The sequence below is a fragment of the Dietzia sp. PP-33 genome (assembly GCF_033790845.1).
In the GTDB taxonomy this organism is placed as follows: Bacteria; Actinomycetota; Actinomycetes; order Mycobacteriales; family Mycobacteriaceae; genus Dietzia.
Genome location: NZ_JAMYEI010000010.1, coordinates 1 through 56,447, shown reverse-complemented (window position 1 = coordinate 56,447; position 56,447 = coordinate 1). Strand labels below are relative to the sequence as shown.

The 56,447-nt window shown below is 70.6% G+C and carries 56 protein-coding genes and 1 riboswitch (1 of these 57 running past the window's edge); of the genes, 38 read left to right on the top strand and 18 right to left on the bottom strand.

Translation table 11 applies throughout. The features are described 5' to 3' along the window. The 9 genes from ureC to urtE all read left to right on the top strand — a co-directional run. Positions 1-769, top strand: partial view of an urease subunit alpha gene (ureC, locus tag NJE57_RS16505; protein WP_319029615.1) — the end only. Its footprint begins 1,448 nt before the window's first position; the window shows 769 of its 2,217 coding nt (coding positions 1,449-2,217); its start codon lies beyond the left edge, outside the window; it ends in the stop codon at positions 767-769. Further along, complete coding sequence (locus tag NJE57_RS16500; protein WP_319029614.1) at positions 766-1,488, top strand: urease accessory protein UreF; 723 nt, start codon at positions 766-768, stop codon at positions 1,486-1,488. The genes ureC and NJE57_RS16500 overlap by 4 nt, the downstream gene beginning before the upstream one ends. Before the next feature lie 38 nt (positions 1,489-1,526). After that, on the top strand, positions 1,527-2,162 hold the full coding sequence (ureG, locus tag NJE57_RS16495; protein WP_319029613.1) for an urease accessory protein UreG: 636 nt from the start codon (positions 1,527-1,529) through the stop codon (positions 2,160-2,162). Further along, the gene (locus tag NJE57_RS16490) at positions 2,159-3,121 is read left to right on the top strand and encodes an urease accessory protein UreD (RefSeq protein ID WP_319029612.1); all 963 of its coding nucleotides are present in this window, start codon (positions 2,159-2,161) and stop codon (positions 3,119-3,121) included. Before ureG ends, NJE57_RS16490 begins: the two co-directional genes overlap by 4 nt. Before the next feature lie 187 nt (positions 3,122-3,308). After that, the gene (urtA, locus tag NJE57_RS16485; RefSeq protein ID WP_319029611.1) at positions 3,309-4,562 is read left to right on the top strand and encodes an urea ABC transporter substrate-binding protein; all 1,254 of its coding nucleotides are present in this window, start codon (positions 3,309-3,311) and stop codon (positions 4,560-4,562) included. An 89-nt stretch (positions 4,563-4,651) separates the two neighbouring features. After that, the gene (gene urtB / locus NJE57_RS16480) at positions 4,652-5,536 is read left to right on the top strand and encodes an urea ABC transporter permease subunit UrtB (protein ID WP_319029610.1); all 885 of its coding nucleotides are present in this window, start codon (positions 4,652-4,654) and stop codon (positions 5,534-5,536) included. Continuing rightward, entirely contained in the window at positions 5,533-6,762 is a 1,230-nt protein-coding gene (gene urtC, locus NJE57_RS16475; protein ID WP_319029609.1) for an urea ABC transporter permease subunit UrtC, read from the top strand. The genes urtB and urtC overlap by 4 nt, the downstream gene beginning before the upstream one ends. Continuing rightward, positions 6,759-7,559, top strand: coding sequence for an urea ABC transporter ATP-binding protein UrtD (gene urtD, locus NJE57_RS16470; protein ID WP_319029608.1), 801 nt, complete (start codon positions 6,759-6,761; stop codon positions 7,557-7,559). Before urtC ends, urtD begins: the two co-directional genes overlap by 4 nt. After that, positions 7,556-8,257 carry an urea ABC transporter ATP-binding subunit UrtE gene (gene urtE / locus NJE57_RS16465; RefSeq protein ID WP_319029607.1) on the top strand — a complete coding sequence of 234 codons (702 nt, stop codon included), beginning with the start codon at positions 7,556-7,558 and terminating at the stop codon, positions 8,255-8,257. Before urtD ends, urtE begins: the two co-directional genes overlap by 4 nt. A 39-nt stretch (positions 8,258-8,296) precedes the next feature. Here urtE and NJE57_RS16460 read toward each other — a convergent pair whose 3' ends face one another. Then, on the bottom strand, positions 8,297-8,947 hold the full coding sequence (locus NJE57_RS16460) for a hypothetical protein (RefSeq protein WP_319029606.1): 651 nt from the start codon (positions 8,945-8,947) through the stop codon (positions 8,297-8,299). Positions 8,948-9,004: 57 nt separating this feature from the next. On the opposite strand from NJE57_RS16460, the gene NJE57_RS16455 reads away from it, so the two are divergent. The 3 genes from NJE57_RS16455 to NJE57_RS16445 all read left to right on the top strand — a co-directional run bounded on the left by NJE57_RS16455 (position 9,005) and on the right by NJE57_RS16445 (position 13,318). Beyond that, positions 9,005-10,312: a cytochrome P450 gene (locus NJE57_RS16455; protein WP_319029605.1), complete on the top strand. Its 1,308-nt coding sequence runs from the start codon at positions 9,005-9,007 to the stop codon at positions 10,310-10,312. 238 nt (positions 10,313-10,550) lie between these two features. Next, a complete protein-coding gene (locus NJE57_RS16450) occupies positions 10,551-12,161 on the top strand; it encodes a DUF4389 domain-containing protein (protein WP_319029604.1) in 1,611 nt (536 codons plus the stop codon). Between the two features lie 14 nt (positions 12,162-12,175). Then, complete coding sequence (locus NJE57_RS16445; RefSeq protein WP_319029603.1) at positions 12,176-13,318, top strand: DUF6544 family protein; 1,143 nt, start codon at positions 12,176-12,178, stop codon at positions 13,316-13,318. A gap of 13 nt (positions 13,319-13,331) precedes the next feature. Here NJE57_RS16445 and NJE57_RS16440 read toward each other — a convergent pair whose 3' ends face one another. Then, positions 13,332-13,982 carry a helix-turn-helix domain-containing protein gene (locus tag NJE57_RS16440; protein ID WP_319029602.1) on the bottom strand — a complete coding sequence of 217 codons (651 nt, stop codon included), beginning with the start codon at positions 13,980-13,982 and terminating at the stop codon, positions 13,332-13,334. 80 nt (positions 13,983-14,062) lie between these two features. On the opposite strand from NJE57_RS16440, the gene NJE57_RS16435 reads away from it, so the two are divergent. The 4 genes from NJE57_RS16435 to NJE57_RS16420 all read left to right on the top strand — a co-directional run bounded on the left by NJE57_RS16435 (position 14,063) and on the right by NJE57_RS16420 (position 17,805). Next, a complete protein-coding gene (locus NJE57_RS16435; protein WP_319029601.1) occupies positions 14,063-14,539 on the top strand; it encodes a nuclear transport factor 2 family protein in 477 nt (158 codons plus the stop codon). Positions 14,540-14,657: 118 nt separating this feature from the next. After that, positions 14,658-15,386, top strand: coding sequence for a sulfite exporter TauE/SafE family protein (locus NJE57_RS16430; protein ID WP_319029600.1), 729 nt, complete (start codon positions 14,658-14,660; stop codon positions 15,384-15,386). Between the two features lie 58 nt (positions 15,387-15,444). Further along, complete coding sequence (locus NJE57_RS16425) at positions 15,445-16,308, top strand: SDR family oxidoreductase (RefSeq protein WP_319029599.1); 864 nt, start codon at positions 15,445-15,447, stop codon at positions 16,306-16,308. A gap of 60 nt (positions 16,309-16,368) precedes the next feature. Further along, a complete protein-coding gene (locus NJE57_RS16420; protein ID WP_319029598.1) occupies positions 16,369-17,805 on the top strand; it encodes an amidase in 1,437 nt (478 codons plus the stop codon). 124 nt (positions 17,806-17,929) lie between these two features. Here the strand turns inward: NJE57_RS16420 and NJE57_RS16415 are convergent, their stop codons facing one another. The 3 genes from NJE57_RS16415 to NJE57_RS16405 are packed head-to-tail and all read right to left on the bottom strand — an operon-like array spanning position 17,930 to position 21,578. After that, positions 17,930-19,534: an ABC transporter substrate-binding protein gene (locus tag NJE57_RS16415; protein ID WP_319029597.1), complete on the bottom strand. Its 1,605-nt coding sequence runs from the start codon at positions 19,532-19,534 to the stop codon at positions 17,930-17,932. Continuing rightward, positions 19,531-20,529, bottom strand: coding sequence for an oligopeptide/dipeptide ABC transporter ATP-binding protein (locus NJE57_RS16410; RefSeq protein ID WP_319029596.1), 999 nt, complete (start codon positions 20,527-20,529; stop codon positions 19,531-19,533). The genes NJE57_RS16415 and NJE57_RS16410 overlap by 4 nt, the downstream gene beginning before the upstream one ends. Next, positions 20,526-21,578, bottom strand: coding sequence for an ABC transporter ATP-binding protein (locus NJE57_RS16405; RefSeq protein WP_319029595.1), 1,053 nt, complete (start codon positions 21,576-21,578; stop codon positions 20,526-20,528). Before NJE57_RS16405 ends, NJE57_RS16410 begins: the two co-directional genes overlap by 4 nt. Positions 21,579-21,745: 167 nt before the next feature. Between NJE57_RS16405 and NJE57_RS16400 the strand changes: the two genes are divergently transcribed. From NJE57_RS16400 to NJE57_RS16390, 3 genes are read left to right on the top strand one after another with little or no spacing between them, the layout of a single operon-like run. Then, on the top strand, positions 21,746-22,864 hold the full coding sequence (locus NJE57_RS16400; RefSeq protein WP_319029594.1) for an ABC transporter permease: 1,119 nt from the start codon (positions 21,746-21,748) through the stop codon (positions 22,862-22,864). Beyond that, positions 22,857-23,798, top strand: a complete 942-nt coding sequence (locus NJE57_RS16395) for an ABC transporter permease (protein ID WP_319029593.1) — start codon at positions 22,857-22,859, stop codon at positions 23,796-23,798. Before NJE57_RS16400 ends, NJE57_RS16395 begins: the two co-directional genes overlap by 8 nt. Beyond that, positions 23,782-24,561 carry a TetR family transcriptional regulator gene (locus NJE57_RS16390; RefSeq protein ID WP_319029592.1) on the top strand — a complete coding sequence of 260 codons (780 nt, stop codon included), beginning with the start codon at positions 23,782-23,784 and terminating at the stop codon, positions 24,559-24,561. The genes NJE57_RS16395 and NJE57_RS16390 overlap by 17 nt, the downstream gene beginning before the upstream one ends. A 39-nt stretch (positions 24,562-24,600) precedes the next feature. On the opposite strand, the gene NJE57_RS16385 is transcribed toward NJE57_RS16390, so the two are convergent. From NJE57_RS16385 to NJE57_RS16375, 3 genes are read right to left on the bottom strand one after another with little or no spacing between them, the layout of a single operon-like run. Beyond that, the gene (locus NJE57_RS16385) at positions 24,601-25,794 is read right to left on the bottom strand and encodes an FAD/NAD(P)-binding oxidoreductase (protein WP_319029591.1); all 1,194 of its coding nucleotides are present in this window, start codon (positions 25,792-25,794) and stop codon (positions 24,601-24,603) included. Between the two features lie 3 nt (positions 25,795-25,797). After that, positions 25,798-26,064 (bottom strand): hypothetical protein, encoded by a 267-nt coding sequence (locus NJE57_RS16380; protein WP_319029590.1) that lies wholly within the window; start codon positions 26,062-26,064, stop codon positions 25,798-25,800. Positions 26,065-26,098: 34 nt separating this feature from the next. Continuing rightward, positions 26,099-26,944, bottom strand: a complete 846-nt coding sequence (locus NJE57_RS16375) for an aspartate dehydrogenase domain-containing protein (protein WP_319029589.1) — start codon at positions 26,942-26,944, stop codon at positions 26,099-26,101. Between the two features lie 249 nt (positions 26,945-27,193). On the opposite strand from NJE57_RS16375, the gene NJE57_RS16370 reads away from it, so the two are divergent. Then, a complete protein-coding gene (locus NJE57_RS16370; protein WP_319029588.1) occupies positions 27,194-29,032 on the top strand; it encodes an NAD(P)/FAD-dependent oxidoreductase in 1,839 nt (612 codons plus the stop codon). Positions 29,033-29,073: 41 nt separating this feature from the next. Next, positions 29,074-29,733, top strand: coding sequence for a TetR/AcrR family transcriptional regulator (locus tag NJE57_RS16365; protein WP_319029587.1), 660 nt, complete (start codon positions 29,074-29,076; stop codon positions 29,731-29,733). 17 nt (positions 29,734-29,750) lie between these two features. Here NJE57_RS16365 and NJE57_RS16360 read toward each other — a convergent pair whose 3' ends face one another. Next, positions 29,751-30,050 carry an EthD family reductase gene (locus NJE57_RS16360; RefSeq protein ID WP_319029586.1) on the bottom strand — a complete coding sequence of 100 codons (300 nt, stop codon included), beginning with the start codon at positions 30,048-30,050 and terminating at the stop codon, positions 29,751-29,753. A 149-nt stretch (positions 30,051-30,199) separates the two neighbouring features. Next, positions 30,200-30,267: riboswitch (guanidine-III (ykkC-III) riboswitch) on the top strand. 11 nt (positions 30,268-30,278) lie between these two features. On the opposite strand from NJE57_RS16360, the gene NJE57_RS16355 reads away from it, so the two are divergent. Next, on the top strand, positions 30,279-30,590 hold the full coding sequence (locus tag NJE57_RS16355; RefSeq protein ID WP_319029585.1) for a DMT family transporter: 312 nt from the start codon (positions 30,279-30,281) through the stop codon (positions 30,588-30,590). Positions 30,591-30,663: 73 nt separating this feature from the next. Beyond that, positions 30,664-31,140: an SRPBCC family protein gene (locus tag NJE57_RS16350; protein ID WP_319029584.1), complete on the top strand. Its 477-nt coding sequence runs from the start codon at positions 30,664-30,666 to the stop codon at positions 31,138-31,140. 22 nt (positions 31,141-31,162) lie between these two features. On the opposite strand, the gene NJE57_RS16345 is transcribed toward NJE57_RS16350, so the two are convergent. Continuing rightward, positions 31,163-31,630, bottom strand: coding sequence for a hypothetical protein (locus NJE57_RS16345; RefSeq protein WP_319029583.1), 468 nt, complete (start codon positions 31,628-31,630; stop codon positions 31,163-31,165). After that, the gene (locus tag NJE57_RS16340; protein WP_319029582.1) at positions 31,627-33,234 is read right to left on the bottom strand and encodes a GMC family oxidoreductase; all 1,608 of its coding nucleotides are present in this window, start codon (positions 33,232-33,234) and stop codon (positions 31,627-31,629) included. Before NJE57_RS16340 ends, NJE57_RS16345 begins: the two co-directional genes overlap by 4 nt. A 104-nt stretch (positions 33,235-33,338) precedes the next feature. Here NJE57_RS16340 and NJE57_RS16335 point away from each other — a divergent pair, with 104 nt between their 5' ends. The 10 genes from NJE57_RS16335 to NJE57_RS16290 all read left to right on the top strand — a co-directional run bounded on the left by NJE57_RS16335 (position 33,339) and on the right by NJE57_RS16290 (position 42,147). Next, positions 33,339-33,524, top strand: coding sequence for a hypothetical protein (locus NJE57_RS16335; protein ID WP_319029581.1), 186 nt, complete (start codon positions 33,339-33,341; stop codon positions 33,522-33,524). A gap of 70 nt (positions 33,525-33,594) precedes the next feature. Then, on the top strand, positions 33,595-34,689 hold the full coding sequence (locus tag NJE57_RS16330; RefSeq protein WP_319029580.1) for an alpha/beta hydrolase: 1,095 nt from the start codon (positions 33,595-33,597) through the stop codon (positions 34,687-34,689). Then, the gene (locus NJE57_RS16325) at positions 34,686-36,068 is read left to right on the top strand and encodes a flavin monoamine oxidase family protein (protein ID WP_319029579.1); all 1,383 of its coding nucleotides are present in this window, start codon (positions 34,686-34,688) and stop codon (positions 36,066-36,068) included. Before NJE57_RS16330 ends, NJE57_RS16325 begins: the two co-directional genes overlap by 4 nt. A 5-nt stretch (positions 36,069-36,073) precedes the next feature. Next, positions 36,074-36,547, top strand: coding sequence for an SRPBCC family protein (locus tag NJE57_RS16320; RefSeq protein WP_319029578.1), 474 nt, complete (start codon positions 36,074-36,076; stop codon positions 36,545-36,547). Continuing rightward, complete coding sequence (locus NJE57_RS16315; protein ID WP_413464428.1) at positions 36,544-37,215, top strand: class II aldolase/adducin family protein; 672 nt, start codon at positions 36,544-36,546, stop codon at positions 37,213-37,215. The genes NJE57_RS16320 and NJE57_RS16315 overlap by 4 nt, the downstream gene beginning before the upstream one ends. Next, complete coding sequence (locus NJE57_RS16310; protein ID WP_319029576.1) at positions 37,212-38,156, top strand: carbohydrate kinase family protein; 945 nt, start codon at positions 37,212-37,214, stop codon at positions 38,154-38,156. Before NJE57_RS16315 ends, NJE57_RS16310 begins: the two co-directional genes overlap by 4 nt. A gap of 116 nt (positions 38,157-38,272) precedes the next feature. Next, positions 38,273-39,298, top strand: a complete 1,026-nt coding sequence (locus tag NJE57_RS16305) for an ABC transporter ATP-binding protein (RefSeq protein WP_319029575.1) — start codon at positions 38,273-38,275, stop codon at positions 39,296-39,298. Next, complete coding sequence (locus NJE57_RS16300) at positions 39,295-40,041, top strand: ABC transporter permease (protein ID WP_319029574.1); 747 nt, start codon at positions 39,295-39,297, stop codon at positions 40,039-40,041. The genes NJE57_RS16305 and NJE57_RS16300 overlap by 4 nt, the downstream gene beginning before the upstream one ends. Position 40,042: 1 nt before the next feature. Next, the gene (locus NJE57_RS16295) at positions 40,043-41,494 is read left to right on the top strand and encodes a histidine kinase (protein ID WP_319029573.1); all 1,452 of its coding nucleotides are present in this window, start codon (positions 40,043-40,045) and stop codon (positions 41,492-41,494) included. Then, on the top strand, positions 41,491-42,147 hold the full coding sequence (locus NJE57_RS16290) for a response regulator transcription factor (protein WP_319029572.1): 657 nt from the start codon (positions 41,491-41,493) through the stop codon (positions 42,145-42,147). The genes NJE57_RS16295 and NJE57_RS16290 overlap by 4 nt, the downstream gene beginning before the upstream one ends. Positions 42,148-42,165: 18 nt before the next feature. Here the strand turns inward: NJE57_RS16290 and NJE57_RS16285 are convergent, their stop codons facing one another. Then, a complete protein-coding gene (locus NJE57_RS16285; protein ID WP_319029571.1) occupies positions 42,166-42,390 on the bottom strand; it encodes a hypothetical protein in 225 nt (74 codons plus the stop codon). A 119-nt stretch (positions 42,391-42,509) separates the two neighbouring features. On the opposite strand from NJE57_RS16285, the gene NJE57_RS16280 reads away from it, so the two are divergent. Continuing rightward, positions 42,510-43,433 (top strand): SDR family oxidoreductase, encoded by a 924-nt coding sequence (locus tag NJE57_RS16280; RefSeq protein WP_319029570.1) that lies wholly within the window; start codon positions 42,510-42,512, stop codon positions 43,431-43,433. 144 nt (positions 43,434-43,577) lie between these two features. Here NJE57_RS16280 and NJE57_RS16275 read toward each other — a convergent pair whose 3' ends face one another. The 5 genes from NJE57_RS16275 to NJE57_RS16255 all read right to left on the bottom strand — a co-directional run bounded on the left by NJE57_RS16275 (position 43,578) and on the right by NJE57_RS16255 (position 50,467). Beyond that, positions 43,578-44,516 (bottom strand): type IV toxin-antitoxin system AbiEi family antitoxin domain-containing protein, encoded by a 939-nt coding sequence (locus NJE57_RS16275; protein ID WP_319029569.1) that lies wholly within the window; start codon positions 44,514-44,516, stop codon positions 43,578-43,580. Positions 44,517-44,790: 274 nt separating this feature from the next. Continuing rightward, complete coding sequence (locus NJE57_RS16270) at positions 44,791-45,903, bottom strand: NDMA-dependent alcohol dehydrogenase (protein WP_319029568.1); 1,113 nt, start codon at positions 45,901-45,903, stop codon at positions 44,791-44,793. A 144-nt stretch (positions 45,904-46,047) separates the two neighbouring features. After that, complete coding sequence (locus tag NJE57_RS16265) at positions 46,048-47,577, bottom strand: aldehyde dehydrogenase family protein (protein WP_319029567.1); 1,530 nt, start codon at positions 47,575-47,577, stop codon at positions 46,048-46,050. Positions 47,578-47,703: 126 nt separating this feature from the next. Continuing rightward, a complete protein-coding gene (locus NJE57_RS16260; protein ID WP_319029566.1) occupies positions 47,704-49,431 on the bottom strand; it encodes a helix-turn-helix domain-containing protein in 1,728 nt (575 codons plus the stop codon). 97 nt (positions 49,432-49,528) lie between these two features. Further along, a complete protein-coding gene (locus NJE57_RS16255) occupies positions 49,529-50,467 on the bottom strand; it encodes a helix-turn-helix domain-containing protein (protein WP_319029565.1) in 939 nt (312 codons plus the stop codon). Between the two features lie 168 nt (positions 50,468-50,635). On the opposite strand from NJE57_RS16255, the gene cysD reads away from it, so the two are divergent. From cysD to NJE57_RS16235, 4 genes are all read left to right on the top strand, one after another. Continuing rightward, on the top strand, positions 50,636-51,553 hold the full coding sequence (gene cysD / locus NJE57_RS16250) for a sulfate adenylyltransferase subunit CysD (RefSeq protein WP_319029564.1): 918 nt from the start codon (positions 50,636-50,638) through the stop codon (positions 51,551-51,553). Then, positions 51,553-53,466 (top strand): sulfate adenylyltransferase subunit CysN, encoded by a 1,914-nt coding sequence (cysN, locus tag NJE57_RS16245; protein WP_319029563.1) that lies wholly within the window; start codon positions 51,553-51,555, stop codon positions 53,464-53,466. Before cysD ends, cysN begins: the two co-directional genes overlap by 1 nt. 4 nt (positions 53,467-53,470) lie before the next feature. Continuing rightward, entirely contained in the window at positions 53,471-54,379 is a 909-nt protein-coding gene (locus tag NJE57_RS16240; RefSeq protein WP_319029562.1) for a sulfite exporter TauE/SafE family protein, read from the top strand. 79 nt (positions 54,380-54,458) lie between these two features. Then, positions 54,459-55,766, top strand: coding sequence for a cation:proton antiporter (locus NJE57_RS16235; RefSeq protein WP_319029561.1), 1,308 nt, complete (start codon positions 54,459-54,461; stop codon positions 55,764-55,766). Here NJE57_RS16235 and NJE57_RS16230 read toward each other — a convergent pair. After that, entirely contained in the window at positions 55,763-56,245 is a 483-nt protein-coding gene (locus NJE57_RS16230) for an Rrf2 family transcriptional regulator (protein ID WP_319029560.1), read from the bottom strand. The genes NJE57_RS16235 and NJE57_RS16230 overlap by 4 nt on opposite strands. Positions 56,246-56,447: the final 202 nt, after the last annotated feature.

The following is a 56,447-nucleotide window of genomic DNA, read 5'->3' as shown; positions in this document are numbered from 1 at the left end:
CCCCGAGGACGTGAGCTTCGCCGACTCCCGGGTGCGGGCGGAGACCATCGCCGCGGAGACGGTGCTGCACGACGAGGGGATCATCTCCATCTTCTCCTCGGACTCCCAGGCGATGGGACGGGTCGGGGAGTCGTGGCAGCGGGCGTTCCAGACCGCGCACCACTGCCGCGTCGAGCGCGGGCCGCTGCCCGAGGACGTGGCCGCCTCGCCCGACGGCAGTTCACCGGATGGGGACGGCGGGGCGCGCAACGACAACGAGCGGGTCCTGCGCTACGTGGCCAAGATGACCATCAACCCGGCCATCGCCGCGGGGATCGCCGACCACCTGGGCTCGATCGAGCCCGGCAAGCTGGCCGACCTGGTGGTGTGGCCGGTGGACTCGTTCGCCGCCAAGCCGTCGCTGGTGATCAAGGGCGGGATGATCGTGTGGGCACCGATGGGTGACCCCAACGCCTCCCTGCCCACCCCGCAGCCGGTGATCTACCGACCGATGTTCGGCGCCTACGGCGGGGCGATGCAGTCCACCCGGGTGACGTTCCTGTCCGCCGCCGCGATCGAGGCCGGGGTGCCCGAGCAACTCGGACTGACGTCGCCGTGCCTGCCCGTGCGCGGATGCCGCGGGATCGGAAAGAAGGACATGGTCCGCAACGACCGCTGCCCGACCATCGAGGTGGATCCCGAGACGTACGTGGTGACCGTCGACGGTGAGCCCGCCACCATCGCGCCGGCCACGACGCTGCCGCTGGCCCAGCTGCACTACCTGGCATGAGCGGCTCCGACCTGTCCCGACTGCTGCTGGCGCTGCAGTTCACCGACTCGTCCTTCCCCTCCGGGATGTACACGCTCTCGCACGGGCTGGAGGGGCTCGCCCAACGCGGGGAGGTCGACGCCCGTCGACTGCCGGAGGTGCTGCACGGCATGCTGCGCCACGCCATCGGCCCGGCGGACTCGGTGGCGTTGGCCCTGGCCTGGGCGGCGACCCGGGACCACCATGGTGACGACGACGAGCAGGCGCGACTGCTGGCCGCATTGACCCGCATCGACCGGCGCCTGCACGCCACCCGGCTCACCCGCGAACTGCGCGACGGCGCCACCCGCACGGGCAAGCAGGTGCTGGACCTGGCGGCCGAGCTGCTGGAGGACCCGGTGGTCAGCGCGTGGAACACCCACGTGCGGTCCCGCCGGTCGCCCGGGTCCCAGTCGGTGGTCATGGGCGTGGTCTACGCCCGCGGCGGGCTGGACCAGCGGGAGGCCGTGGCCGCCGACCTCACCGCGATCGTGATCAGCCTGGCCGGCGCCGCCCTGCGCCTGCGGTTGGCCGACCACCGCAGCGCCCAGGTGCTGGTCCGGGGTGCCGCGCCGGTGATCGACGAGGTCGCGGGCACCGCCGTCGGCACCGCCCTGGAGGACCTGGGCGGCTTCGCCCCGGTGCTGGACCTCGCCTCCTGCCACCACGAGAGCTCCGACGCCCGGCTCTTCGCCAGCTAGCGGCCCCACACACCGACTCCACCACGGAAGGCATTCACATGACCGAGGGACAGAACGTACTGCGCATCGGGATCGGCGGGCCCGTGGGCTCGGGCAAGACCGCGCTGATCGAGGCGCTGGTGCCCCTGCTCATCGAGCGCGGCCGGGCCCCCGCGGTGATCACCAACGACATCTACACCCAGGAGGACGCCGAACACGTCCGCCGCACCCTGGCGGGGGTCCTGGACCCGCGGAAGGTGGTGGGCGTGGAGACCGGGTCGTGCCCCCACACCGCCGTCCGCGACGATCCCACCATGAACCTCGCGGTGGGTGCCGAGATGCTCGAGGACCACCCGGACGTCGACACGCTGATCTTCGAGTCCGGCGGGGACAATCTCACCCTGACGTTCTCGCCCGCGCTGGTGGACCTGTTCCTGTTCGTCCTGGACACCGCCGAGGGCGAGAAGATGCCGCGCAAGCGGGGCCCCGGCATCACCGAGTGCGACCTGCTGGTGATCAACAAGATCGACATCGCCAAGTACGTCCGCTGCGACCTGGGGGTGATGAGCTCCGACGCTGACCGCGTGCGCTCCGGTAAGCCGGTCGTGCTGACCGACTGCCTCAGCGGCACGGGGGTCGACGAGGTGCTGGACTACTTCGAGTCGCGGCGCGCGGACCTGCTGCCGAGCGCGTGACCGCAACCGTGTCCCGGGCCGATCGGCTGGCGCGCGCGGCCGAACCCGGTCACGTCTCGCCGGCGGTGGCGTCCGGCCCGGCACACGCCGCGGGGTCGCTGCCCGTGGGTTCCCCGGGCAAGGTCGGCGTCCTGGACCTGGACTACCGGGCCATCGGGGGCGGCCGCACCGTCCTGGCCGACCGCTACCAGAAGTCGCCTCTACAGGTGATGCGTCCGCTCTACATCGACCCGGTGCTGCCCGGGGTCCCGGTCACCTATCTCATGTCGACCGGCGGGGGCGTGGTGGGCGGCGACCGGTTGGACATCGACGTGCGGCTCTCGGACCGGGCCCACGCGCTGATCACCACACAGGCCGCCACGCGCGTGCACCGCATGGACGCCGGGTATGCCACCCAGAACGTGACCCTGACGCTGGGCGCCGGCGCGGTGTGCGAGTGGGTGCCCGACCCCCTCATCCCGTTCGCCGGGAGCCGGTTCCAGCAGCGCCTCGGCGCCACGGTCCCCGAGGACGCCGTGCTGGTGGTCTCCGACGTCCTCACCGCAGGGCGGGTGGCGCACGGGGAGCGCTGGGCGGTGGACGCGCTGGTCTCGGCCGTCGAGGTGACCCGTCCCGACGGCGTGCCGCTGGTGGTGGACACCACGCGGATCGTCGGGGGCGGGGGGTCCGACGACGAGATGGTCACGGGCGGGGCCGACGCCATCGGCACCCTGTTCGTCCTGGCGCCGGGGCCGGCGACGGACCTGGCGGCCGTGATGAGGGCGGCCGGCGACGGGTGCGGGGCCGTGCGCTCCGGGGGTGTGCGCTGCGGTGTGAGCACTCTGCCCGAGGGGTCCGGGGCGTGGGCGCGGGTGCTGGGGGAGAGCCCGGAGGCGGTGGAGGCCGCCGTGCGCGCGGTGTGGTCGGCAGCGCGCGAGCACGTCCTGGGAGCCCCGGCTCCGGACCTGCGCAAGAGCTGAGCCTGTACTGAACACTTCCTGAGCAGGGGCGAAACACAGGGTTCACTGCAGGTGGATTCAGGCAACACAGACGAAACACCGGTGAACCGTGCGGCTCACATCGGACTCATAGCTTGAGGGGCATCGAGCGTCGATCCCCGACAAGCGGGGGCCACCGACAGCCCGCCCACGGCAAGGATGAACCCGCGTGAATTCCATCTCCAGACGCACCGCCGCCGCCGCCGCACTGGTGGTCCTCGGGGCCGGTGCACTCACCGCCTGTGGTAGCCGCACCTCGGACGAGTCCGCGGCCGCCGCGGAGTCGTGTGTGGATACCTCCGGCGACACCATCAAGATCGGGTCGCTGCACTCCCTGTCCGGCACGATGGCCATCTCGGAGAAGACCGTGCGCGACTCCGTGGCGCTGGCCGTGGAGCAGATCAACGCCGACGGCGGCGTGATGGGCAAGCAGATCGAGCCGGTCGTCGAGGACGGTGCCTCCGACCCGGCCGTCTTCGCGGAGAAGGCGCAGAAGCTCATCACCAGCGACTGCGTGGCCGCGATCTTCGGCGGCTGGACCTCGTCCTCACGCAAGGCCATGCTGCCGGTGGTCGAGGACAACAACGCCCTGCTGTACTACCCGGTGCAGTACGAGGGCCTGGAGTCCTCCGAGAACATCTTCTACACCGGCGCCACCACCAACCAGCAGATCGTGCCGGGTCTGGAGTACCTCAAGGAGCAGGGCGCCGAGTCCATGTACCTCGTCGGCTCGGACTACGTCTTCCCGCAGACCGCCAACCGGGTCATCAAGGCGTGGGCCGAGGCCAACGACGTCGAGATCCTCGGCGAGGACTACACCCCGCTCGGGTCCACCGACTTCTCCACCATCGTCAACAAGGTGCGAACGGCCAACCCGGACGCGGTGTTCAACACCCTCAACGGCGACTCCAACGTCGCGTTCTTCCGCGAGTACGCCAACGCCGGCCTCACCGCCGAGGAGACCCCGGTGGTGAGCGTGTCGATCGCCGAGGAGGAGGTCCAGGGTATCGGCGCGAACAACATCGCCGGCCAGCTCACGTCGTGGAACTACTACCAGACCATCGACAATCCCGAGAACACGTCGTTCGTCGAGGCGTTCAAGGCCAAGTACGGCGACAACCGGGTCACCTCCGACCCGATGGAGGCCGCGTACACCTCGCTGTACCTGTGGAAGAACACCGTCGAGAAGGCGGGCAGCTTCGACGTCGCCGAGATCCAGGACAACGCCGGCGGGGTCAGCTTCGACGCCCCCGAGGGCACCGTGACGATCAACGGGGAGAACAACCACATCTCCAAGACCGCGCTCGTCGGTGAGATCCGCCCCGACGGCCTGATCTACGAGGTGTGGAGCTCCGGCGAGCCCATCGAGCCGGACCCGTTCCTGGAGGGCTACGACTGGGCCGGGGACCTGTCCGGCAACTGACCACCAGTCCGTGTCCACCGCCCCCACCCGCGGCGGTCCCGGTCACCGGGGCCGCCGCGGGCGGGCGTAAGTAGGAGAAAGGAGCCGGTGTGGACATTCTCATCGGTCAACTCGCGACAGGTTTGAGCATCGGCTCGATCCTGCTACTCGCAGCCCTCGGACTGTCCCTGACCTTCGGGCAGATGGGCGTCATCAACATGGCGCACGGCGAGTTCATCATGGCCGGCTGCTACACGGCCTACGTCATCCAACAGTTCGTCGCGGCCTCCGGTGCGGGGCTCGCGATCTCACTCGTGGCCGGATTCGTGGTGGGCGGGCTGCTCGGGGTGCTCCTCGAGGTGCTGCTCATCAGACGGCTGTACGCCAGGCCGCTCGACACCCTGCTCGTGACGTTCGGCGTCGGCCTGGTGCTGCAGCAGATCGCGCGGGACATCTGGGGAGCGCCCGCCGTCAACGTCGAGGTGCCGGCCTTCCTCCGCGACAACGTCGTACTGCTGGGGGCGTCCGTCCCCAACACCCGCATCTTCATCTTCGTCCTGGCCGTGGCCTGTGTCGCCGCACTGATGGCGGCCATGCGGTTCACGCCGATGGGCCGGCGGATCCGCGCCGTCACCCTCAACCGCGACCTGGCGGAGAGCTCGGGCATCAACTCGCGTCGCAGCGACCTGACCACCTTCTTCATCGGTTCCGGCCTCGCCGGCGTGGCGGGCGTGGCGCTGACCCTGATCGGCTCGACGAGCCCCACCATCGGTCAGTCGTACCTCATCGACGCGTTCCTCGTGGTGGTGGTCGGTGGTCTCGGGCAGCTGCGCGGTGCCGTGATCGCCGCCTTCGCGCTGGGGATCCTGCAGTCGTTCTTCGAGTACTCCACGACCGCGTCCGTGGCGAAGGTGCTCGTCTTCGTCGCGATCATCGTGTTCCTCCAGGTCCGCCCCCAGGGACTGTTCGCCGTCAAGACCAGGAGCCTGGCATGACACACACCGATACCACCGCTTCGTCCTCCACGGAGTCGGCCGGTCCGGACACCGGTCGCCGGGGCAGGCCACCACTCCTGCCGCGTTCCGGCGCCCCGGCCGCCGACGGCCAGCGACCCCGCTGGGTGTTCTGGGTCGCGCTCGCCGTCGCCGCCGTCCTCATCTTCGGCGTCGCGCCCCTCCTGCTCAGCGAGTTCCGCCTGAACCTGTTGGCCAAGTTCTTCTGCTACGGCATCGTCGCCACCGGCATCGGCCTGGCCTGGGGCCGGGGCGGAATGCTCACCCTGGGCCAGGGCGTCTACTTCGGCGTCGGCGCGTACGCGATGGCGATGTACCTCAAGCTCGCCGACGCCCGCGAGCGCGGCGGGCCCGACGCCCTGCCGGACTTCATGCAGATCGCGGGCATGCGCTCGCTGCCCGGGTACTGGGAGCCGTTCGCCTCACCGGTGTTCGCCCTCGCGGTGATCCTGTTGCTGCCGCCCCTGCTCGCGTTCGGGTTCGGGTACCTGGTGTTCAACCGCAAGGTCAAGGGGGCGTACTTCGCCATCCTGTCCCAGGCCCTCGCGGCGGCCGCGGCGATCTTCCTGGTCAGCCGTTCCGAGCTCGGCGGATCGAACGGGCTCAACCGGTTCACCGGGTTCTTCGGCTTCGCCCTCTCGGATCCCGCCAACCGGCAGATGCTGTACTTCATCACCGGTGGCGTCCTCATCGGCATGGTGTTGCTGGTGCGCCAGTTCATGCACTCCCGATTCGGGGAGCTGCTCGTGGCCGTCCGCGACCAGGAGGAGCGGGTCCGCTTCCTGGGTTACGACCCGGCGCTGGTCAAGTCGTTGGCGTACTCGGTCGCCGCCTTCGCGGCCGGGATCGCCGGCGCGCTGTTCGTCCCGATCGTGGGGATCATCTCCCCGTCGGCCATCGGCATCGCCCCGTCGATCGCGTTCCTCATCGGCGTAGCGATCGGCGGCCGGGCCACCCTGCTCGGTCCGGTCCTGGGCGCGATCGGCGTCGCCTGGGCGCAGACGACCTTCTCCGAGGCCTACCCGTCGCAGTGGACCTATCTGCAGGGCGTGCTGTTCATCGTGGTCGTCGGCTTCCTCCCCGGCGGCCTGGCGAGCCTGTTCGTCATCCGCAGGCGCCGCAGGTCGGCCGAACCGGACCGCGCGACCTCCGCCACCACCGGATCCGCCCCCACCGGATCCGCCAACACCTCACAGGAGACGTCATGACCCCCACCGCCGTGGCCACCGGGAAGACCGGCAGGGCCTACCTCGAGGTGCGCGGGCTGACCGTGTCCTTCGACGGCTTCCGGGCCGTGGACGGCGTGGACCTCACGCTGATCCAGGGAGATCTCAAGTTCCTCATCGGCCCCAACGGCGCGGGCAAGACCACCGTCGTCGACGCCATCACGGGACTGGTCCCCGCGACCGGGTCCGTCGACAAGACCGGGCAACCGGTGCTGGGGATGAAGACGCACAAGATCGCCCGCATGGGGATCGGCCGCACCTTCCAGACGGCCAGCATCTTCGAGGACCTGACCGTGGAGCAGAACCTCGACATCGCGGCCGGCTCCGGCCGCGGATGGCTGACCCTGCTCCGGCGGCGCCGCGGTCGCGCGACCGTGGTGTCCGAGACCCTGGACACCATCGGGCTCGAGCACCTGGCCGGGACCAAGGCCGGCGTCCTGGCGCACGGGCAGAAGCAGTGGCTGGAGATCGGCATGCTGCTGGTCCAGAACTCCGACGTGATGCTCCTCGACGAGCCCGTCGCCGGCATGGGCGCCGACGAGAGGAAGGCCACCGGCGAACTGCTCCGGCGCATCGCCGCCGACCGCACCGTGGTCGTGGTGGAACACGACATGGACTTCATGCGGGACTTCGCCACCTCGGTGACGGTCCTCGCGGCCGGCAAGGTCCTGGCCGAGGGCACAGTCGCCCAGATCCAGGCCGACCCCAAGGTCCAGCAGGTGTACCTGGGCACCGCCGCCGCCACCGGAACCGAACTCGAGGAAGAGACAGCCACATGAGTGCACTACTGCAGATGTCAGGCGTCCGTGCCGGGTACGGCGGCTCCGAGGTGCTCCACGGCGTGGACCTGGAGGTCCCCGCCGGCGGTGTCTCCGCGGTGCTCGGACACAACGGCGCGGGCAAGACGACCCTGCTGCGCGCGGCCGTCGGGCTGCTGCCGTGCAAGGCCGGCACGATCACCTTCGACGGCCAGGACATCACAGGCCTGAAACCGCACGGCCGCGTGGCGCTGGGCATCGGCTACGTGCCCCAGGGTCAGCAGTCGTTCACCCAGCTCACCACCGCCGAGAACCTGCGGGTCGTGGCCGACGGCCGCAAGCGGGGCAAGGCGCTGATCGACGAGTCGCTGGACCTGTTCCCGGCGCTGAGGGAACTGCTCGACCGCAAGGCGGGGCTGCTCTCCGGTGGTCAGCGTCAGCAGCTGGCCATCGCCCGGGCGCTCATCACCGAGCCGCGGCTGTTGGTGCTGGACGAACCGACAGAGGGCATCCAGCCCAACGTGGTGGCGGAGATCGAGCGGATCATCGTCGACCTGGCCTCGCGTGGCGACCTGTCCGTCCTGCTGGTCGAGCAGCACGTGGGCTTCTCCCTCCGCGCCTCGGACGTCTACTACGTGGTGGAGTCGGGCCGGGTCACGCACTCGGGCGCCTCCGACGACACCGCCGCGCACGACGTGGCCTCCGCGCTCTCGATCTGAGCGCTCCGCACCCCACCGCGACCTCACCCCGCCGCGATCTCACCCCGCCGGAGCGGGCCGCGCCAGCCCCACCGCCAACCAGTCGACGAGGTCGGTCACGTATTCGCGGTGGGGCGGCCCGCTCTCCGGGGGATCGCAGGCCCGCGCCGCGAGCTCGGCGGTGAGCATCACGATGAGCTGCCGCACCCGGTGGCCGGCGAGTTCCCGGCCACAGCGGTCGGTCACGGCCGTCACCAGCATCTCGAGCTGATCCTGCAGCGCGGTGTCGGCGACCGGACCGGTGCTGACCGTCCGGCCGACCTCGGCCAACGCCCCGACCTGCGCGATCACCCGGAGAGTGCAGCGGCCCTCGTCGTCGGCCAACAGATCCGCCACCGGAGACACCACCGCCCGCACGATCTCCGCGAGGTCGGGGGTCGACGACGCCCACCGCCGTAGATCGGCGCGCCGCTCGTCCTCCATGCGCAGGACCCCGCGGCGCAGCACCTCCTCGAGCAGCCCCACGCGGCCGCCGAAGTGGTAGTTGATCGCCGAGTCGTTGCCCTGGCCGGCGTCGGAGACGATGTCGCGGACGCGTGCCGTCCGCCAGCCGTCGGAGGCGAAACGGCGCAGGCCGGCCAGGTACAGGGCGGCCCGGGTGGCGGCCGAGCGCGATGTGGCGGGTCGGGTGGTGGCGGTGGGTCGGGGCACGGGCCCGAGTCTAGATCGCCCCTTCCCATTATTTAACAGCACGTGTTAACTATGGCCATGACCCACCCTGTGCAGCCCACCCGCGTGCCGACCGCGCCCTCCACCGCCACCGCCACCGGTCCCGCCACCGCCACCGGCCCCGCCTTCGACCCGTTCGACCCGGCGCACCTCGCGGACCCGTACCACGGTTACCGGGTGCTGCGTGAGACCGACCCCGTCCACTTCCACCGCGGCGACGGCACGGCTGCTCACCCCGATTTCTGGGCGCTGTCCCGCTACGCCGACGTCGACGTCGCCGTGTGCGACCCCGAGACGTTCTCCTCCGCCAGTGGTCTGACCTTCTACCGCGACGAGATCGCCAGGCTCGGGCTGGCACCGACCATCGTGATGATGGACCCGCCCGAACACTCCGGGAAGCGCCGGTTGTTGGCTAAGGCGTTCTCGCCCAAGCGTGTCGCGGAGACCGAGCCGCAGATCCGCGACTTCGTCCGTGGGCGGCTTGCGGAGATGGCCGAGAGGTTCGACGACGACGAGGTGGTCGATCTGCACGCCGACTTCAGCTCGCAGATCCCTACGTTCGTGCTGGCCCGGCTGTTCGACCTGCCCGCCGCGGACCGGCCACTGTTCGACCCGTGGGTCAGCGCGCTGACGACCCTGCAGGAGGAGGGGTTCCGCCCGGCCGGTCTGGAAAGTGGGGCGGTCGCGGCGGTGGCGGAGATGTTCGCCTACTTCGGCGAGCTCATCACCGAGCGGCGGGCGAACCCGGGCCAGGACCTCATCTCGGCCCTGGCCGAGGCGGAGATCGAGGGGGAGCGCCTGGACGACTGGGACATCCTCGGCTTCTGCTTTGTCATCGTCGCCGGCGGCAACGACACCACCGGCAACCTCATCTCGCACACCGTCGCGCTGCTCGACGCGCACCCGCGGCAACGGGAGATGCTGGTGGCCGACCCCGGGTTGATCCCCGGCGCGCTCTCGGAGTGCCTGCGGTACGAGTCCAGCGTGCAGGCGCTGGCCCGCACCACCACCCGTGAGGCGACGGTCGACGGAGTGACGATACCGGCAGGGGAGAAGGTGATGATGCTCTACGCGTCGGCCAACCGCGACGAGCGCGAGTTCGGGCCCACCGCCGAGGAGCTCGACATCACCCGCGAGAACACCGGACACCTGAGCTTCTCCCGCGGTCCGCACTTCTGCATCGGGTCGCATTTCGCGCGGCTGCAGGCCCGGGTCGCCGTGGAGGAGCTGTACGCGGCGCACCCCGCTGTGGGAGTGGATGTGGGCGCCGCCGTGCGAGCGCTCTCCCCGTTCACCCGTGGATTCGTCTCACTGCCCGCGACGGGGTTCGACGCGCCGCGGCCCTGACCCGCGTCCGACCGCGCTCCTCCATCCGTGCGGTGCAGGGTTCCACCGGATCTGGTTCGCGGAGCGTCATCTGGGCCGGTCGGGGGTGATGTCGATGAACGAGGAGGGGGCTGGAGGGGCCTCGGATACCCCCTCCGGCACATGGTCACCATACTGTTCACATAAGAGTAGGGTTACTTCGCGAAGGCGGATTCGCTGATCCCGGTGGGTCCGCGACCCTTCTCGTGAAGGATTCATCATGGGCTCTCCGCAGGCCACCCCATCCGACCATTCCTCCTTTACATCCGTCGAGTCTCCACCCCGCACGCGACCGTTGAACTGGGTCGTGCTGATCGCAGGTGTCCTGCTCGCCGCGTTCGGTCTTGGTCTCACCGCGGCAGGTGGAGTGCTCCTCGCGGCCGAGGCCTCCCAGCGTGACGGTCGGTACGCGTACACCGACACCGATGAGGTCCGGACGGTCGGCAACGCGATCACCACCGCGCCCATCACGCTCGACCTGGGCGATACGGCCTCGGACGGCATGTTCGACCTCGATGACCTGATCAGCATCCGGCTGCGCGCCACCCCGACGGTGCCCGGGCAGGAGGTGTTCATCGGGATTGCCGACGCCTCGGACGTCTCCGCGTATCTGCAGGATGTCCCGCACGCGGTGTTCAGTCAGGACCCGTGGGAGGACGACTACACCGTCGACGGCCCGGAAATCTGGGACGGGCCGATGCAGTGGAACAACCGCTACGACCCCAACGACGCGTTGGACGAGGTTGCCGGCACCCGCACGCCCGAGCCACCGACCGAGCAGGACTTCTGGGCGCAGTCGGCGACCGGCGCAGACCAGCAGACGTTGACCGTGGAGCTGCAGACCGGTGACTGGGTGGTCGTGGTGATGAACGCCGACGGCACCCGCCCGGTGTGGGTGGACATGCAGGCGGGCGCACACACCGAACTCTTCGGGTTCGCTAACCCCGGCGTCCTGGTCGCCGGGATCGTGGCCCTGTTGCTGGGCCTGCCACTGATCCTGCTCGGGGCCGCCGGGCTGGGCCGCGACATCGACCGCGGGGCCGGAGCGGCGACGGCCGGGGCTGCGGCGACCGGGGCGGGGGTCCTCGGCGCCGGAGCAGGTCCCGACCCGCTGCGACTGACCGGGCGCCTGGACCCTCAGGTATCGCGGGCGATGTGGTTGATCAAGTGGGCGCTGGCGATCCCGCACTACATCGTGATCGCACTGCTGTGGTTCGCCCTGGTGGTCACCACCATCGCCGCGGGACTGACCGTGCTGGTCACCGGTCGCTATCCCCGGGCCTGGTTCATGTTCAGCGTCGGGGTGCTGCGGTGGAACTGGCGCGTCGGGTTCTACGCCTACTCCGCGCTCGGCACGGACCGGTACCCGCCGTTCTCGCTGGCACCGGCCGACTATCCGGCCGAGCTCGACGTGGTCTATCCCGAGCGCCTCTCGCGAGGCCTGGTGTTGGTCAAGTGGTGGCTGTTGGTGATCCCGCACCTGTTCATCGTGGGGATCCTCACCGGCGGCGGGGCGGCCCTGAACAGCGCGTCGGAGAACGGCGGCGCCGGGTGGAGCATCTCGCTGGTGGGCCTGCTCGTACTGATCGCCGCGATCGGGTTGCTGTTCACCGGTCGATACCTGCCCGGGCTGTTCGACCTGATCGTGGGCCTGAACCGCTGGGTCTACCGGGTCGGCTCGTACGTGCTGCTCCTGCGCGACGAGTATCCGCCGTTCCGCCTGGATCAGGGGTCGGAGGAGCCGGTCAGCCCGGGAACGGGCGGGCCGGGTGACGCCGGGTCGGCAATGGGACCGGACCGGCGGCCGGGGAGCACCCCCGTAGCTGAGTAGGGAAAGTGAACGGAATGCTCGCCACACTCCGATGGATGGTCGTGGTGGTGTTGGTCGTGCACGGCCTGCTCCACCTGCCGGGGGTCGCCGCGGGGTTCGGCTGGGCCGAGATCGAGCAGCTGGGGCAGCCGATCGGCCCCGCCGGCGCCGTGCTCTGGCTCCTGGCCGCACTGCTGGTGCTCGCCACCGCGGCGACGCTGGCCGTCGGTGCGCCGACCTGGTGGTGGGTGCTCGCCGCGGTCGCGGCTGTCGTCTCGCAGACTGCGATCCTCACGTCGTGGAGTGATGCCGGGGCCGGCACTGCGGTGACGGTGCTGCTGGTGCTGATGGCCGGTTACGGTTTCCTCGCGGAGGGGCCGACCAGCTTCCACGCGCGATGGCGCGAGCACGCCACGAGCGCGGTGCGGGTGCAGCGGACGGACCCTCCGGTGCTCACGGAGGCCGATCTCGACGTACTGCCAGGCCCGCTGGCCACCTACGTCCGACGCACCGGAGCCGTCGGCAGGCCCCGGGTCGTCAGCGTCCACGCCGAGCTCCGCGGCCGCATCCGTAGCGGCCCCGATTCCGGGTGGATGTCCTTCACGGGTGAGCAGCTCAACACCTACGGTCCCCGGCCGCAGCGGGCGTTCCTCATCGACGCGATCCGGGGCGGACTGCCCGTCACCGTCCTGCACTCCTACGCCGACACCACCGCCACGATGCGCGGCAGGCTGCTGTCCCTCGTGACGGTCCTCGACTCCGCCGGCCCCGAGATGAACCGGGGGGAGACGGTCACCGTGTTCAACGACCTCGTCCTGCTGGCGCCCGGAGCCCTGGTCGACGCGCCGGTCGAGTGGACCGAGGTCGACGGCGACCGGGTGCGCGGGGTCTTCACCACCGGCGACCAGAGGGTGTCAGCGGACCTTCTCTTCGACGACTCCGGAGACCTCGTCGACTTCCACTCCCCGGACCGCCTGCGGGCCTCCGAGGACGGCTCGTCGTTCACCCGCCAGCCCTGGTCGACCCCCATCACCGAGCGCCGCGACTTCCACGGCGTCCGACTGCCCGCGGTCGGCCGAGCCCGCTGGCTCGACCCGGAGACGGGGGACTGGTTCACCTACATCGAGCTCGAGTTCACCGATGTCGCGCACAACGTCCGGGCGGAGGACATCGGGTGACGGCCCCGGCCGCTCACCCCCGACCCGTCACCACGCGGGCGAGGAGATCGGCGAGACGCTCATCGATGTCCTCCCGCTGGTCTCCGGGGATGTCGAGGGCGTCGAGCAGCGCGCCGCGCAGCACCGGCCACGCGTAGACGGCGGTGAACACGAGGAGGAGTTCGACGTCCCCGGCCGGCGGGGGAGAAGTCATCCGCCGCAGGGCGGCCGCCGGGCGCTCGGCGGGGTCGATCATCGGCGGGAACGCCGCCTCGCGGTCCAGCGCCAACCACGCGAGCAACCGGCTGATCTCCGGGCGGACGGTGGCGCCGAGGAGCATCCCGCGGACCGCCTCGCCCGCGTCGTCCTGATCCTCCAGCCGCGCGGCGCCGTAGCGCACCGCCTCCTGCATCACGGCGGTGAGCAGCGCCTCCTTGCGCCCGACATGACGGTGGATCAGACCGAGGTTCACCTCGGCGGCGTCGGCGATGTCGCGCAGGGGCACGTGGGGTCCGCGCTCGGACAGCAACCTCCGGGCCTCGCGCAGGACCGCGGATCGCACCTCGTCGCGACCGGTCGGGCGGGGTCGCGTCGGGGCATCCGATGATGCGCACCCGGGGTCGGTGCGGGACTCGGCGCGGGGGCCCGCCTCGTCGTCGTCATCGGTCGGTTTCCGTGCGTGCATTCCCAAACTGTACACAATTGACTACAGTCGACTTGACGGGTGTGGATCACGCGCCCGACCACGTCCCGAAAGGCCCGACGATGACCCCCACAGACCGCCGCGACGACATCGACGCGATCAAGTCCCTGAAGTACCGCTACCTGCGCTGCGTGGACCTGCGCCTGTGGGAGGAGCTGGCCGACACGCTCGCGCCGGAGGTCTCCGCCTCCTACGGCAGGCGGCTGTCGTACACCGGCCGGGACGAGGTGGTGGCGGGCCTCAAGGGGCAGATGACCGACGACGTGATCACCGAGCACCAGGCCCACCACCCGGAGATCGAGGTGGACGGAGACACCGCCACCGGCCGCTGGTACCTGCAGGACCGGGTGATCGTCCCCGCCTTCGACACGATGATCTTCGGCAGCGCCTTCTACGAGGACACCTACGCACGCCACGACGGGCGCTGGGTCATCACCAGCACCGGGTACAAGCGCACCTACGAGGCCATGATCAACCTCAAGGACGTGCCCAGTTTCCAGCTGACCGACAACCACCTCGCGGCCGCCGACGGGCAGTGACGGCGAGGGCAGGGTCGACGAGGACGGTGTCAACGAGAGCAGTGTCGACGAGAGCGGTGTCGGCGAGAGCGGTGTCGGCGAGAGCGGTGTCGACGAGGACGGTGCGTGACGGTGACACGTGGAGCTGATCGCCATCGCGGTCCTGTGCGTGGCGGTGGCGTCGGTGATCGGCGGGGCCACCGGCTTCGGCACCTCGCTCATCGCGACCCCGTTGATGCTGATGGCGGGGATCGGACTGGCCGAGACCGTGGTGGTGAACCTGGTGGTCGCACTGGTCACCCGGGTGGGCGTCACCGTGCAGTTGCGCGACCACATCGACTGGCGACGGGTCTCGATCCTGGGCCTGGCGAGCGCGCCGGGGGCGTGGATGGGAGTGCAGACGGTGAACCTCCTGCCCGAGGAGCACCTCAAGCCGGCGGCCGGGGTGATCACCGTGCTGTGCGGGCTCGCGATGGCGCTGCCCGCGACGCGGACCGCCCGGCCACCCTCGGCCGTCGCGACCGCCCTGACCGGTGCGATCAGCGGCTACTTCTCCACCACCACCTCGCTCAACGGGCCGCCGGTCGTCCTGCTGCTCGGGCGGGCCAGACTGCCACCGCTGAGCTTCATCGCCGACCTGGCCGGGTACTTCGTCATCACCAGCATCGTGTCCCTGGCGCTGCTGTGGTCGGGCACGGAGATCGACCTCCCGGCCCTGGTGCCCATGATCGCCGCCTGCACCGTCGCCGGAGTGGTGGCCAACCAGATCGGCATCGGCATCGCCCGGCGCCTGCCCACACACGTGTTCCGCTCCGGCGTGATCGCCCTCGTGGTGCTCGCCGGCCTGCTCGCCATCGTCACGGCGTGACCGTCGCGGCACCCCGAACCCACCACCGCAGATTCCCGAACCGACACCGGAGGACCCCATGACCGACACCACCGCACAGAACGCCCGGACCGAGAGCTCCGACGCACGGAGTTCCGAGACCCGGGGCCCCTCGGCCGCCGCCGAACCGGGCACCGCGCGCGAGAACCGACTGGCCGGGAAGGTCGCCATCGTCACCGGCGGCGGCCAGGGCGTCGGCCGCGGCATCGCCCTCGGCCTGGCCGAGTCCGGCGCCTCCGTCCTGCTGGTTGGACGCAAGCTGCGCAAGCTCGAGAGGGTCGCCGAGGAGATCCACGCCGCCGGCGGCAGCGCCGACACACTCTCGGCGGACATCATCGCCGACGGCGCCCCGGAGACGATCATCGCCACGGCCGTCGAACGGTTCGGTGGGGTGGACATCCTCGTCAATAACGCGAACATGGCCATGCCGCTGCCCCTGTCCGATTACCCGGACGACGACTTCCGCACGGCCTTCGAGGGCGGACCCCGGGTGTCGCTGACCCTGATGAAGCTGGCCCGGCCCGAAATGGCCAAGCGTGGCGGCGGCACCATCATCAACCTCGTGACCGCTGCCGCAGTCCGGTGGGACGCCGCCAACTACGGCGTCTACTCCGCGGTCAAGGAGGCCGTGCGCGCACTGACCCGTGCCGCCGCCTACGAGTGGGCGGCCGAGGGCATCCGCGCCCTCAACGTGGCGCCCCACGCCCACAGCCCCGGGCTGGACTGGTGGATGGAGAACAACCCCGAGGAGGCCGAGGAGTTCGTGTCGAGCATCCCCGCCGGCCGTGTGGGAGACCCCCTGGAGGACATCGGCCGCCCCGTGGCCTGGCTGTGCTCGGGCGAGGCCTCCTACCTCTCCGGCGCGACCGTCCCCCTCGACGGTGGCCAGTCCCGCTGGGGCTGACCCCGGCCCCCGATCACCAGACCCCGCCCGCTCCCGGCACCCCGTCCCGAAAGGCCTCTCGTGACCGACACCCCCACCCCGTCCCGGCGCGACGCGCTCGCCCTGGCAGCCGATATCCGGTCCGGCAACACCGATCCCGCCGAGGTGCTGGAGCAGGCGGTCAGCCGCATCGAGTCGCTGGATCCGGAGCTGGGCGCCGTCGTCTCCACCCGGTTCGACGAGGCCCGGGCCGAGGTCGCGGCCGGGTTGCCGGACGGCCCGCTCCGGGGGGTGCCGATCGTCATCAAGAACCTGGGGACCGACGTGGCCGGGCAACCCGCCACCGACGGCTCCCGGTTGTTCGCGGACGTCGTCGCGACCGTCGACAGCACGGTGGTCCAGCGGTACAAGGCCGCGGGCATGATCGTGCTGGGCACCACCAACGTGCCCGAGCTCGGCAAGACCACCACCACCGAATCGCTCCTGTACGGGCCCTGCCGCAACCCGTGGGACACCGCGTACTCCACCGGGGGCTCCAGTGGCGGGTCGGCGGCGGCGGTCGCCTCCGGGATGGTGCCGGTCGCCCACGCGACCGACGGCGGGGGATCGATCCGGATCCCGGCGGCGATGTGCGGGTTGGTCGGCCTTAAGCCCAGCCGGGGCCGGGTGCCGACGTGGCCGCACCCCGCCGCGCTGGCCGCGCCGATCTCGTACCACCACGCCGTCACCACCAGCGTGCGCGACAGTGCGGCGCTGCTGGACGCGGTGGCCGGGCATGTGCCGGGCGACGCCTACGGGGCCCCGACCCCGCGGCGGCCGTTCGTCGAGGAGGTCGGGATGGACCCCGGGGTCCTGCGGATCGGGGTGATGCGCACGGCCCCCGGCCCGTTCCCGACCGACCCCGAGTGCTCGGCGGCCGTGGACCGGACCGCCGCCCACCTGACCGGCCTCGGGCACGAGCTGGTCGAGGTGGAGCTGGGCATCGACGTGATCGAGGCGATGACGGCCCTCGGCGACATCATGGGTGCGAGCCTGCGTGCGAGCATCGAGGACAGGCTCGCCGCGCTGGGCCGGGAACTCGGCGACGAGGACCTGGAGCCGTGGACCATGGCGATCCTCGATAACGCCCGCTCACTGACCGCACCGCGCGTGGCCCGCGCCCTGCAGACCGCCCAGCGCACCGGGTGGCGGGTGGCCGAGCTGTTCCGGGATGCCGGATTCGATGCGCTCCTGCTGCCCACGATGCCGGCCACCACGCCCGAGCTCGGCTTCCTCGACGTGACCGATCCGGGCTCCATGTGGACCCGGTCGTCGACGTTCTCGGCCGCCACCAGCATGTTCAACCTCTCGGGCCAACCCGCCGTCTCCCTGCCGGCGGGCACCGACGCGCGAGGCCTGCCGGTGGGGGTGCAGCTCGTGGCGGACTACGCCCGCGAGGACACTTTGCTGCGCCTGTCCGGCCAACTCGAGGCCGCGGCGCCGTGGCCGGCGGTCGCCCCGGGGTTCACCGGGTGGTGAACAGCGGGGTGCGGTGAGCCGCGCCTGCGTAGGCCAGCGCCATAGCCATAGCCAGAGCCCCGGGTCCCCGCTGTGTGCGGGGGCCCGGGGCTCAGTGCGTGGGGGGGCTCAGTGCGTGAGGGGTTTACTCCTGGACGTAGGCGCCGTCGTAGAGGACCGTCGAGGACAGGGTCGGGGTGAGCCCTCCGACGGTGTCGGAGACCGTCACGTACTGCTCGGCGTTGGCCATCACGGTGAACGGCTGTACCTCGTTGAAGACCTCCTGCAGGCGGGTGAGCGCCTCCTTCTGGGCGTCCACACCGTCGGCGGCCTTGAGCTCGTTCACCGCGGCGGTGAGCTCCGGGTCGTCGATGCCGGTGAGGTTGGTCGCGCCGTTCGGGAGCATCCCGCTGGCGAAGGCGGCCGCCGGATCGGCGTCCGTGGTGGCCAGGCCGCCGATCACGATCTCGTAGTCACCGGTGAACTGGCGTGCGGTGACCTGGGAGACCGGGGCGTTCTCGATCACGACGTCGAACCCGGCGGCGTCGAGGAGCGCCTTGGCGACCACCCCGGCCTCGATGTTCTCGGGACCGTCGGAGATGAGCATGCGCAGCGTCCCGTCCCAGTCCGGGCGGTCGGCCCGCAGCTCCTCGACGAGCGTCCTGGCCCTCTCGATGTCGTAGGCCGGTCCTTCCTGGCCGTCGTACAGACGGGAGGACTCGGCCACCAGAGCCGAGGTCGGCTGACCCTCGCCGTCGTACAGGCGCTGGTTCCACAGGTCGCGGTCCATCGCGGCGGCGACGGCCTGGCGGGCGCGGACATCGGTCAGGATGCCGTCGTACCCGGCCTTTCCGGAGTTCATGTTGAGCACGGAGCCGGAGCTGATGATCTCCTCGAAGCCGGGGACCTCGTCCTGCTGCGCCGTGGTGACGAACTGGGCACCGCGCAGGAAGCCGACCTGGACCTCGCCGGTCTGGAACGCGTCGTAGGTGCCCTGGGAGCCGGGGATGCGGATGAACTTCAGGGTCGGACAGACGGGGCCGCCGTAGTACTCCGGGTTGGGCTCGAGCACGGTCTCCTGGTCGGGGATGAAGTCGGAGACGGTGAACGCGCCGGCGCCGATCGGGTTGCTGACCCACTCCTGTGGGTCGGCGGCCTCGTAGGCGTCCCGGGGGATGACCTCGCCGATGGTTCCGGCGAGCGCGACGGGGAACCCGGACCACGGGTTGGCGAGCGTGAACTCGACGGTGAGCGGGTCCACCACGCGCGCGTCGGAGATCTGCATGGCCTCGGTCATGGCGACCGACCGGGTGGCGGGGTCCTTGTGCAGGCCCACCGTGAACGCGACGTCCTCCGCGGTGAGCGGGTCACCGTTGGAGAAGGTCACGCCGTCGCGCAGCGTCAGGGTCCACACGGTGTTGTCCTCGTTGGACTCCAGCGACTCGGCGAGCTTGGGTTCGAACTCCTCGGCCTCCGGGTTCCACACCATCAGTCGGTCGTACACGGCCGCCGACTGGGCGCCACCGCGGACGCCGTACTGACCCTGGCCGGGCGCGAAGCTGGGAAGCATGGAGAACTCGCCCACGGTGATCGTCCCGCCGGCGCGGTCCTCGGTGCAGCGCTCGGACTGGTCCGGCGCCAGGCCCTCCCCGCCGGCGGCGGCGGACGAGTCGTCCCCGCCTCCGCCACATGCGGTCAGGGTCAGGGTGGCCGCCGCTAGCACGGCCAGTGCGCTGGTGGTGCGCTTCATCGGTTCTCCTCGAGAGGGTGGTGGCACGCGACCTGGTGGCCGGGTGCGATGACGGTCAGCTGGGGGCGTTCGGCGGCGCAGATCTCGGTGGCCCGGGGGCACCGGGTTCGGAAGCGACAACCGGACGGGGGGTCGAGCGGGGAGGGCAGCTCCGAACTCGTGGCGGTGATCGGCGACTCGCCGAGCGTGTCCGCGAGGGTGCCGCCGAGTGTGGGGGCAGACGAGATGAGCAGCATCGTGTACGGGTGGGCGGGCGCCCGGTAGAGGGCGGAGGTGTCCGCGACCTCGCACACCACGCCCAGGTACATCACCGCCACCTGGTCGGCGATGTTGTGCACCACCGACAGGTCGTGGGAGATGAAGACCATCGTCAGCCGGTAGCGCTCCTTCATCTCCTCGAGCAGGTTGAGGATCTGCGCCTGGACGGAGACGTCGAGGGCGGACACCGGCTCGTCGCACACCAGCACCTCGGGTTCGAGCACCAGCGCCCGGGCCAGGGCGATGCGCTGACACTGGCCTCCCGAGAACTCCGACGGTCGCCGGTCGCCGGCGTGCTCGGGATCCAGGCCCACCGCCTCCAGCGCCGCGTCGACCCGGCGCCGGATCTCCTGGCGGCCGCCCTCGGTGCCCTGGATCTCCAGCCCCTCCGCCACGATGTCCCTGACCTTCCGGCGCGGGTTGAGTGAGGAGACGGGGTCCTGGAAGACCATCTGGATCATCTTGCGGGCCTTCTTGAGGGCGCCGCCGGACAGCGAGCTCAGATCGGTCTCGTCCACCACCACGCGGCCGGAGGTGGGCCGTGGCAGTTGCAGCAGGGCCCGGCCGAGGCTGGACTTGCCGCAGCCGGATTCGCCGACCAGCGCCAGTGTCTTTCCGCGGGGGACGTCGAGGGAGACGTCCGTGACGGCGTGGACCGTCCCCTTGCGGGTGTGATACTCGACGGTCACCCTGTCCACGACGAGCTTGCCGACGACGTTCGGACTGGTGCCGGTCATGAGGCCTCACTACTGCTGCGGTGGTGGGCGGGAACGGTCGGGTGGAGGCAGCCGACGCGGTGGACGGTGGTCTCCGTCGGGTGGGCGGTGGAGCCGGTGGCCAGGTCCTCGAGAGGGGGGTCGACGACGAGGCAGTCGTCCGCCACCCGGGGGCATCTCGGGGCGAACCGGCACCCCGGCGGCATCTCGCGCAGGTTCGGCGGGCGGCCCTCGATCACGGTGAGCAGGGTGTGCGGCGGCAGGTCCGGCCGCGGGATCGAGTCCAGCAGCGCCCCGGTGTACGGATGGGCGGGCTCGTCGAGCAGGGCGCGGGTGTCGCCCACCTCGAGGAACCGCCCGGCGTACATCACGCCGATCCGGTCGGTGTGCTGGGAGACCACGGCGAGGTCGTGGCTGACCAGGATCATCGCCATGTCGCCGTCGGCCTGCAGCGCGTGGAGGAGGTCCAGGATCTCGTGCTGCACCGTCACGTCGAGTGCGGTGGTGGGCTCGTCGGCGATGAGCAGCTTGGGTGAGCAGGACAGGGCGATCGCGATGCCGACGCGCTGGCGCATGCCGCCGGAGAGCTGGTGGGGGTACTCGGTGAGGCGTGCGCGGGGCGAGGGGATGCGGACCCGTTCGAGCAATTCGACCGCGCGGTCGGCGGCCTCCCGGCGGCTGAGCCCCAGGTGGTGTCGCAGCGGGTCGATGATCTGTCGGCCGATGGTCCGGATGGGGTTGAGCGAGGTGAGCGGGTCCTGGAAGACCATCGCGATCTCGCGCCCCCAGAACTTCTGGGCCTCACGCTGGCCCAGGGACAGCACGTCACGGCCGTCGAAACGGACCGTCGAGGCGGCGTCCACCCGGGCGGTGGTGGGGGCGATGCCCATGATCGAGCGCACGAGCATCGACTTGCCGGAGCCCGACTCGCCGACGATCCCGATGGTCTCTCCGCGGCGCAGGGAGATGTCGACCCCGTCGACCGGGGTGATCCGTCCTCCCGGGGTGTCGATGTGGGTGCGGAGGTCCCGGACCTCGAGCAGCAGATCGTCCCGGTCGTTCGACGACACGGGTCTGCGGGGTGGTGCGGCGGCGATGACGGCCTCCTCGTGATGATGATCCGGTCTAAGTCATCTACTTAATCCGTCTTGCTGTGACGAGTATCACGACATATGGTGGCTACGTCAAGACGACTAAGCAACCGCCTCAGGCGGTGTCTCAATCGAAGGGTCACTACGTGCTCAGGTTCATTGGCGAACGCGCTCTGCACGCGGTCGTCGTCGTCGTACTCGCCGCGACCGGCGCGTTCTTCCTCATGGAGGCGGTCCCGGGCGACTCCGCGGCCTCGGCCGTCGGCCCGGGTGCCACCGCGGAGCAATACCAGCTGGCCAGGGAGGAGCTGGGTCTGGACAAGCCCGTGACCAGCCGGTTCGCCGACTGGGCCGGGGGGCTGGCCTCCGGCGACCTCGGCGAGTCGCTGATCCCGCCCAACCAGCCGGTGGCGGAGATGATCGGGAACGCGCTGCCGGTCACCATGCAGCTGGCATTCCTGTCGATCATCCTGTCCCTGGCGATCGCGGTGCCGGTCGCTGTGTGGTCGGCGTACCGCCGCGGCGGGGTCTTCGACAAGGTGGCCTCGATCGTCGCGTTCGCGTTCATCTCGGTGCCCAGCTTCGTGGCGGGGCTGCTGCTGATCTACCTGGTGGTCTTCAACCACTCGCTGGCACAGCAGCTGATCCTCGGCGCGGCCGTGGTGATCGGGTTGGCGGTGGCGTTGTCACCGCTCGGTCGCCGGGGCGGGCGAGGAGCGCCCGGGGTCATGTGGGGTCGGGCCCTGCTCGGGGTTCTCGCCGTGGGTGCGGTGCTGGCGCTGCTGGCGCTTTTCCTGCCGGAGTTCCCCCGACAGGGCTATGTGCCGCTGGCCGACGGGCTGGGGGAGAACCTGCGCAGCATCGCCCTGCCGGCCATCACGTTGGCGCTGATGGAGGTCGCGATCTTCACCCGCGTCCTGCGGACCGACATGATCTCCACGCTGCAGCAGGACTTCGTCCTCTCCGCGCGCGCCAAGGGCATGCCCACGCGGCACGTCCTCGTCGCGGAGGCTCTCCGGCCGTCGACGGTCTCCATCATCACGCTCGCCGGGATCAGCCTGGGCCGCCTCATCGGCGGAACGGTGGTGGTCGAGCGGCTGTTCAACCTGCCCGGGATGGGCAGCATGATCGTCGACGCCGTCCAGAACGACAATCTGCCCGTCGTGCTGGGCGGGGTGATCGTGATCGCCGTGTTCTACGTTCTGGTCAACATGACCGTCGACGTCACGTACGCACTCATCGACCCGAGGATCCGCCGTGGCTGACACCGCTTCCACCCGCTCTGATTCCACCCGTCCCGACTCCGGGGCCCTCGTGGCCGACCCCTCCCTGGCCGCGGCCACCCCGGCGCGCCGCCGCCCGCGGCTGCCGCGGATGTCCGGGATCGGCACCGCGCTGGCCCTCGGCTGGACGATCCTCATCGTCCTGGGAGCGCTGGTGGTGGACTTCCTGCCGCTGAGCGAGGCGCGGGATCCGTCCCTGGCGCTGATGACCCCGTCCACCCTCGCGCCCGACCTGTTCACCGATCACCCCCTCGGCACCGACAGCCAGGGCCTGGACATCCTGGGAGGTCTCCTCTACGGGGCCAGGGTCTCCCTGGTCGTGGGGATCGGCGGCGTACTGGTCGGAGCCCTGATCGGCGGAGCTCTCGGGCTCGTGGCCGGCTACCGGGGCGGATGGACCGATCGCATCGTCTCCATCCTCACCGACACGCTGCTGGCGTTCCCCTCGCTCATCCTGCTCATCGCGATCGTCACGGTGCTGGACCCGACGCTGATCAACGTGACGCTGGCCCTCGGCATCATGGTGGTCCCGTCCTACGCGCGGCTCGTCCGGGCCAACGCGATGAGTTTCGCGGGGCGGGAGTTCGTCACCGCGGCGCGGTCACTCGGGGCGGGCGAGACGCGGATCATGCTGCGCGAGGTCACCCCGAACATCATCCAACCCGTCTTCTCCTACAGCTTCATGCTCGTCGCCGTCCTCATCGTGGCCGAGGCCTCGCTGAGCTACCTCGGGCTGAGCATCCCCAGGCCCGAACCCACGTGGGGCAACATGATCAGCGCCGGTCAGTCAGACTTCCAGCGAGACCCGTATCTCGTCGGGGTCCCGGCGGTCGTATTATTTCTGACGGTGCTCAGTTTCAACCAGCTGGGCGAGGCCGCAGGTCGGAAGTGGAGTCCAGGTGCAGCGAAGATCTGATCTCGGCGACAACCCGCCCGAGGAGCGCGACGGAGTGTCGATGGAGGACACCCGCGACGCCCGCGACGGGGAGGCCAGGGAGACCAAGGACGCCAAGACGGCGATGATCGAGGTCGCCGAGAAGCTGATCGGCGAGCGGGGTCTGGACGACGTCTCCATGCGTGATGTCGCGACGGCCGCCGGTCAGCGCAACAACTCGGCGGTGCAGTACCACTTCGGCAGCCGCGACGGGCTCATCATGCAGGTGTTGCGTCGTCGGCTGGTGGCACTGGACGCAAGCCGGAAGGAGCGGTTGGCGACCGCCGACGAGCAGGGCCTGGGCGCCGACCTGCCCACCCTGGTGTGGGTTCTCTTCGAGCCCATCGTGGAGCTCCTCCGGGCCCAGCCCGAGTCCACGCACTACGCGCGCTTCCTGCAGCGGGTCGGCCCGGTCATGGCACCCGGCATCCCGGAGGCGGAGCTGCGCACGGCCACCGACGACGTGGTGGTGCGCCTGATCGACGTGCTCTCCCATCTGCCGCGTCGGGTGGCGTTCGAGCGCATCGACCTGGCCACCCAGATGTTCACCGGGGCGCTGGCGGTCTACGAGGACCGCCGGGACGCCCGCAACACCGTGGTCAACACCCGGTTCGAGGACGTCGTGGCGCACCTGTACGACATGACCGAGGCCGCCCTGCGCGCCGGGGTCGGTCCGCGCGAGCGGCTCGACTCCCCGTCCTCACCCGTCGCGGACGCACCGGGATCCGAGGTCGACGGTCACTGAGGCTGCGGTCACTGAGGCGGCGGTCCCGCGCGGGAGGGGTCACACCCTCCCGCGCAGGAGCGTGCGGAAGTAGACGACCGGCTGCAGATACCGGTCGAAGGCGTACGTCAGGCGCCTCGGCCTGGTCAGATCGATCCCGCGGACGGACTGCGCGGGGCGACCGTCGCGGTCGATCTCGGCAAGCGCCAGTCGGTCGTGGCCCACGGCGATCGGGATGACCGTGTAGCCGTCGTAATGCGCGGCGCCTGTTCCCTCCCGGGCGGCACGCAGGTTGTCGGCGACCACCGCGACCTGGGTGCGCAACGCGCCTCCGGAGGGGCGGGTGCCGACGGTCGCGGCGTCGCCCAGGCCCCATACCGACTCGACGCGGGGGTGGCGCAGGGTGCGGGGATCCACCTCGACGAGCCCGGCGTCACCGCCGTCGGACAGTCCGGAGTCGGCGATGAACCGCGGCGCGCGGCTGAGCGGGGTGACGTAGGCCAGGTCGACGTTGCCGATCGTGGTGGGGTCCGGGCCGTCGAGCGTGACGGTGCGTGCGCGGTGATCGACGGCACCGACCTGCGACTGCTCGTGCACGGTGATGCCGAACTCCCGGATGGACGCCTGCAACCGCGAGTCGATCGGCTCCAGTCCGAGCAGTCCGCGGAACGGGGTCACCAGGTGCACCTCGATCCGGTCGAGGACCTCCTCGCGCCGCCACCGATCGCAGGCCAGGAACATCGCTTTGAGCACCGTTCCGCCGCAGGAGGCGGGCTCGGGCGGCACCGAGAAGACCACGGTCCCCTCGCGCTCGCGTACCAGTGCGGCGCAGGCGCGTCCGGCGTACTCGGGCACGTGGGCCGACAGCGCCCACCCGTCGATGTAGGCCTTGTCCAGGCCGGGGATCGCGTCCCAGCGCGGGGTCAGGCCGGGGCACACGACCAGGTCGTCGTAGGTGATGGTCGGGCCCTCGTCGCGGGGCCCGAGGGTGACGGTGTGGGAGTCGGTGTGGATCCGGCTGGCCGCGTGCGGGAACAACCGGACCCCGTCCGGGATGACGCGCTCCATCGGACGCTCGTACCGGCTCATCCGCGCCGCGCCGGACGCCGCGTAGTTGAGCATCGGTCGGTACCGGTGGACCGGGTTCGGGTCGAACAGTGCGATGTTCTGCCGGCCGTCGCGGCGCAGGCGCGCCGCCAGGGACACACCGGCGTTGCCGGCTCCGATGATGACGGTGTCGAACGCCGCGGACATGGTCTACACCAACTCGAACATGTAACCGACGAGGCCGATCACGACGAGAAGGACGACGAGGACGATGACCACGATCCACACGTAGGCACTCTTGTTGCCGGGCTGGGGAGTCGGACTCTGCCGCTGCGTGGGACTCTGCTTCTCCGTGGCGCTGTCGGACTGCATGGAGGTGGAGTCCGAGGCGGGGGTCTGCTTCCCGTCCGGCGAGCCGGCGCTGTCGACATCCGGGGTCTCGGCGGGATCGGGGTCTGAGGGCCGTGCGTGGGTCATGACGACACCTTTCGGATCGGCTTCTCCGTCCACGCTAGGGCGTCGCGGAGGTGCCTTCCACCGGTTCGGCCGCGCCGATGACCACGACACCGGGCCCGGCGCCCGCGCTGATCGCGGCCAGGACCCCGGCAACCGACCACGCGGTGATCGCCGACGTCCGGCCGCCCGAGTCCGGGTCGACGGCGTTCTCGAAGCGCATGTCGTAGCGGCCCATCGGTGACTCCCACTCCACCACGTGGCGGGTGTGCCGTACCCCGGGGTCGGCCACCACGATCACCTCGGTCCGGTCCAGGCCGAGCGTGGCGAGCGCCAGGGCGACCGAGGCGTTGGAGGTGCGGGGAAACTCGAGCGCAGCCTCGCGGGCGGTGCCGCGGAAGACCTCGAGTGGGGCGTCCAGCGGGTCGTCGACGCCCAGCGCCGCCGGGCTCTTGACGGTGATGTGGCGCAGCCTGGAGTGCTCGGTTCCTGCCCTGGCCGCCGCGGCGAGGACGTCCAGCCCGCCCACCGCGCCGGCAGGGACCAGGACCCTGCCCGGGCCGGCGGGGATGAGGTCGCGAGGATCCTCGTGCCGGGCGAACACCCCGCACGAGCACACGACCACGTCCTTGCCGGCCGCGGTGATCCGCGGGACGATTTCCTCGGCGACCTCGACGCCGGCGGCCTCGACCACCACGTCTGCGGTCTCGATGGCCGCGCTGATCTGGTCGTTCGAGCTGCTCGAGCGCAGGACCGCGGAGAGGCGCGTGCCGGGGACCTCACCGTTCCGGAGGGTTTCCGCCACCGCGCCCCCGATCGCGCCGGCGCCGAACACGGCCACCGACAGCGCACGCGCGCCGTCCCGCGGCCGCACGGATCTCGAGGGGGAGAGGTCAGGGGACATGGTGGGCTCACCGTACCCACGGCGGAGAGCCGCCGCAGAGTGTCGAACGCCCTGATCGACTCGTCTTTTCCGGCTCGCCCTGCAACGGCACAGTGCCGAGGAGGTGGCGTGGGCGTCGCTATCGACACTGTTGCGCACGTCACACAATGTATGTAATCCTGATCACAACTTGACACACCGTCAGGTTTATTCGACAGACCGTCCATGGCTCCCTTCTCGTGGGCGGCACCTCCGGACAAGGACGCGAGCATGGCCTTCACCCTCCCCGAGTCGAACATCCCCCTCGACATCGATTTCGATCCCGAGTACCTCCGCCAACGCTTCGAGGCGGACAAGCAGGCCCGCCTGCGCAAAGACCAGCTGGACCAGTTCCAGGGGCTTGCCGACGTGCTCGAGGTCGATGACCGCGACCCGTTCACCGAGCCGATCAACCGCGAGGCGGTCATCGAGGAGCTCGACACCCTCGTCCTCGGTGGCGGCTTCGGAGGCCTGACAGCCGGCGCGTACCTCACACGGAACGAGGTGAAGAATTTCAGGATCGTGGAGTACGGCGGCGATTTCGGCGGCACCTGGTACTGGAACCGCTACCCCGGTGTGCAGTGCGACATCGAATCGCACATCTACCTGCCGCTGCTCGAGGAGACCGGGTACGTCCCCAGCCAGCGCTACGCCGACGGTTCCGAGATCTTCGAGCACGCCCAGCGCATCGGGCGGCACTACGACCTCTACGACCGGACCTACTTCCAGACCCGGGCCACGCACGCGCAGTGGGACGAGAACGCGCAGCGCTGGGACGTGACCACCGACCGTGGCGACCGATTCCGCACCAGGGTCCTCATGCGCTCGAACGGCGCGTTGACCAAACCGCAGCTGCCCAAGGTGCCCGGCATCGGCGACTTCGAGGGCAAGATCTTCCACACCAGCCGCTGGGACTACGACTACACCGGCGGTACGGCCGCCGGGAACCTCGAGAACCTGCGGGACAAGCGGGTCGCCGTGGTGGGCACCGGCGCCACCGGCGTGCAGGTGGTGCCCTACGTCGCGCAGGACGCCGAGGAGCTCGTCGTGGTGCAGCGCACCCCGAGCGTCGTGCAGCCGCGAAATAACCGCAAGACCGACCCGGACTGGAAGGCCTCGCTGGAGCCGGGCTGGCAGTACGAGCGGCACGACAACTTCAACGGCATCATCTCCGGTCACGAGGTCGAGGGGAACATGGTGGACGACGGGTGGACGCACCTGTTCCCCGAGCTGACCGGCCAGCCCCTCGTGGATGTGCCGGTGGGCGAGCTGCCGGTGGCCGACCAGGCAGCAGTCGCCGAGATCGCTGACATGAAGCTGCTCATGGGCGCCCACGCGCGGGTGGACTCGATCGTCGCCGACCAGGCGACCGCCGACGGACTCAAGCCGTGGTTCGGCTACATGTGCAAGCGGCCGTGCTTCAACGACGAGTACCTGCAGACCTTCAACCGTCCCAACGTCACCCTGGCCGCGTCGCCGACCGGGATCGACGGCATCACCTCGACCGGAATCGTCGTGGGCGGCACGCACTACGAGGTCGACTGCATCATCTTCGCCACCGGGTTCGAGACCGGGTCCGGTCCGGCCGGCATCTATGGCTACGACGTGATCGGGCGCGACGGGCACTCGATGCAGGAGTACTTCACCGAGGGGGCCCGGACATTCCACGGGTTCTTCACCCACGGCTTCCCCAACTTCGTCGAGTTGGGCATGAGCCAGACGGCGTACTACGTCAACTTCGTGTACATGCTCGACCGCAAGGCGCGGCACTCCGCGCGACTGGTCAGGCACTTGCTGGACAACGACCTCGGGACCTTCGAACCCACGGCTGAGGCCGAGGCGGACTGGGTCACCGAGGTGCGCAGGTCCAACGAGCCCCGCGAGGCCTACTGGGGCGCCTGTACCCCGGGCTACTACAACGGTCAGGGCGAGGTGTCCAAGGCGGTGTTCCGCGACGTCTACAACTCGTCCGAGATCGACTTCTGGAACATGATCGAGGACTGGTGGAACTCGGGCCGGTTCGAGGGACTGGCCCTGACGCCGTCCCGCACGGCGAGCCCGGTCGCTTGACCTGAACTGGGGCGCCGGGCCCCGACACTAGGGTGTGAGTCATGGATTCCGGCAATTCGACGGTCGCGGCCCCCGGTGCCGACAGCGGGAGCCGCAGGCGGGTGCCGCGCGGCGAGATCCAACGACAGGGCATTCTCGACGGCTTCGAGAGGCTCTTGGAGGAGATTCCCGCCCGGGACATCTCGGTCAAGGACATCGCCGATGCCGCGGGGATCAAGCGACCGAACTTCTACTTCTACTTCGAGTCGAAGGACGACGTCCTGGGGGAGCTCGTCGGCCGGGCATGGGACGACTGGGCCCGGACCATCGGTAGCTATTATCGCAGGGCCGGCGAATCCCACGTCGCCTACTTCGACCGAGTGTTCGGGCTGTCGTACGCCGCGTGGTTGAGACGCGAACACGTGATGGTGGCCGGCATCCAGGCAACCGGGTACGACGACAAGCTCAGAGCGCGCTGGACCGCTCTGGTCGCCGACTTGAACAGGCATCTCTCGGCGCAGATGGGGCGGGACGCGACGGCCGGGTTGATCACCCCGGTGTCCGACGACCACGGGGCGCTGGCGGCGAGTCTGACGGACATGATCGTCATGGCCTTCTTCAAGGACCGCTCGCTCAAGCCCTCCGAGGCGGAGTCGGCGCGGATGCTGTCGGCCATCAGGGCGATCTGGCTGGGGGCGTGGGGGGTGGAGGGCGTCGCCTGAGGAACGAGTCCGTGCAGCTACTCGGTGCTGCCGACGAGCATCGTCGGGGAGTTCCCGAGCTTGGCGCCGTCCGCTGCCAGGGCCCGACCCTCGTCGGTGGACATCGCGGCGTCCATCGCCTCGGCGTCCGCGAAGAACAGCTGAGCCATCAGGTGGAACTCGGGCGCGGAGCCGTCCGGGCCGGGCAGGAAGCGCGTGACCTTGGTGTCCTTGAGGCCGGGCACCGCGCGGGCGAGGGGGATGTGTGTCCCGAAGTAGTACTCGTCGAACTTCTCGACGTCGTCGGGCGTGCCGTACAGGACGGTGAGGGTGATCAAGGTCGGTCCTTTCGAGGGGTGCCCGGTCCGGTTTTCCGGAGGGTGTCGCAGTGGTGATGATGCCGCAGTTCGTCGTGCGGGGTGCCGGGTCCGCCGGTTGTCGTCGGAGTCCCCGACTGTCAGCGCCGCTCGTGATGTGACACCTTGGGGCAGAGCCCTGATGCTGCGGCTCCCGGACGAGGGGCGCCGTACCCGGAGAGCGACAAGACGGCCCGCAGGAGGGGCGTCATGGCATGGGTGGTTCTTGTTCTGTCCGGGATTCTCGAGGCGGTGTGGGCGACGGCGTTGGGCAGGTCGGACGGCTTCAGCCGGCTCGGCCCGACCGTGGTGTTCGGTGCCGCACTGCTCGTGAGTATGGCCGGGTTGGCGTACGCGATGCGTGAGCTGCCCGTCGGTACCGCGTACGCGGTCTGGGTGGGGATCGGTGCCGCACCGACCGTCCTCTACGCCATGGCCACGGGCACGGAAGCGGTCTCGGTGCTGAAGGTCGTGTGTCTGCTGATGATCGTCGTCGGGGTGGTCGGACTCAAACTAGTGTGAACGGCAGTGGGCCACGTGCCCGGTACGCGTGGGCGCATCGTCCTCGACACCTTCTGAAAGGACCTGACCACTCATGACCACCATCACCACAGTCGACCGCGGACCCCGCGTCGTAGCCCGGAGCGTCACCGTGAACGCGCCCGCCGACGAGCTGTTCTCGCTGGTGAACGATCCCCGTAAGCATGGAATGGTCGACGGATCGGGAACGGTCCGCGACAACGTCAAGGGCCCGGCCACCCTGTCGAAGGGCGCCACGTTCACCACCAAGATGCGCATGTACGGCGTCCCGTACCGCATCACCTCGACGGTGACCGATCACGTCGATACTCCGGAGCGGAAGGTCGTCGAGTGGGCGCACCCCGCGGGTCACCGGTGGCGCTGGGAGTTCACCCCGATCACCGCCGACACGACCGAGGTCACCGAGAGCTTCGACAACCGGACATCGAAGCTCGGGCGGGTCATGGAGCGCGTCGGGATGGCCGAGAAGAACGCCGCCGGGATCACCGAGACGCTCTCCGGGCTCGCCGCGAAGTACGAGTCCGACCGCTGACAAGCCTGCGGCGCTCCGCGGACTATCGGCGTGTGAGCAGTAGAGGCGCCGCGACGAGCCTGGACCACGGGCCGCCGACGAACGTCAGCCCCAGCAGCCGGCTCTCGTCGAGCGTCCGGAACTCGTCCCGTACCCAGCGCCAGGGGACCGGGCCGTCGGATCCGTACGAGCAGACGACCGCCGTCCGACCGTCCAGCCACGATGCGTCCAGCGTGACACGCATCGGCAAGGCCTCGCGTACCGAACCCCGGCCGTCGTCGAGCAGGTTGACCGCCGTGCCGTCGGTGTCGAAGCGTTTGCCCCGCCACCCGGGCATCCCGCCCAGAGCTATCGCCCGCGGCGCGACCACTTTCAGCGGCGCCGGGCCGACATAGGTGATGTGGTAGTCGCCGGGCTCGGGCAGCTCTCCGGGGGACGGCGCCCGGGTGAACAGCTCGCGCAGCGCACCGAGGGAGGAGGGGAGGGGCAGGGTGTGAGGGGGCCGGCTCATGAGGCTCCGATCGTGTGGGGAGAGTTCGCGGCGCGTCGGGCGCGGTAGCGGGCGGCGAAGCGTTCGGCCATCGCCGTGATGGTCAGGCTCGGGTTGACGCCCACGTTCGCCGGGATGGCGGAGCCGTCCACCACGTACAGACCGGGGTGGCCGAAGACCTGGTGGTCGGTATCGATCACGCCGTCCGCCGCCGACTCGCCCATCGAGGCACCGCCGAGCACGTGGGCGGTGATCGATTTGCCGCCAACGCTCTCCAGCAGGAGGTTGAGCGGTCGCCCGCCCACCGAGTCGGCGAACCGGCGCGCGACCTCGTTGGCCTGCGGCAGATAGCTCGGTGCCTGCGCACCGCCCGGGGCCCGGGACCTGAGCACTCGCCGCCATGGGCGCACCGAGGAGCGCTCGAACACCAACCGGATCTCGTTCTCCACGTTCTGCATCACCGTGAACACACTCAGGCGCTCGATGAAGTTGCGGGCGGTCATCAGTCGAAGCTGCTGCCACGGTGCTCGCGCGAGGCGGGTCAGCGCCGCCCGTCTCCGCGTGGCCGGGTCCTCGCCGTCGACCAGCGGGCCCAGCTGGAAACGCATGTGCCACCCGCCGACGTAGCGGTTCTGCGTGACGTGGGTGGCCTCGTCGGGATAGAACTCACTGGAGATCGTGGGGCCGCGGGTGAGGTCCGCGTGGGGGTCGTGGGCCAGGACCGCGGTGATGGCCTCGGAGTTGGTGCGCACGCCCTCGCCAAGCCGGGGAGACACGCGGGGCAACAGGCCCTGTTCGCGGGAGCGGAACAGCAGCTCCACGGTGCCCAGCACCCCGGCGGCCAGCACCACTTCCGCGGCCCGGAAGGTCTCACCGCCGTCGGAGCGCACCTCGTAGCCGCCGCCGGGCAGTCCAGCGATGGTGTCCGCGCGCGTATCGGGACGGACGCGGGCGCCGCGCTTCTCGGCCAGCCACAGGTAGTTGAGGTCCAGGGCGTTCTTGCTGCCGTAGGGACAGCCGATCAGGCAGGCCCCGCAGAGGCGACACCCTGTGCGGTCGGGGCCCTCGCCGTCGAAGAACGGGTCCGGCACGGTGACCCCCTCCACGCCGAACCAGATGGCCATGGGTGTCGGTCCGTACGTCCCGCCGGCACCCATCGAGCGTGCCGTGGCCTCCAGATGCCGGTCCATCTCGCCGACGTGGCTGGTGGTCTCGCGGCCGAGCATGCGCGCTGCGGTCCGGTAGTGCTCGGCGAGTTCGGCGCGCCAACCCGCCGAGGATTCGGGCCAGGCGGGGTCGGTGAAGAACCCCTCCTCCGGTTCGAGCAGCACGCCCGCCCAGACGATGCTGCCGCCGCCGACACCCGCGCCGCCGATGATCCCGACGTGTCGGAGTACCCGCTGCCAGAAGAAGCCGCGCAGTCCGATCCCGGGCATCCAGAAATACCTGCGCGGGTCCGTGCGGGCGGCCAGGAGATCGTAGGGGGAATGACGACGACCTTGTTCCAGCACCAGGACCGATCTCCCGTGCTCGGCCAGCCGGAGCGCACTGACCGCTCCGCCGAACCCGCTGCCGATCACGATCACATCGGGCGCCTCTGCCCGCCCCTGGGGGCCTTGAGTCATGACGCGAGCCTAGGACGGTCGTCCAGCATGCGGGTCGTTCCGAGGGGGATCGAGCTGTCTCCGGCCGATCGGGACCGGCGCGCGCCCTGGAAAGCGGGAGTCGAATGCGGATCAACGAGCAGATCGTCGTGGGTGCCCATGGGCTCGGCGTGGAGATCGCCAGGGCATCCGCACGAGAGGGCGCCCGTGTCGTCGTCAACTATCGGCGGAGCGAGGCCGCCGCCGGCTCACCACCGACGCGGGTCGGACGAGGGCCCGGGGCGGGTTCTGCGGTGGGTTTCCGGGAATAGCTGGACGTGCGTCCAGATTGGGCTTACGGTGGTCGCAACCCCAGTTCGATCTCCCAGAATCGATTCGCAGATGACCACTCCCCGCAGACCCCTCGGTGAACGCGCACTCCGCCGCGTCATCCGCCTCATCGGCGCGGCTCCCACCCGGGTCCAGCGGCTGATCGCCGGTGCCCCCGTCCGGATCGACGGGCAGCAGCTCACCCTGGAAGCCCAGGTCGGCACGAGGCTGCTGAACCTCGGTGTCTCCGAGACCTTCGAACAGCTGCCCCTCGATCGAGGGCGGGAGCAGATCGCGGGCGAGGCCTTCGTCTTCGGCCACGAGACCCCCGTCGAGACCGTCCGCCCACTCACCATCCCCGGGCCGGGCGGCCCGATCCCGGCGCGCCTGTACCGGCCCGCGGGGATCGAGGGACCGAGCGCCGCACTGGTGTACCTGCACGGCGGCGGCTGGGTGCTGGGCAACCTCGACTCGGGTGATGCCGTGTCGCGCTTCCTCGCCGCCCATACCCCGCTGACCGTCATCTCGATCGACTATCGGCTGGCCCCCGAGCACCCGTTCCCGGCGGGGCTCGAGGACGCTCTCGCGGCGTTCGGGCACATCGTCGACCACGCCGAGGACTACGACCTCGATCCGCGGGCGATCGCGATCGGCGGCGAGAGCGCCGGTGGCAACCTGGCCGCGGTGGTCTCACTGCACCGGGCCCCGGGATGGACCCCGCCGGCACTGCAGGTGCTGTTCAACCCGGTCACGGACCTGGCGACCAAGCACCGGTCGTACGAGTTGTTCGGACGTGGGTTCTTCCTCACCGAGGCGCAGATGGACTGGTACAGATCCCACTACCTCTCAGATCCCGACCAGGCCCTGGACCCGCGCGTCTCGCCCCTGCTCGCGGGCGATATCGGCCACGCGCCGCCGGCCTACGTCGTGGTCGCCGGATTCGACGTGCTGAGAGACGAGGGCGAACGGTACGCGGCCAGATTGGCCGCGGCGGGCGTCGACGTCACCCTCCGACGGCACAGCGGGCACGTCCACGGTCTGATCAACGCGACCGGAGTGGGGCACGCCGCCCGGGACGCGCTGCTCGAAGCGGTGGGCGTTCTCCACACCAGACTCCTCGCCCGGACCGCCCCCGCCCCGAGCCGGCCCCGGAGCGACGAGCAGTGAACGGCGGCGTCGACGTCCTGGTGGTCGGGGCGGGCCTGGCCGGTCTGGTCGCCGCTCGCCGGCTCGGTGAGGCGGGCCGCTCGGTTCGGGTGCTCGAGGCCCGGGACCGCGTCGGCGGACGCACGCTCAACCACGTGCTCGACGACGGGCAGGTCGTCGAGGCGGGCGGACAGTTCGTCGGGCCGACCCAGAACCATGTGCTGGGACTCGCCGATGAGCTCGGGGTGGCGACGTTCCCCGCGAACTCGCACGGAGACACGGTGTACGTCCACGGCTCACGGAGCCGGCGATTCCGCGGTGACATCCCGCCGGATCGTCTCGCGCTGCCCGACATCGCGCTGGCGACCGCGCGGCTTGCACGCGCGAGCAGCGAGGTCGCGGTCGCCGCCCCGTGGGAGCACCCCGACGCGGCCCGGTTGGACGCGCAGAGCTTCGCGACATGGCTGCGACGCGGCGCGATCGGCAACGGCGGAGTCGAGCTGATCGACACCCTCCTGGGCTCGGCGTTCGGGGCGACGGCATCGGAGGCCTCGGCGCTGTTCGGACTGGCATACGTCGCGGGAGCGGGGGACGAGACATTCCCGGGTGCACTGGACCGCATGATCGGTGTGACGGGCGGGGCGCAGGAATCCCGTGTCGTCGGCGGTTCCCAACTGATCTCCCAGCGCATGGCCGAGGCGCTGGGCGACGCGGTCACCCTCGGCGCCCCCGCCCGGCGGATCGAACACCACGCCACCGGGGTGACAGTCTCCACCGATGCGGGATCCTGGGACGCCGACCAGGTGATCGTGACCGCGCCACCCCACCTGGCGGCCGAGATCGAGTGGAGCCCGCTGCTGCCCGCGCACCAGGACGCGTTGTTCCGGAGGATGACGTTCGGCACCCTCATGAAGTGCGAGGCGATCTACGAGCGCCCGTTCTGGCGGGAGGACGGCCTCTCCGGCCAGGGCGTCTTCCGTGGCGGCGGCTCCCCGGTGTGCTCGATGTTCGACAACACCCCGCCGAGCGGGGCGCCCGGGATCCTCATGGGATTCGTCGGTGGCGCGGCCTGGCGGAAGTGGGCGCCCCGCCCCGCGCGTGAGCGGGGCGGGGCCGTCCTGCAGAGCTTCGCCCGGGTGGTCGGGCCCGCGGCGCTGGCGCCTGTCGGCTACTTCGAGAAGGACTGGACCGCGGAGCGCTGGACCCGGGGCGGCCCGACCGCGGTCCCGGGCCCCGGCGTACTGACCTCGCTGGGGCGCTGGCGCGACCACCCGTTCGGCCGCGTGCACTGGGCCGGGGCCGAACACTCCGACTACTGGAACGGCTACATGGACGGCGCGGTCCGCTCCGGGGAGAGCGCCGCCCGAGCCGCGATCGCACAATCAGGAGGACCCTCGTGACACGAATGACCGTTTCCGTACAGCGACGACTCGCGGCCCCGATCGACGACATCTGGGCCGTCATCGACGACACCTCCCGCTACGCCGAGTGGGTCGACGGGGCTCTCGAGGTCACCGCCCACCACGGTGCCGCGACCGTGGGCAGGACCTACTCCGAGCGCAACCGGACCGTCGGGCCGCTCACCACGCGATCTGAGTGGACCGTGAGGAAGATCGAACCGCGGTCCCTCAGGGTCGACGCCGGGACCGGGTTCGCGCCGCTGCACGACATGATCAACACGTTCCGCCTCGAGACGCTCGGAGTCGAGGCCACCCTGATGACCTACCGGGTCGACTGCCGGGTCGGCCTCGGCCCCCTCGGCCGCATCGTCGCGCCGGTTCTCGAGAAGTCGCTGTCCGCCCAGTTCGAGCGGTCCATGGCCGCTCTCGAGAACGTCGTGCACGCCGAGCGCGGCATCGATCAGGCCGGCGGGCGGTGACGACGGTGGAGTCGCCCCGCGTCCGCGAACAGGTCGCCGCCACCGCCAGGCGCCTGGCCGCCGAGGGGTTGCTCATCGGCACCGCCGGCAACGTCTCGGCACGGTGCGACGACGGGCTGATCGCCGTGACCGGTACCGGGGTGGTCCTGGCAGACTGCGGTGCCGAGGACGTCACCGTGCTCACCCCGACCGGGGAGCACGTCGACGGCCGGATCGCGCCGACCTCCGAGCTCGGCCTGCACCTGGGCATCTACGCCGCCACGCAGTCCGGGGCCGTCGTACACACCCACGCCCCGTTCTCCACGGCCGTCTCCTGCGTGACCGGGATGGACTCACTGCCGGTGCTGCACTACCAGCAACTTCTGCTGGGAGGAGAGATCCGGGTGGCTCCCTACGCGACCTTCGGAACCCCGGAACTCGCCGACCTCGTCGTGGACTCCCTGCGCGACCGGCAGGCGGCTCTGATGGCCAACCACGGCTCGGTGGCGGTGGGATCCTCCCTCGACAAGGCCCTCGACAACGCGCTGTTGCTGGAGTGGCTGGCGACACTGCACGTCCGCGCGAGCGGGGTGGGCACGCCGCGCCCCCTCACCGAGGCGCAGCAGCACGACGCGGTCGTCCAGGCGATCACCCTCGAGTACGGAACCACCAAGGAGAGCCCGCAATGACTGACACCTCATCCATGACGATCGCGACGGTCGGAGTGCACGTCCTCGACGTCCACGCGATCGGGATCGACTCCATCCCGGAGGGCTCCGCCGGGGCCCTCGTGGACACCATCGCCTTCTCTCCGGCCGGCACCGCCGGGGGCACCGCCGTGGTGCTCTCCCGCCTCGGGGCCGAGGTCCGCAGCGTCGGCGCGATCGGGGCCGACCCCATCGGGCGGACGCTGACGACCCTGTTGAGAGAGGAGGGCGTCGACTCCGGCGGCCTGGTGACGAAGGCGGACGCCCAGACGTCCGCCTCGGTGATCCCCGTGCGCCCGAACGGCGACCGCCCCGCGTGGCACTGCATCGGGGCCAACGGCGTGTTCACCCTCGACGACCTCGACGACGGTGCCCTAGACGGACTGACGCACCTGCACCTGGGCGGGCCCGAGTTCCTGGGCGGCCCCGCGGCCGGAGAGCTGCTCGCCCGTGCCCGGGAGAAGGGGATCACCACGTCGGTCGACATCCTGGCCGACGGTGACCCGGGCATGCTGGAGTGGATAGCGGACGCACTGCCCCACGTGGACTACCTGCTGCCGAACGACGACCAGGTCCGCGGCTTCACCGGGGTCGACTCGCTGACGGAGGGTGCGCGAATACTGATCGACCGCGGTGTCGCCTGCGTGGCTCTCACCGCCGGTGCCGACGGTGCTCTCGTCGTCACCGCGGACGACGCCATAGCGGTGCCCGCGTTCCGGGTCGACGTCGTGGACACCACCGGCTGCGGGGACTCGTTCACCGCCGGCTTTCTGGTCGGGCGCCATCTCGGGCACGACCTGCGCGGGTCCGCCGTCCTCGGGTGTGCGGTGGCGGCCCAGGTGGCGCAGGGACTCGGGACCACCGCGGGCCGCTATGACCTCGACTCGGTCACCGAATTCGCCGGATCGGCACCGACCGGCTGACCGTTCCGTGGCGCGGCTGGAGGCGGCTGCCATCGGTCGAACCATGACAGATGTCACCGGCACAGTCGTGACAGCCGGCCCTTCGCACGTCGGCTCCGATCGGTGAGGGTGGAGGCATGCCTCCCCGCAGCCCAGCACCCCGCTCGAGCGCCGGCACGCCCACCGCCGGCCACGGCGCCCCGGCCCGCTCCCACGACAACCCGGCCGGGGCCCCCGAGTCACCGGCCCTCGAGTTCCACCGTCTGAGTCAGACGTTCACCTCGCGTGGGGCCGAGCCCGTCCGCGCGGTCCGGGGCATCGACCTGCGGATCGACCGCGGCGAGGTCGTCGCCCTGCTCGGCCCCAACGGCGCGGGCAAGACCACCGCGATCGACATCGCACTGGGTCTGACCGAGCCGACCGACGGGCGGGTCCGGATCTTCGGCGAGGCCCCGCGCGAGGCCATCGCCGACGGCCGGATCGCGGCGGTCCTCCAGACCGGCGGCCTGCTCTCAGACCTCACGGTCGAGGAGACCGTCCGGGCCATCGCCGCGCTCTACCGCCACACGCTGTCGGTCGGGGAGGTACTCGACCGGGCCGGGATCGCCGACATCGCCGGCCGAAGGGTGTCCCGGTGCTCGGGCGGTGAGCAGCAACGTCTCCGCTTCGCCCTCGCGCTGCTGCCCGACCCCGACCTGCTCGTCCTCGACGAGCCCACGTCGGCCATGGATGTCGGCACCCGCCGGGAGTTCTGGGCGACGATGCACGCGGAGGCCACGTCCGGCTCGACGATCGTCTTCGCCACTCACCACATGGAGGAGGCGGAGGCGTTCGCCGACCGCATCGTCCTCATGGCGCGCGGCCGGATCGTCGCCGACGGTCCCGTCGACCGCATCCGCGCCATGGCCACCGGTAGTCGCATCACCGCGGTGTGGACCCCCGCGGCCGGTGAACCCGGGCCCGAGGACCTCCCCGGCGTGACCGCGGTCGACCGCACCGCCGCTCGGGTGATCCTGACCAGTTCCGACAGCGATGCCACCGCCCGCGCCCTGTTCACCCGAACCGCGGCGCACGACATCACCGTCACCGCCCGTTCGCTCGACGACGCCTTCGTCGCGCTCACCGCCGAGACCGCCGACACCGCCGCGGAGGCCATCCGATGAACGTCACCTACTGGGCCATCGACCTGCGCCGCACCGTCCGTGACGGGACCAACATCTTCTTCATCGTCGGCCTGCCACTGGTGATGTACTTCGTGTTCGGCAGCGCCCAGGGCTACCGGGATGAGCCCGTCGCGAACGGCAACGTGGGCGCCGTCGTCATGATCTCGATGGCCGTCTACGGCGCCGTCACCGCCACCACCGCGATCAGCGGCGGGGCCGCGCTCGAACGCTTCCAGGGGTGGGGGCGTCAACTCGGGCTCACCCCGTGGAGTGGCGCCGGCTTCGTTGTCACCAAGTCCGCCGTCGCCATGACGATCGCGGCCGTCCCGGTTCTGGCCGTCGGCGTCGCCGGGGCGCTCACGGGGGCCCAGGCGACCCCGCTGGCCTGGCTGCTCTCGCTCGGTGCCGCGTGGCTCGGATCCGCGGTGTTCGCCGCATACGGTTTGAGCGCCGGGATGGCGTTCCGTTCCGAGTCCGCCCTGGGCGTGGCCGGCGGCAGCCTGGTACTGCTCGCGTTCGCCGGGAACCTGTTCGTCCCGCTGTCCGGGACGGCTCTGGAACTGGCCCGGTATACGCCGCTGTACGGGGTCAACGCGCTGGCCCGCTACCCGCTCACCGGCGGTGTGGTGGCCGACGGCGTGACCGATCCGTTGTGGCTTCCGCTGCTCAGCGTCGTCGCCTGGACCCTCATACTGGGTACGGCAGCCGCCGTCCTGGTGGGTCGCCGTCGCGGTCGGGGGTGACGTGCGAGCGGGGTCGTACGACGACGAGCTGCGCACACCACCACGATCCGCAGACGAGGAGGTCGACGCGATGGCGGCGAACGGGAGCGCGGTCCGGGCGGGGACGCCGACCGCCGGCCGGCCCGGCGCGGGTGCGCGGTTCCCGGGCGTGTCCGCGCAGTGGCGACGGTTCGCGACAGCCATCACCGGTCCGAGCGTGCTGTTCTCCCTGATCTGGCAGATCTTCCTGGTCTACCCGGTCCTCGCCGTCGTCTACTCCGGGGCCTCCACTGCTCGCATGGTCCTGGGACTGGTCTCGATCGCGGCGTTCTCCGTGGTCTACCTCGTGGCCTTCGCCTCTCCCGCCGTCACGGAGGGGTATCCCCTTCACCTGCCGCGGCGGGAGCGAAGGGCCGAGCGCAGCGCACCCACCCCGGCCGACGGCGGGTCGCCCCGGGCCGGCGAGGGCCGGTCGGGAGATGACTGGCTCGGTCCGGATGAGCAGGAACCCGCACCGCTCGGGTTGACCCATCTCGCGGCACTGGCGATCTGCGCGTCGGGCACTTTCCCGGCGGCGGGGCTGAACGGGGTGGTGAACTTCCTGCCGTTCCTCGCCTGCTTCGCGGCGGCGGCGTGGCCGCTCGGGTGGAGCGTTCCGGTCGCCCTCGCGCTGATCATCGCGGGCTCTGCGGCGGCCCTTATCGAGGGGGAGACGGGGATGCTCGTCCCGTGCCTCCTGGTGTTTCCCGTGGTCTTGTCGATGCTCGGCGCGCGGATCTCCGTGGGGATCAGCGACCGCGAGAGTCACTACCGCCGCGCGTTGGACGTGGTCGAGGAACGCGAGCGGGTCGCCCGGGACCTGCATGACGTCCTGGGCCACACCCTGACGGCGCTGACGATCCGCGCCCAGCTGGCCCGCGCGCAGCTCGACGCCGAGCCGGAGGCCACCCGCCGCGAGCTCGCGAACATCGAGGAGCTCACCCGGACCGCGTTGTCGGAGATGCGGCAGACCGTCTCCGGCATGCGGGTGGCTGACCCGGTTCAGGAACTCGCGGTGCTCACCGAGTCGCTGCACACGGCCGGGATCGAGGTCCTCGTCGTCGGGGCCCCGTCGCTGATACCGCCGGAGCACTCGGCCCTGGTGGCGTGGACACTTCGCGAGGCCGGGACCAATATCGCCCGCCACTCCGGCGCCGGACGCGTGACCATCGAGTTCACCCGCGGGCACGTACGGATCACCGATGACGGCACGGGTATCGACTCCCATCGCGCGACCGCACCCGGGTCGGCCGGGCAGGGGCTGACGGGTCTGGCTCGGCGAGCGGAGGACGCGGCCGCCCGGTTGGCGGTCCGGGACCTGCGCGGGGAGTCGGTCGAGCCCGGCGCAGCCAGGTCCGGCAGCGGCGGGCCGGCGGTCGAGCCGGTCGGCGGACCGGTCACCGGCACCGTGGTCGAGTTGGAGTGGGCCCGATGACTGGCGCCGACAACCACCCGGCAGCCCCCGGTCCGGACGCGGAGCCCCGGATCCGGATCGTCCTCGCAGACGACCAGGCGCTCGTGCGGGGCGGGCTGGCGGCGTTGCTGTCGATGGAGCCCGACATCGAGGTGGTCGCTGAAGTCGGCCGCGGAGACGAGCTCGACGCGGCCGTAGCCCGTCACCTGCCCCACGTGTGCGTAGTGGACATCGAGATGCCCGGCGGCGACGGGATCACCGCGACCGGGCGGATCAGACGAGCCCACCCGGGGGTGAGGGTCTTGATCGTGACCACCTTCGGACGGCCCGGCTACGTCAGTCGCGCGCTCGAGAACGGGGCGGGCGGGTTCGTGGTCAAGGACACGCCGGCAGGCGAGCTGGCCGAGGCGGTCCGCCGGGTGCACGCGGGGGAGAAGGTGATCGACCCGGAGCTCGTCCGCGACTCGATGGTCGCGGGTCCGGACCGGCTCACCCCGCGCGAGAAGGATGTTCTGCGACAGGCGCTGACCGGTGCCCGTGTCGCGGACATCGCGGCCACTCTGCACCTGTCGCAGGGAACTGTCCGCAACCACCTGTCGTCGGCTATAACCAAGACCCACACTTCGACGCGGGGCGAGGCCGCCCGGGAGGCACACCTGCGCGGCTGGTTGTGAACCCGGATCAGGCAGCGATCAGGCGGTGCCGGTGCCCTCGTCGGCCGCGGGGGAGGTGTTGGTGCCGCCGTCGTTGATCTCGAAGCGTGTCCACGTGCCGTCCATGTCGACCTCCATGGCGTAGCCGAGGGCGTCATCGGGCACCTCGACCGTCTTGAACCAGTCGTAGGCCTTGGTGTCGTCGGCGAACTCCTTCTCGTCGATGACGTTCTGCTCGGGGTCGATCACGCGGTAACGGGGCATGCCCACTCCTTCGGTTCGGGTGCGGTCGGTCGTGTCCGCAGTCTGGGGGATCGGGCGAGGAGTCGCATCCGGTCGACGGGGGCGTACGGTCGGGTGTCCAGACGACCCAGGAGGCACCAGTGACCCCCGATTCCCACGTTCAGTCCTCTGACCAGCCCGAGGTCCCACCGCTGATCGACCCCACCACGAAGTACGAGGTGGACATCCCCCTGCAGTCGCAACCCGTGCCGGGGCTGGCCTCGGAGCTGGAGCCCCCGGCCGACCACGGGGAGGACACCTATGTGGGCCACGGCCGGTTGACGGGCCGTCGCGCTCTCATCACAGGCGGTGACTCCGGGATCGGCCGCGCCGTGGCCATCGCCTACGCGCGGGAGGGCGCCGACGTCGCGATCGGCTACCTGCCGTCCGAGCAGTCCGATGCCGAGGATGTGGCACGCCTGGTCCGTGAGGCGGGCCGCAACTGTGTGCTGCTTCCCGGGGATGTCGGCGACGAGGACGTCGCGCGCGGGATCGTCCGCGACGCCGTCGCAGGGCTGTGCGGGGTGGACGTGCTGGTGCTCAACGCCGCGCGGCAGACCTTCGTCGAGAACCTGGAAGACCTCAGTTCCGAGCAGTGGGCCGAGACGATGAACGTCAACATCTCCGCGCCGTTCTGGATGATGCAGGAGGCGCTCGGACACCTGGAGCCGGGGTCGAGTGTGATCTTCACCTCGTCGGTGCAGGCGTACACCCCGTCGCCGGGGCTCGTGGACTACGCGACGTCCCGCGCGGCCGTCAACACCATGTCCAAGGCACTGGCGCAGCAGCTGGCGCCGCGGGGGATCCGGGTCAACGCCGTCGCGCCCGGGCCCTTCTGGACCGCGCTGCAGGTGAGTGGTGGGCAGAAGCCCGAGAAGCTGCCGACGTTCGGGCAGAAGAACCCACTGGGCCGGCCCGGGCAGCCGGTCGAGATGGCGGGCGCGTACGTCTACCTGGCCTCCGAGGAGTCCTCGTACACCACCGGCAACACCCTCTCGGTGACCGGCGGCGCGCCCACGCCCTAGCTGGACCGACCACGCTTCCCCCTACGACACGCGCGCGATCACTGCAGCCACACACGAAAGTTCTTGTGCGGCTGCAGTGATCGCGCGCGCGTGGGCGAATCGGACAGGCTGCACGGGCGGCGGGCCGGGTGTGACCGAGTGGAGTCAGCGAATCCCGGACCGACGGAGCCCGTCGATCAGTAGTCTTTCGAACCGGTTCGGTGCGTAGAGGTCCGCCCAGACCCAGCGGATCACTATGACCCCGAGGGCTCTGAGTCGGTCCTCTCGCCGTTTCTCCCGCCACACCACCTCGCCCGGATCGTCTCCGTCGGCCGCGCAACCGGAGTACTTGGTCTTGCCGTCGAATTCGCCGGCCAGCGCACCGTCGCCCCAGGAGAAGTCAGTTCGAGCGACTCGACTGCCATCGCGCGAGACGTACTGGTGCTGTAGGCGGGGCGCCGGCACGCCGCGAAATCTCCGCATGACGCATCGGGACAGCGACTCTCCGGGGCTCTCCGCCAGGGGGTCCGCGAAGTCCACGACGTCCCGGGCGATCGCCACGCCGATCCGGCCGCGATGGCGACCGACCTCCATCAGGAGCTCGTCCGCGGTCACCATCCTGTGTCGCAGTGCGTGGTCCGCCGCGCAGACTCCCGCGTCGAAGCCGGCGGAACGGGCGAGATCGACGATTGTCCGGGCAGTGCAGGTGACGGGGATGCCGTCCACCTCGGTCGTTTCCAGGGAATTCCTCGGTGAGGAATGAACCCGGACATGGGGGGTTCGGCGTCCGCCGGTGGGCCGGTCGACCGTGAGATGGACGTGGTCAGTCCGGGCCCTGACCAGAGGCAGGCCATGCAGTGCTGCCGCGGTGTGGTGGCTGATCACCGCGCCAGTGGGGTCTTTGTCGAGCGCGATCCGTGCGGACCGGGCGGTGGCATCCCTCGTGCTCTCGCCCGACTCCGGCGCGTGAAACCACCCGTGCCTGGCCTTGATCAGCCGGCCCTGGGCGATAGCCGTGGTGAGTGCACGATGTGACAGGCCCGCCCGGGTCGCTTCGGCTGTGGTGAACGGCTGGCCAGGAGGAAAGGGGATCACCGGAGTCATGGCGGCAACGGTGCCAGGGACGTCGGGCGAGCTGAGAGCGCAACAGGGCTGGTGGGCGGATTCTGTGGAGAAGGGGCGCCTGTGGAATCCGGGCAGGCGTCAGCACGAATGTGTCCACGACAGACGCGCGCAACCACTGCAGACTTACGCGAGATTTCGTCCGCGTGTGCAGTGGTTGCGCGCGTGTGCGAACCGGGGCCGAACCCGGAGGCCGAACCGGGGCCGAACCGGGGGCCGCGGCGGCCCCCGGCGGCCCCCGGCGTCGGGGGGCGGCTCAGGTGTCGTGGATGATCACCCCGCGCATGATCTTGCCGTCCTGCAGGTCCCGGTAGCCCTCGTTGACCTGGTCGAGCGTGTAGGTCGTGGTGATGAGCTCGTCCAGTTTGAGCTTGCCCTCGTCGTACAGGCGCAGGAGCTTGACGATGTCGTACTGCGGGTTGGCGGAACCGAACAGGGTGCCCGTGATGGTCTTGCCGAACAGGGCCATGACTGTGCCGCTGACCTGAACGGTCTTGTCGGTCATGTTCCCCAGGCCGGTGATCACCACGGTGCCGCCCTTGCCGATCACGTCGAAGGCGCTCGAGACGACCTGCTCGTCAACGGTGCCCACGAGGATCAGCGCCTGGTCCGCCATCTGGCCCCAGGTCAGCTTCTCCACCTCGGCGTGGGCCTCGGCGGCGTCGGCGAAGGCGTGGGTGGCGCCGAACTTCAGGGCCTCGTCGCGCTTGAACTGGACGGGGTCCACCACCACGACGTGGCGGGCACCCGAGTGCACGGCACCCTGGACGGCGTTGATGCCGAGTCCGCCGATGCCGTAGATCACCACGGTGTCGCCCTGGCGCACGTTGCCGGCGTAGGTCGCGGTGCCCCAGCCCGAGGGCACGCCGCAGCCCACCAGGACGGCCTTGTCGAGCGGCAGCCAGTCGTCGACCTTGACCACCGAGTGCTGGGAGATCACCGAGCGCTCGGAGAAGGTCCCGAGCATGCACATGGCGCCGAAGTCCTTGCCGCCCGAGTGGAAGCGGAAGGTGCCGTCGGGCATGTGGCCCTCGAGGATCGTGGCGCCCATGTCGCAGAGGTTCTGCCGCCCGGTCGAGCAATAGCGGCAGGTCCCGCAGTTGGGGATGAAGGAACAGACCACGTGGTCGCCCGGCTTGACCTTGGTGACGCCCACGCCCACGGCCTCGATGACGCCGGCGCCCTCGTGCCCGCCGACGATCGGGAAGCGCGGCGGGAGCGAGCCGTCGGACAGGTGCAGGTCGGAGTGGCACAGGCCCGCGGCCGTGTACTTGATCAGGACCTCACCGGGGCCGGGATCGTCCAGCTCGAGCTCGATGATCTCGAACGGCTTGTGGAGGTCGAACAGTACTGCTGCTTTGGTCTTCACGGCGGTGTTCCTTTCGGAGTGTGGGTGGGGAGTGCTGGAGGTGGTGAGTACGGGGTGGGTGGGCTCGGGAGAGAGAGGGGAGTCACCGACGTCCCCGGAGGGGTCACGGAGACGCCGGGTCCCGGTTCTCGCCAGCCCGATCACTCAGAGCTGGATGTTGACCGAGCGGGTCTGGGTGTAGAGGTCCAGCGCCCCCTGGCCCAGTTCGCGGCCCCAACCGGACTGCTTGAACCCGCCGAACGGCATGGCGGTGTCGAAGCCGTTGTACTGGTTGACCCACACCGAGCCGGCGTGCAGGCGGCTGGCCACCTTGTGGGCCTTGGAGATGTCCTTGGTCCAGACGCCCGCGGCAAGGCCGTAGATCGAGTCGTTGGCCTGCCGGACCGCGTCGTCGACGTCGGAGAACCGCAGCGCCGAGACGACGGGGCCGAAGATCTCCTCGCGTACCACCCGGTGGTCGGGTTCGACGTCCACGAAGACGGTCGGTTGGACGAAGTAGCCGGTGTCGCCGTGCCGGGCTCCGCCGGTCAGGGCGCGTCCGCCGTCCTCGATTCCGGCGCGCAGGTAATAGGACACCTTGTCGAACTGGTCCTGGTCGACGAGCGGGCCGAGCTCGGTGGCCGGGTCCAGGCCGTGTCCGATGGTGGCCTGGGCGGCAGCGTCGGCGACGGCCTGGGTGAACTCCTCGTAGATGGAGTCCTCGACGTACAGGCGGGTGCCGGCGGTGCAGGCCTGTCCGTGGTTGAACATCCACGCGGCCACGGAACCGGCGACGGCGGCCTCGAAGTCGCAGTCGGCAAAGACGATGTTGGCGCTCTTGCCGCCCAGCTCGAGGGAGACCTTCTTGAGGTTGCCCTTGGCAGCGTCGACGATCAGCTTGCCGACCTCGGTGGAGCCTGTGAAGGCCACCTTGTCCACGTCGTCGTGGGCGGAGATGGCGGCGCCGGCGTCGCCGAAGCCGGTGACGATGTTGACCACGCCGTCGGGCACCCCGGCCTCGGCGATGACCTCGCCCAGCAGCAGCGCGGTCAGCGGCGTCTGCTCGGCCGGCTTGAGGACCAGCGTGTTGCCGGTGGCCAGGGCGGGTGCGAGCTTCCACGCCGCCATGAGCAGGGGGAAGTTCCAGGGGATGATCTGCCCGCACACGCCCACGGGGACGCGCTGGGTGTAGGCGTGGAACTGCTTGTCGCCGGCGAACGGCATCGACACGTTGACCGTGGAGCCCTCGATCTTGGTGGACCAGCCGGCGTAGTAGCGGAACACGTCCGCGGCCCATGCCACGTCGACGGCGGTCGCGATCGCCACGGACTTGCCGTTGTCCAGGGCCTCGATCTGGCCGAACAGCTCGGCCTTGGCGTCCAGCAGGTCGCCGATGCGCCAGAGGATCTGCTCGCGCTGGTTGGGCTTCATCGTGGCCCAGGCACCGTCGTCGAATGCGCGGCGCGCGGCGGCCACGGCCCGGTTGATGTCCTCGGGGCCGCCGTGTGCGACCTGCGTGATCTCGGCGCCGGTGGCGGGGTCGATGGTGCCGAAGGTGCGGCCGTCGGCGGCGTCGACCCACTGCCCGTCGATGAACAGCCGGTGGGGGCGGCCGAGGAAGTCGCGGGCCGCGGCGCCGAGCCGCTCGTCGACCTGGGTCGTGGTGCCGGTGTCCCGGGAGAGTGTGCCGGTCATTGTGTCCTCCAAAGTTCCGACCGGCTCTGGTGTGAGGCCGGTCACAACCCATCATGGGGTCGTGGGGGCACCGTGGAGTGTTCAGATTCTGGACAACCTCACGAACGCCGGGCGCCCGGCCGCCCGCTACGACAGGCCGAACTCGCGCATCCGGGCGTACAGGGTGGTCCTGCTGATGCCCAGCCGCTTGGCGGCGCGCGACCGGACGCCGTCGCATCCGGCCAGGGCGGCGACGATCGCGTCGTACTCGCCCCTCGCCAACTCCCCGGGCCGGGGCGGGCGTCCGGTACGGGCGCGGGACGGCAGCGAGTCCACGTCCAGGGTCGCCGACCCCCGTCGCGCGGACTCGGTGAGGCATTCGCCCAGGATCGACCGCAGCGAGATCAGTCCGTTGGGCAGGTCCAGGGCGCACACGGCGTCCGCGAACCGCGCCGTGGACACCGTCGACCCGAGCCCCTTCTCGGCGGCCAGCTCCGCGACCATCCGGGCGACGATCTCGGCGCTCTCGGCCCCGCGTTCGTGCAGCGGCCGCAGGACGGTCCGCGTCCCGCACGCGTCCAGTGCCTCCGTCACCGCCGGGCGGGGGTCCTCGCGACTGGTGACGACGACGAGGGCGGCCCCCGCCGACCGTAGGCGTGCTGCCAGGCGGCGCAGGTCGGCGTCGTCGAGGAGGTCGATGTCGTCGAGGACCAGCGGCCTGCCCTGATCGCCCTGGTCGCGCAGGGCGGGGACCGCCAGCTCGCTCCACGCGGCGTGTGCGCTGTCGGCTTCCGCGAGACGGACGTGCAGGGCGTCCGGGCCGGCGGCCCCCCTCGCCGTCGTCGACCGTCCCGAACCGGACGGACCCACCACGGCGTGGGCCCGCGCGGTGGCCCCGACGCCGGCACCGGGCACGGGGGCCGCCGACATCCCCGACATCCCCGAAGGGGCCGCAGATGCCGCGGATACCGAGGAGGCCGCAGAGGCCGCGGAGGCCGGGCTGGAGGCGCGCAGGACGGGCACGGCCGGGTGCTGCTGATCCGGGAAGATCAGGTCGAGCAGGTGCCCACGACGGCCGATCCGGCTCGAGAGCACCCCGACCGTACCCACCGACAGCTCCACGGAGTCGCCCAGCTCGTCCTGCTCGACCAGGCGCCGGAGCCTGCCGAGGTCGCGGGAGTCCAGCCGTTCCAGACTCGAGTGCGAGGCCAGCACCACCTCGTCGCCGAACGCGCAGGTCGCGGTGTCGGAGGTGCGGGTGCGTTCGACGAAGCGATGCCACAGTTCGCGGTCGTCGGCGCGGGCGGTGTCGACGTAGCGGGCCTCGATGTCCGCGACGATCTTCCGGACGAACGGCGCGAACATGCGGGAGGCGTCCGCGCTCATACCCGTCAGATCCACCGCGCCGACCAGGCGGCGCGTGAGCGGGTCGACGATCGGGTGCCCGTAGCAGGCGAAGTCGCGCAGGACCTCCGCGAAGTGCTGCTCGCCGTGGATGAACACCCCGGCGCGGGTCTCGAGAGCCGTGCCGATGCCGTTGTTGCCCACCGCGTCCTCGGTGAGGGTGGCCCCGTCGTCGACCCCTCGCCGCAGGAGCATGCGGGAGATCCGGGCGTTGTCGCGCACCGAGCGGATGACCCGCCCCTCGCGGTCGGCGAGCAGGAGCATCGCCCCGGTGTCCCTGAGGACCTCGTCCAGGTCGTCCATCACCGGGCGGGCGGCCTCGGCGAGCCGGTGGGAGCGGGATGCGCGTGGGTCGGGGGCCCCGGGCCGGGCGCTCTTCGGGGTGAGTCCGCACGAGGCGGATCTGCGCCAGGACAGGTCGATGTGGTCCTCGCCGGGGACGGGGGAGGAGGGGCGGACGGTCTGGGTCACGGGGCACCTCCGGCCGGTCGAGGGGTGTGACTTACACCATACCGACGCGGCGCCACGGCGGTTCGGGGGGTGCCGGCGGCTCAGGGGTGCGGGCGGCTCAGGGGGTGCGGGCGGCGTGGGCCGGGTGCACCAGGTGGGCGGGGAGAGCGGCCGCCCGTGCGGGACGGGGGTGCGCGGCGAGGCGGGCCGAGACCTCGTCCGCGCACTCGGACACCGCCCGGGTGGCGCGGGCGACGGCCCGCCCGGTCATCCGTCGTCCGGGGGTCACGGCCACTGATCCCACCGCCCGGCCGTCCGCGCGCAGGACGGGTGCTGACACCGAGGTCACCGCGAGGTCCGCGGCGGCGGCGAGCTCGGCGTCGGTTACGTCGATCTCGGACAGTTCCACGAACAGCTCCGAGACGCGGTCCCGCACGAGCGCACCGACGCCCGCCGACTCCAGCGAGTCGGCCATCCGCAACAGCTCGCGGCGAGCCGGGGTGAGCCGTTCGATGGACCAGCCACGCCTGGCGATCTGCGGCATGACCACCTCCAACCGCTCTCGCGCGGCCCCGGTGAGCCCCCCGGAGTCCGAGAGCCACCGGCGCTGGTCGACCAAGGGCAACCGGGCGACGAGCTCCCGGACGAAGGGCGCCCGCACCGGGATGACATGCCCGACCGAGATGTCCGCCCGGGAGGCGGTCCGCATGCCCGCCCCCACCACGTCGACGACCTCGGCCATGCCGTCGCGCGTCTCGAACACCACGGCGGCGATGCCCGTGGCGTCGACGAGCCGCTCCAGGGGCTGCCTGGCGGCCCGGGCCAGGTCGACCTCGGCGGCCAGCGACGCCCCCACCGCCCGGAGCCGGGGTCCGGCCCGCCAGCCTCCCGGGAGTTTCTCGGCCCATTGGCCGTCCTGCATCTCGGCGAGCACGGCGTGCAGGGTCGAGCGGCTGGCCCCGGTGCGCCGGGCGATCTCGGACAGCGGCACCGGCGGGCCCTCGGCGGACAATGCCTCGATCACGGACAGCGCGCGATGGGTGGGTTCATGTCGCATAGTCGACAGCCTATGTCGTTATTTCGACACACCGGCTCGATTTGACCCCGCAGAGATGGGGATCGGCAGGGTGAGAGCGCACGATGGTGTCCGAACCCGACGGCAGACAGACCTGTCTGCGGTCTGCCGGCCGGTCACCCCGGACCAGCCCACGACATTGGAGGTCGCATGACCACGAGGACGGCGGTGACGCTCTCGCACCTCGACGCACTCGAGGCCGAGTCCGTCCACATCTTCCGCGAGGTAGCCGCGCAGTTCGAACGCCCCGGGATGCTGTTCTCCGGCGGCAAGGACTCCGTGGTGATGTTCCACCTGGCCCGCAAGGCCTTCTGGCCCGCGCCCATGCCGTTCCCGCTGATGCACGTCGACACCGGGCACAACTTCGACGAGGTGATCGACTACCGCGACCGCGTGGTGGCCGAGACCGGGGTGCAGCTGCTCGTGTCGTACGTCCAGGACGACATCGACGCGGGCCGCGTGGTCGAGGAGACCGGGGTCGGCACCAGCCGCAACCGCCTCCAGACCGCCGCCCTGCTGCGCGGCATCCAGGAGAACCGCTTCGACGCCGTCTTCGGTGGTGCCCGTCGCGACGAGGAGAAGGCCCGTGCCAAGGAGCGCGTGTTCTCCTTCCGCGACGCGTTCGGTGCCTGGGATCCGCGCAAGCAGCGTCCCGAACTGTGGAAGCTCTACAACGGCAACCACCGCAAGGGCGAGCACATCCGGGTCTTCCCGCTGTCCAACTGGACCGAGCTGGACATCTGGCAGTACATCGAGCGTGAGGACATCGACCTGCCGCCGATCTACTACGCCCACCAACGTGAGGTGATCGAGCGCGACGGCATGCTCCTGGCCAAGACCCGGTTCCTGGAGACCCTCCCCGGTGAGCAGGCGCGCACCGAGCTGGTCCGGTTCCGCACCGTCGGCGACGCCACCTGCACCGGCTGTGTGGAGTCCGACGCCGGGGACAACGCCGCCGTCGTGGCCGAGGTCGCGGGCACCCGCGTCACCGAGCGCGGCGCCACCCGTGCCGACGACCGCATCTCCGAGGCCGGTATGGAAGACCGCAAGAAAGAGGGCTACTTCTGATGAGCACCCCCACCCCCGCATCGTCTCTCGCGACCGCTTCCACTCTCACTCCGGAGCAGCTGCACACGATGTCCGAGCACGCCCAGTTGCTCCGCATCGCCACCGCCGGCTCCGTGGACGACGGCAAGTCGACCCTCATCGGACGGCTGCTGTACGACTCCAAGGGGATCTTCGAGGACCAGCTGGCCTCCATCGAGGCCACCTCCAAGGGGCGCGGTGACGAGTACACCGACCTCGCGCTGCTCACCGACGGCCTGCGCTCGGAGCGCGAGCAGGGCATAACCATCGACGTGGCCTACCGCTACTTCTCGACCCCGCGGCGCAAGTTCATCATCGCCGACACCCCGGGCCACGTGCAGTACACGCGCAACATGGTCACCGGCGCCTCCACGGCCGACGTCGCGATCATCCTGATCGACGCCCGCAAGGGAGTGCTGGAGCAGACCCGTCGGCACGCGTTCCTGTCCGCGCTGCTGGGGATCCCGCGCCTGGTCGTGGCCGTCAACAAGATGGACCTCGTGGACTACGACGAGGCCACGTTCGAGGCCATCCGCGCGGAGTTCACCGACTTCGCCGCCAAGCTCGAGGTCCACGACGTCACCTTCGTCCCGCTCTCGGCCCTCAAGGGCGACAATGTCGTGGACCGGACCGAGACCATGCCCTGGTACACGGGCCCGGCACTGCTGGATCACCTCGAGAACGTGCACATCGCCTCGGACCGCAACCTGACCGACGTCCGGTTCCCGGTGCAGTACGTGATCCGGCCCCAACGCGCCGACGGACTGGACCACCGGTCCTTCGCCGGCACCGTGGCGGGCGGGATCATCAAGGTCGACGACGACGTGGTGGTCATGCCCTCCGGTCGGCAGTCCACCGTCAAGGCCATCTGGGGCCCGGGCGGAGCCGAGCTGGACGAGGCGGCGGCCCCGGCAGCGGTGACGATCGCACTCAACGACGAGATCGACATCGTCCGCGGCGAGATGATCGCCCGCCCCGGCAACCGGCCCCACCAGGGCACCGAGCTGGAGGCCATGGTCTGCTGGTTCGCCGACGACACCACGCTCACCGCCAACAAGCGTTACGTCGTCAAGCACACGACCCGCGACACCAAGGCGGTCGTGACGGGCCTGCAGTACCGACTCGACATCAACAGCCTGCACCGCGACCCCGACGCCACCGAGCTCGAGCTCAACGAGATCGGCCGCATCGGCCTGCGCACGCAGACCCCGCTGATGTACGACCCGTACCGCCGCAACCGCGACACCGGCGCGTTCATCCTCGTCGACGAGCTCACCGGCGACACCGTGGGCGCGGGCATGATCATCGGACCCGCCACCACCGGCTCCAACGTCGTCTGGCACGCCGGCGCCGTCCAGCGCGGCGACCGCGGGCAGGGCCGCACGCTGTGGCTGACCGGCCTGTCCGGCTCGGGCAAGTCCACCATCGCCTCGGAGGTGGAGCGGCTGCTCATCGAGTCCGGGCACCCCGCCTACATCCTCGACGGCGACAACCTGCGGCACGGCCTCAACGCCGACCTCGGGTTCTCGGCCGAGGACCGGGCGGAGAACATCCGCCGCACCGCGGAGGTGGCGGCGCTGTTCGCCGATGCCGGCGTCGTCGTCATCTGTTCTCTCATCTCCCCGATGCGCGCCGACCGGGACGCCGCTCGCGCCGTCCACGCCACGTCCGAGCTGCCCTTCACCGAGGTGTTCGTGGACACCCCGCTGGCCGAGTGCGAGTCGCGCGACCCCAAGGGCCTGTACGCCAAGGCGCGCGCCGGCGAGATCCCCGAGTTCACGGGCGTCTCCGCGCCGTACGAGCCGCCGCTGACCCCCGATCTGCACATCCGTCCGGAGGACGGCTCCGCGGAAGAGGTCGCGCAGCGGATCGTCAGCATCCTCCTGGGGATCTGAACCTGTGCCCGAGGCGCTCTGGACCTACGACTCGCTGGGGCTGCTGGTCGTCAGCGCCGTGATCGGAGTGGTGATCGGTCTGACGGGGATGGGCGGCGGCGCGTTGATGACGCCCGCTCTCATCCTCGTCGGGATCCCGCCCACGGCCGCGGTGGCCAACGACCTGGTGGTCAACGCGGTCAACAAGGTCATCGGCGCGGGCGTGCACTGGAAGCACGGCAAACCCAACCTGAGAATCGCGTTCTGGCTGGTCCTGGGCTCGGTGCCCACGGCCTTCCTCGGCGCGTGGCTGGTGCACGCCATCGGTGCCGACGACGTGCAGGGCCTGCTCAAGAACGCCATCGGGGTGACGCTCATCGTGGCGTCGACGGCCTACTTCCTGCGGGCGTTCTTCGAGATGGCCGGCAAGATCCGTACGGGCAACGAGCCCAACCCGCCGGTCAAGCCGCTCATCACCCTGCTCGTCGGGGTGATCGGCGGGCTGATGGTGGGCATCACCTCGGTGGGCTCGGGCACGGTCATCATGATGTGCATCATGCTGCTGTACCCCACCCTGGCGGCGCTGCGGCTCGTGGGCACGGACCTGGTCCAGGCGGTCCCTCTGGTGATCGCGGCCGCCATCGGGCACGTGATGGTGACCGGCGTCGACTGGAACCTGTTGGTGCCGCTGCTGATCGGCGGCTCGATCGGCACGTTCTTCGGATCGAAGTTCGCCAGCCGGGTCCCGCAGGGCCTGATCCGTCGGGGCATCACCATCGTGTTGGCGGTGACCGCGTCCGCGATGCTGGGCGCCTCGCCGGCGCTGATCGGCGTGATCACGCTGGTGCTCGTGGTGGGCGGGCCGCTGGTGTGGCGGGTGTTGGTACGCAGGTACTCCGCGCACGCCGACGAGCCCACGCCCGCTCGCACCTGACCGGTTCCCGACCGGTTCCTTTCCGGTTCCTTTCCGGTCCGGTGGCGCCGCGCCACCGAGGGCGCCCACACTCTCGTTCGTGACGAACACCGACCTCATCTACGCCGTCGTGGGCGCGGCGCTGCTCCTCGGCTCGCTCCTGCCCCGCCTGCTCCGGGAGCGGATCCTGTCCGCGCCGATCATCGTGGTGGGTGTGGGCATGCTCATCGGCTGGTTCATGCCCAGCGAATCCCAGCTCGTCGACGTGATCGAACACGCGGAGCTGGCCGAGCGGATGGCCGAGATCACGGTGATCGTGGCGCTCTTCGGCGTCGGCCTGGCCCTCGACCGCCCTCTGTCCTTCCGTCGCTGGACCACCACGTGGCGGCTGCTCATCATCGGCATGCCGCTGACCATCGCCGGCGTGGCGTTCCTGGGCTGGTGGGCCCTGGGGTTGACGCCCGCGGTCGCGGTCCTGCTCGGGGCGGTCCTGGCCCCGACGGATCCCGTGCTGGCCTCCGACGTCCAGGTGGAGGGGCCGAGGACGGGCGAGGCCGCCGACGACGAGCACGACGAGGCCCGTTTCGCCCTCACCTCCGAGGCCGGTCTCAACGACGCGTTCGCCTTCCCCTTCGTCTACCTCGCCATCTACCTGGCCACCAAGGGCGGGCCGGGGGACTGGTTGTGGGGCTGGCTGGCCTGGGACCTCGTGGGCAAGACGGCCATCGGAGCCGTGGCGGGGTGGGTGATCGGTCGCGTGATCGCGACTGTGCTCTACCGCCACCACTTCGGCGGGTACCGGCTCATCGGCTACGCCGAACCCGCGGCCGCGGTGGCCACGCTGCTGTTCGCCTACGGGGTCGGTGAGCTCGTGGGTGGCTGGGGCTTCCTCGCCGTGTTCTTCGCGGCGCTCGGCGCACGGTCGGCGGAGCGTGGCGACGAGAGGCACGCCCACTTCCACGAGTTCGTCGAGTACACCGAGCACCTGCTCACCCTGCTGATGCTGCTGGTCATCGGGGCGTCGTTCGTCTCGGACGTGATCGGCCGGCTGGAGTGGTCGGACGTTCTGGTGGCGGCCGGGGTGCTCCTGGTGATCAGACCGATCGCCGCCTGGATCTCACTTCTGGGCGACACGCGACTCCGGCCCGCGGAACGGTGGTTCGTGTCCGCGTACGGGGTCCGTGGCATCGGGTCGGTGTTCTACCTCTGCTACGCGATGGAGTACTTCTCCAAGGACGACGGATGGGCCCTCTGGCCGGCGGTCTCGCTGGTGATCGTGGCCTCCATCGTGCTCCACGGAGCGTCGGCGTCCCCGGTGATGAGCGCACTGGACCGCTACCGCAGCGGGGATACGACCCGGTCGCCCCGGGCAGGAGAGGTGGGGCGGGCCGGAGAGGCGAGCGGCTAACGGGGCTCCCAGGCGTCGCTGTCCAGCGTGAGTTCGTGGACGTCCCCGGGCAGGTGCCCGGCCACCAGGTCCGCGATCGTCACGGCGTCCATCACCCGGCGCAGCGCGGCGCGGGAGGCGATCCACACGTGCTGCAGCACGGCCGCGCGCTCGTTGTAGTCCACCGATTCCGGGCGGACGTCGTACACGCTGACCAACGGGCCGTCGACCGCCCGCAGGACGTCCGCCACGGTGATCGCGTCCGCCGCCCGGGCCAGGGTCCAGCCGCCGGTCTTGCCCCGCCGACTCGCCACGATCCCGGCGCGGCGCAGGTCCGACAGGATGGCCTGGAGGAAGCCGTGGGGGATGTCCTGCAGCCGGCCCAGCTCCTCGGCGCTGACCGGGTTCTCGCGGAGATCGCCTCCGGTGTCGGCCTGCCTGGCCGCCGCGAGCTCGACGAGCGCGCGCAGCGCATAGTCCGATTTCGCGGTGACCCTCATGGGGACAGTCTCCCAGAGGGCCGCGCCCGCGAGCACCACAGCCGCCCCTGTCGATGAACTCCCGCGCGCACCGAACCCTCTCTGTCAGCCTGGGGTGAGACAAACCGTGGGGGCGTGAGGATGTGATTGTCATGACCCGATCGACAGGGAAGATCCCGAAGCGCACTGTGGAGGAGAAGCTGCGGATCGTTGCCGAGTATGA

What these genes read in the sequence shown, in the direction of transcription:
- NJE57_RS16370 (WP_319029588.1), top strand. Translation starts at nt 27,194, where the DNA reads ATGGCCTTCACCCTCCCCGAGTCGAACATCCCCCTCGACATCGATTTC.
- NJE57_RS16290 (WP_319029572.1), top strand. Translation starts at nt 41,491, where the DNA reads ATGACTGGCGCCGACAACCACCCGGCAGCCCCCGGTCCGGACGCGGAG.
- NJE57_RS16415 (WP_319029597.1), bottom strand. Translation starts at nt 19,534, where the DNA reads ATGAAGCGCACCACCAGCGCACTGGCCGTGCTAGCGGCGGCCACCCTG.
- NJE57_RS16255 (WP_319029565.1), bottom strand. Translation starts at nt 50,467, where the DNA reads ATGCGACATGAACCCACCCATCGCGCGCTGTCCGTGATCGAGGCATTG.
- NJE57_RS16345 (WP_319029583.1), bottom strand. Translation starts at nt 31,630, where the DNA reads ATGAGCCGGCCCCCTCACACCCTGCCCCTCCCCTCCTCCCTCGGTGCG.
- NJE57_RS16445 (WP_319029603.1), top strand. Translation starts at nt 12,176, where the DNA reads ATGCTCGCCACACTCCGATGGATGGTCGTGGTGGTGTTGGTCGTGCAC.
- NJE57_RS16385 (WP_319029591.1), bottom strand. Translation starts at nt 25,794, where the DNA reads ATGTCCGCGGCGTTCGACACCGTCATCATCGGAGCCGGCAACGCCGGT.
- urtD (WP_319029608.1), top strand. Translation starts at nt 6,759, where the DNA reads ATGACCCCCACCGCCGTGGCCACCGGGAAGACCGGCAGGGCCTACCTC.
- NJE57_RS16425 (WP_319029599.1), top strand. Translation starts at nt 15,445, where the DNA reads ATGACCGACACCACCGCACAGAACGCCCGGACCGAGAGCTCCGACGCA.
- NJE57_RS16320 (WP_319029578.1), top strand. Translation starts at nt 36,074, where the DNA reads ATGACCGTTTCCGTACAGCGACGACTCGCGGCCCCGATCGACGACATC.
- NJE57_RS16275 (WP_319029569.1), bottom strand. Translation starts at nt 44,516, where the DNA reads ATGACTCCGGTGATCCCCTTTCCTCCTGGCCAGCCGTTCACCACAGCC.
- ureG (WP_319029613.1), top strand. Translation starts at nt 1,527, where the DNA reads ATGACCGAGGGACAGAACGTACTGCGCATCGGGATCGGCGGGCCCGTG.
- NJE57_RS16310 (WP_319029576.1), top strand. Translation starts at nt 37,212, where the DNA reads ATGACTGACACCTCATCCATGACGATCGCGACGGTCGGAGTGCACGTC.
- NJE57_RS16300 (WP_319029574.1), top strand. Translation starts at nt 39,295, where the DNA reads ATGAACGTCACCTACTGGGCCATCGACCTGCGCCGCACCGTCCGTGAC.
- urtC (WP_319029609.1), top strand. Translation starts at nt 5,533, where the DNA reads ATGACACACACCGATACCACCGCTTCGTCCTCCACGGAGTCGGCCGGT.
- NJE57_RS16450 (WP_319029604.1), top strand. Translation starts at nt 10,551, where the DNA reads ATGGGCTCTCCGCAGGCCACCCCATCCGACCATTCCTCCTTTACATCC.
- NJE57_RS16285 (WP_319029571.1), bottom strand. Translation starts at nt 42,390, where the DNA reads ATGCCCCGTTACCGCGTGATCGACCCCGAGCAGAACGTCATCGACGAG.
- NJE57_RS16230 (WP_319029560.1), bottom strand. Translation starts at nt 56,245, where the DNA reads ATGAGGGTCACCGCGAAATCGGACTATGCGCTGCGCGCGCTCGTCGAG.
- urtE (WP_319029607.1), top strand. Translation starts at nt 7,556, where the DNA reads ATGAGTGCACTACTGCAGATGTCAGGCGTCCGTGCCGGGTACGGCGGC.
- NJE57_RS16335 (WP_319029581.1), top strand. Translation starts at nt 33,339, where the DNA reads ATGCGGATCAACGAGCAGATCGTCGTGGGTGCCCATGGGCTCGGCGTG.
- NJE57_RS16365 (WP_319029587.1), top strand. Translation starts at nt 29,074, where the DNA reads ATGGATTCCGGCAATTCGACGGTCGCGGCCCCCGGTGCCGACAGCGGG.
- NJE57_RS16455 (WP_319029605.1), top strand. Translation starts at nt 9,005, where the DNA reads ATGACCCACCCTGTGCAGCCCACCCGCGTGCCGACCGCGCCCTCCACC.
- NJE57_RS16305 (WP_319029575.1), top strand. Translation starts at nt 38,273, where the DNA reads ATGCCTCCCCGCAGCCCAGCACCCCGCTCGAGCGCCGGCACGCCCACC.
- NJE57_RS16410 (WP_319029596.1), bottom strand. Translation starts at nt 20,529, where the DNA reads ATGACCGGCACCAGTCCGAACGTCGTCGGCAAGCTCGTCGTGGACAGG.
- NJE57_RS16500 (WP_319029614.1), top strand. Translation starts at nt 766, where the DNA reads ATGAGCGGCTCCGACCTGTCCCGACTGCTGCTGGCGCTGCAGTTCACC.
- NJE57_RS16380 (WP_319029590.1), bottom strand. Translation starts at nt 26,064, where the DNA reads ATGACCCACGCACGGCCCTCAGACCCCGATCCCGCCGAGACCCCGGAT.
- cysN (WP_319029563.1), top strand. Translation starts at nt 51,553, where the DNA reads ATGAGCACCCCCACCCCCGCATCGTCTCTCGCGACCGCTTCCACTCTC.
- NJE57_RS16330 (WP_319029580.1), top strand. Translation starts at nt 33,595, where the DNA reads ATGACCACTCCCCGCAGACCCCTCGGTGAACGCGCACTCCGCCGCGTC.
- NJE57_RS16355 (WP_319029585.1), top strand. Translation starts at nt 30,279, where the DNA reads ATGGCATGGGTGGTTCTTGTTCTGTCCGGGATTCTCGAGGCGGTGTGG.
- NJE57_RS16440 (WP_319029602.1), bottom strand. Translation starts at nt 13,982, where the DNA reads ATGCACGCACGGAAACCGACCGATGACGACGACGAGGCGGGCCCCCGC.
- NJE57_RS16375 (WP_319029589.1), bottom strand. Translation starts at nt 26,944, where the DNA reads ATGTCCCCTGACCTCTCCCCCTCGAGATCCGTGCGGCCGCGGGACGGC.
- cysD (WP_319029564.1), top strand. Translation starts at nt 50,636, where the DNA reads ATGACCACGAGGACGGCGGTGACGCTCTCGCACCTCGACGCACTCGAG.
- NJE57_RS16340 (WP_319029582.1), bottom strand. Translation starts at nt 33,234, where the DNA reads ATGACTCAAGGCCCCCAGGGGCGGGCAGAGGCGCCCGATGTGATCGTG.
- NJE57_RS16435 (WP_319029601.1), top strand. Translation starts at nt 14,063, where the DNA reads ATGACCCCCACAGACCGCCGCGACGACATCGACGCGATCAAGTCCCTG.
- NJE57_RS16350 (WP_319029584.1), top strand. Translation starts at nt 30,664, where the DNA reads ATGACCACCATCACCACAGTCGACCGCGGACCCCGCGTCGTAGCCCGG.
- NJE57_RS16265 (WP_319029567.1), bottom strand. Translation starts at nt 47,577, where the DNA reads ATGACCGGCACACTCTCCCGGGACACCGGCACCACGACCCAGGTCGAC.